Source organism: Arthrobacter sp. YAF34, assembly GCF_052113245.1.
Lineage (GTDB): Bacteria > Actinomycetota > Actinomycetes > Actinomycetales > Micrococcaceae > Arthrobacter.
Genome location: NZ_JBFRCV010000009.1, coordinates 56,572 through 114,242, shown reverse-complemented (window position 1 = coordinate 114,242; position 57,671 = coordinate 56,572). Strand labels below are relative to the sequence as shown.

At 68.3% G+C, this 57,671-nt stretch carries 46 protein-coding genes (2 of these 46 only partly in view); 28 read left to right on the top strand and 18 right to left on the bottom strand.

The window, feature by feature from the left end; genetic code table 11:
* The 3 genes from AB4Y72_RS12660 to AB4Y72_RS12650 form a co-directional block, all read left to right on the top strand.
* Window positions 1–47, top strand: the final stretch of a protein-coding gene (locus AB4Y72_RS12660) for an MFS transporter (protein ID WP_441426505.1). Its footprint begins 1,285 nt before the window's first position; the window shows 47 of its 1,332 coding nt (coding positions 1,286–1,332); its start codon lies off the left edge, out of view; the stop codon is at window positions 45–47.
* A 154-nt stretch (window positions 48–201) separates the two neighbouring features.
* Window positions 202–1,809: a DUF4192 family protein gene (locus tag AB4Y72_RS12655; protein ID WP_441426504.1), complete on the top strand. Its 1,608-nt coding sequence runs from the start codon at window positions 202–204 to the stop codon at window positions 1,807–1,809.
* Between the two features lie 265 nt (window positions 1,810–2,074).
* Window positions 2,075–3,412 carry an RNA polymerase sigma factor gene (locus AB4Y72_RS12650; RefSeq protein WP_441426503.1) on the top strand — a complete coding sequence of 446 codons (1,338 nt, stop codon included), beginning with the start codon at window positions 2,075–2,077 and terminating at the stop codon, window positions 3,410–3,412.
* A gap of 210 nt (window positions 3,413–3,622) precedes the next feature.
* Here the strand turns inward: AB4Y72_RS12650 and AB4Y72_RS12645 are convergent, their stop codons facing one another.
* Window positions 3,623–3,844: a DUF7455 domain-containing protein gene (locus AB4Y72_RS12645; RefSeq protein ID WP_026266251.1), complete on the bottom strand. Its 222-nt coding sequence runs from the start codon at window positions 3,842–3,844 to the stop codon at window positions 3,623–3,625.
* A gap of 282 nt (window positions 3,845–4,126) precedes the next feature.
* Here AB4Y72_RS12645 and AB4Y72_RS12640 point away from each other — a divergent pair, with 282 nt between their 5' ends.
* Entirely contained in the window at window positions 4,127–6,235 is a 2,109-nt protein-coding gene (locus AB4Y72_RS12640) for a DNA gyrase/topoisomerase IV subunit B (RefSeq protein WP_441426502.1), read from the top strand.
* A gap of 44 nt (window positions 6,236–6,279) precedes the next feature.
* On the opposite strand, the gene rox is transcribed toward AB4Y72_RS12640, so the two are convergent.
* The 3 genes from rox to AB4Y72_RS12625 all read right to left on the bottom strand — a co-directional run bounded on the left by rox (window position 6,280) and on the right by AB4Y72_RS12625 (window position 9,360).
* Window positions 6,280–7,740 carry a rifampin monooxygenase gene (gene rox, locus AB4Y72_RS12635; protein ID WP_441426501.1) on the bottom strand — a complete coding sequence of 487 codons (1,461 nt, stop codon included), beginning with the start codon at window positions 7,738–7,740 and terminating at the stop codon, window positions 6,280–6,282.
* A 237-nt stretch (window positions 7,741–7,977) separates the two neighbouring features.
* Window positions 7,978–8,967: a M56 family metallopeptidase gene (locus AB4Y72_RS12630; RefSeq protein ID WP_441426500.1), complete on the bottom strand. Its 990-nt coding sequence runs from the start codon at window positions 8,965–8,967 to the stop codon at window positions 7,978–7,980.
* A gap of 6 nt (window positions 8,968–8,973) precedes the next feature.
* Complete coding sequence (locus AB4Y72_RS12625) at window positions 8,974–9,360, bottom strand: BlaI/MecI/CopY family transcriptional regulator (protein WP_441426499.1); 387 nt, start codon at window positions 9,358–9,360, stop codon at window positions 8,974–8,976.
* A gap of 342 nt (window positions 9,361–9,702) precedes the next feature.
* Between AB4Y72_RS12625 and AB4Y72_RS12620 the strand changes: the two genes are divergently transcribed.
* From AB4Y72_RS12620 to AB4Y72_RS12605, 4 genes are all read left to right on the top strand, one after another.
* Window positions 9,703–11,304, top strand: coding sequence for a cytochrome ubiquinol oxidase subunit I (locus tag AB4Y72_RS12620; RefSeq protein ID WP_441426498.1), 1,602 nt, complete (start codon window positions 9,703–9,705; stop codon window positions 11,302–11,304).
* 62 nt (window positions 11,305–11,366) lie between these two features.
* A complete protein-coding gene (cydB, locus tag AB4Y72_RS12615; RefSeq protein WP_441426497.1) occupies window positions 11,367–12,416 on the top strand; it encodes a cytochrome d ubiquinol oxidase subunit II in 1,050 nt (349 codons plus the stop codon).
* Between the two features lie 8 nt (window positions 12,417–12,424).
* Window positions 12,425–16,102 carry a thiol reductant ABC exporter subunit CydD gene (cydD, locus tag AB4Y72_RS12610; RefSeq protein WP_441426496.1) on the top strand — a complete coding sequence of 1,226 codons (3,678 nt, stop codon included), beginning with the start codon at window positions 12,425–12,427 and terminating at the stop codon, window positions 16,100–16,102.
* A gap of 21 nt (window positions 16,103–16,123) precedes the next feature.
* On the top strand, window positions 16,124–17,155 hold the full coding sequence (locus tag AB4Y72_RS12605) for a GNAT family N-acetyltransferase (RefSeq protein WP_441426495.1): 1,032 nt from the start codon (window positions 16,124–16,126) through the stop codon (window positions 17,153–17,155).
* Between the two features lie 12 nt (window positions 17,156–17,167).
* Here AB4Y72_RS12605 and AB4Y72_RS12600 read toward each other — a convergent pair whose 3' ends face one another.
* Window positions 17,168–17,686, bottom strand: coding sequence for a DinB family protein (locus AB4Y72_RS12600; protein ID WP_441426494.1), 519 nt, complete (start codon window positions 17,684–17,686; stop codon window positions 17,168–17,170).
* Window positions 17,687–17,772: 86 nt separating this feature from the next.
* Here AB4Y72_RS12600 and AB4Y72_RS12595 point away from each other — a divergent pair, with 86 nt between their 5' ends.
* Window positions 17,773–18,156, top strand: coding sequence for a VOC family protein (locus AB4Y72_RS12595; protein ID WP_441426493.1), 384 nt, complete (start codon window positions 17,773–17,775; stop codon window positions 18,154–18,156).
* 76 nt (window positions 18,157–18,232) lie between these two features.
* Here the strand turns inward: AB4Y72_RS12595 and AB4Y72_RS12590 are convergent, their stop codons facing one another.
* A complete protein-coding gene (locus AB4Y72_RS12590) occupies window positions 18,233–20,755 on the bottom strand; it encodes a DNA gyrase/topoisomerase IV subunit A (protein WP_441426492.1) in 2,523 nt (840 codons plus the stop codon).
* Window positions 20,756–20,822: 67 nt separating this feature from the next.
* Here AB4Y72_RS12590 and AB4Y72_RS12585 point away from each other — a divergent pair, with 67 nt between their 5' ends.
* From AB4Y72_RS12585 to AB4Y72_RS12575, 3 genes are all read left to right on the top strand, one after another.
* The gene (locus AB4Y72_RS12585; RefSeq protein ID WP_441426491.1) at window positions 20,823–23,534 is read left to right on the top strand and encodes a bifunctional acetate--CoA ligase family protein/GNAT family N-acetyltransferase; all 2,712 of its coding nucleotides are present in this window, start codon (window positions 20,823–20,825) and stop codon (window positions 23,532–23,534) included.
* Window positions 23,535–23,629: 95 nt separating this feature from the next.
* On the top strand, window positions 23,630–24,373 hold the full coding sequence (locus tag AB4Y72_RS12580; protein ID WP_441426490.1) for a DUF5998 family protein: 744 nt from the start codon (window positions 23,630–23,632) through the stop codon (window positions 24,371–24,373).
* A 1-nt stretch (window position 24,374) separates the two neighbouring features.
* Window positions 24,375–25,670 carry an alkaline phosphatase family protein gene (locus tag AB4Y72_RS12575; RefSeq protein WP_441426489.1) on the top strand — a complete coding sequence of 432 codons (1,296 nt, stop codon included), beginning with the start codon at window positions 24,375–24,377 and terminating at the stop codon, window positions 25,668–25,670.
* 18 nt (window positions 25,671–25,688) lie between these two features.
* On the opposite strand, the gene sepH is transcribed toward AB4Y72_RS12575, so the two are convergent.
* On the bottom strand, window positions 25,689–27,119 hold the full coding sequence (gene sepH / locus AB4Y72_RS12570) for a septation protein SepH (protein ID WP_441426488.1): 1,431 nt from the start codon (window positions 27,117–27,119) through the stop codon (window positions 25,689–25,691).
* 321 nt (window positions 27,120–27,440) lie between these two features.
* Here sepH and AB4Y72_RS12565 point away from each other — a divergent pair, with 321 nt between their 5' ends.
* Entirely contained in the window at window positions 27,441–27,740 is a 300-nt protein-coding gene (locus AB4Y72_RS12565) for a DUF4193 domain-containing protein (RefSeq protein ID WP_018772415.1), read from the top strand.
* A gap of 78 nt (window positions 27,741–27,818) precedes the next feature.
* Here the strand turns inward: AB4Y72_RS12565 and AB4Y72_RS12560 are convergent, their stop codons facing one another.
* Entirely contained in the window at window positions 27,819–28,304 is a 486-nt protein-coding gene (locus AB4Y72_RS12560; protein ID WP_441426487.1) for a DUF3093 domain-containing protein, read from the bottom strand.
* 144 nt (window positions 28,305–28,448) lie between these two features.
* On the opposite strand from AB4Y72_RS12560, the gene dut reads away from it, so the two are divergent.
* From dut to AB4Y72_RS12540, 4 genes are all read left to right on the top strand, one after another.
* On the top strand, window positions 28,449–28,967 hold the full coding sequence (gene dut / locus AB4Y72_RS12555) for a dUTP diphosphatase (RefSeq protein WP_441426486.1): 519 nt from the start codon (window positions 28,449–28,451) through the stop codon (window positions 28,965–28,967).
* 199 nt (window positions 28,968–29,166) lie between these two features.
* Window positions 29,167–29,910: a DUF3710 domain-containing protein gene (locus tag AB4Y72_RS12550; RefSeq protein ID WP_441426485.1), complete on the top strand. Its 744-nt coding sequence runs from the start codon at window positions 29,167–29,169 to the stop codon at window positions 29,908–29,910.
* On the top strand, window positions 29,903–30,352 hold the full coding sequence (locus tag AB4Y72_RS12545; RefSeq protein WP_441426484.1) for a hypothetical protein: 450 nt from the start codon (window positions 29,903–29,905) through the stop codon (window positions 30,350–30,352). Before AB4Y72_RS12550 ends, AB4Y72_RS12545 begins: the two co-directional genes overlap by 8 nt.
* The gene (locus AB4Y72_RS12540) at window positions 30,349–31,257 is read left to right on the top strand and encodes a DUF3159 domain-containing protein (RefSeq protein WP_441426483.1); all 909 of its coding nucleotides are present in this window, start codon (window positions 30,349–30,351) and stop codon (window positions 31,255–31,257) included. Before AB4Y72_RS12545 ends, AB4Y72_RS12540 begins: the two co-directional genes overlap by 4 nt.
* Before the next feature lie 46 nt (window positions 31,258–31,303).
* Here AB4Y72_RS12540 and AB4Y72_RS12535 read toward each other — a convergent pair whose 3' ends face one another.
* Window positions 31,304–32,047 (bottom strand): potassium channel family protein, encoded by a 744-nt coding sequence (locus AB4Y72_RS12535; RefSeq protein ID WP_441426482.1) that lies wholly within the window; start codon window positions 32,045–32,047, stop codon window positions 31,304–31,306.
* Window positions 32,048–32,719 carry a potassium channel family protein gene (locus tag AB4Y72_RS12530; RefSeq protein WP_441426481.1) on the bottom strand — a complete coding sequence of 224 codons (672 nt, stop codon included), beginning with the start codon at window positions 32,717–32,719 and terminating at the stop codon, window positions 32,048–32,050.
* A 153-nt stretch (window positions 32,720–32,872) separates the two neighbouring features.
* Here AB4Y72_RS12530 and AB4Y72_RS12525 point away from each other — a divergent pair, with 153 nt between their 5' ends.
* The 11 genes from AB4Y72_RS12525 (at window position 32,873) to AB4Y72_RS12475 (ending at window position 47,746) form a co-directional block, all read left to right on the top strand.
* Window positions 32,873–34,849, top strand: coding sequence for an APC family permease (locus tag AB4Y72_RS12525; RefSeq protein ID WP_441426594.1), 1,977 nt, complete (start codon window positions 32,873–32,875; stop codon window positions 34,847–34,849).
* A complete protein-coding gene (locus tag AB4Y72_RS12520; RefSeq protein WP_441426480.1) occupies window positions 34,846–36,228 on the top strand; it encodes a class I SAM-dependent RNA methyltransferase in 1,383 nt (460 codons plus the stop codon). Before AB4Y72_RS12525 ends, AB4Y72_RS12520 begins: the two co-directional genes overlap by 4 nt.
* 175 nt (window positions 36,229–36,403) lie before the next feature.
* Window positions 36,404–39,229 (top strand): aconitate hydratase, encoded by a 2,826-nt coding sequence (locus tag AB4Y72_RS12515; RefSeq protein ID WP_441426479.1) that lies wholly within the window; start codon window positions 36,404–36,406, stop codon window positions 39,227–39,229.
* A 142-nt stretch (window positions 39,230–39,371) separates the two neighbouring features.
* Complete coding sequence (gene dxs, locus AB4Y72_RS12510; protein WP_441426478.1) at window positions 39,372–41,345, top strand: 1-deoxy-D-xylulose-5-phosphate synthase; 1,974 nt, start codon at window positions 39,372–39,374, stop codon at window positions 41,343–41,345.
* A gap of 76 nt (window positions 41,346–41,421) precedes the next feature.
* Complete coding sequence (locus AB4Y72_RS12505; protein WP_441426477.1) at window positions 41,422–41,979, top strand: hypothetical protein; 558 nt, start codon at window positions 41,422–41,424, stop codon at window positions 41,977–41,979.
* A 67-nt stretch (window positions 41,980–42,046) separates the two neighbouring features.
* Window positions 42,047–42,265 (top strand): hypothetical protein, encoded by a 219-nt coding sequence (locus AB4Y72_RS12500; RefSeq protein ID WP_441426476.1) that lies wholly within the window; start codon window positions 42,047–42,049, stop codon window positions 42,263–42,265.
* A gap of 64 nt (window positions 42,266–42,329) precedes the next feature.
* Complete coding sequence (locus AB4Y72_RS12495; protein ID WP_441426475.1) at window positions 42,330–43,307, top strand: aldo/keto reductase; 978 nt, start codon at window positions 42,330–42,332, stop codon at window positions 43,305–43,307.
* A gap of 71 nt (window positions 43,308–43,378) precedes the next feature.
* Complete coding sequence (locus AB4Y72_RS12490) at window positions 43,379–44,422, top strand: nucleoside hydrolase (protein WP_441426474.1); 1,044 nt, start codon at window positions 43,379–43,381, stop codon at window positions 44,420–44,422.
* Window positions 44,423–44,550: 128 nt separating this feature from the next.
* Window positions 44,551–45,372: an ECF transporter S component gene (locus tag AB4Y72_RS12485; RefSeq protein WP_441426473.1), complete on the top strand. Its 822-nt coding sequence runs from the start codon at window positions 44,551–44,553 to the stop codon at window positions 45,370–45,372.
* Window positions 45,373–45,422: 50 nt separating this feature from the next.
* On the top strand, window positions 45,423–46,181 hold the full coding sequence (locus tag AB4Y72_RS12480; RefSeq protein ID WP_441426472.1) for an energy-coupling factor transporter transmembrane component T: 759 nt from the start codon (window positions 45,423–45,425) through the stop codon (window positions 46,179–46,181).
* On the top strand, window positions 46,178–47,746 hold the full coding sequence (locus AB4Y72_RS12475) for an ABC transporter ATP-binding protein (RefSeq protein WP_441426471.1): 1,569 nt from the start codon (window positions 46,178–46,180) through the stop codon (window positions 47,744–47,746). The genes AB4Y72_RS12480 and AB4Y72_RS12475 overlap by 4 nt, the downstream gene beginning before the upstream one ends.
* A 153-nt stretch (window positions 47,747–47,899) precedes the next feature.
* On the opposite strand, the gene AB4Y72_RS12470 is transcribed toward AB4Y72_RS12475, so the two are convergent.
* The 8 genes from AB4Y72_RS12470 to msrB form a co-directional block, all read right to left on the bottom strand.
* A complete protein-coding gene (locus tag AB4Y72_RS12470) occupies window positions 47,900–50,083 on the bottom strand; it encodes a 3-hydroxyacyl-CoA dehydrogenase NAD-binding domain-containing protein (RefSeq protein WP_441426470.1) in 2,184 nt (727 codons plus the stop codon).
* Window positions 50,080–51,345 carry a thiolase family protein gene (locus AB4Y72_RS12465; RefSeq protein WP_441426593.1) on the bottom strand — a complete coding sequence of 422 codons (1,266 nt, stop codon included), beginning with the start codon at window positions 51,343–51,345 and terminating at the stop codon, window positions 50,080–50,082. Before AB4Y72_RS12465 ends, AB4Y72_RS12470 begins: the two co-directional genes overlap by 4 nt.
* A 223-nt stretch (window positions 51,346–51,568) precedes the next feature.
* The gene (locus AB4Y72_RS12460) at window positions 51,569–52,927 is read right to left on the bottom strand and encodes an HRDC domain-containing protein (protein WP_441426469.1); all 1,359 of its coding nucleotides are present in this window, start codon (window positions 52,925–52,927) and stop codon (window positions 51,569–51,571) included.
* Window positions 52,928–52,988: 61 nt separating this feature from the next.
* Window positions 52,989–53,636 (bottom strand): DUF3000 domain-containing protein, encoded by a 648-nt coding sequence (locus AB4Y72_RS12455; RefSeq protein WP_441426468.1) that lies wholly within the window; start codon window positions 53,634–53,636, stop codon window positions 52,989–52,991.
* A gap of 72 nt (window positions 53,637–53,708) precedes the next feature.
* Window positions 53,709–54,812 (bottom strand): threonine aldolase family protein, encoded by a 1,104-nt coding sequence (locus AB4Y72_RS12450; RefSeq protein WP_441426592.1) that lies wholly within the window; start codon window positions 54,810–54,812, stop codon window positions 53,709–53,711.
* Window positions 54,813–54,983: 171 nt separating this feature from the next.
* A complete protein-coding gene (locus tag AB4Y72_RS12445; protein WP_441426467.1) occupies window positions 54,984–55,718 on the bottom strand; it encodes an SDR family NAD(P)-dependent oxidoreductase in 735 nt (244 codons plus the stop codon).
* On the bottom strand, window positions 55,715–57,133 hold the full coding sequence (locus AB4Y72_RS12440) for a DUF6421 family protein (protein ID WP_441426466.1): 1,419 nt from the start codon (window positions 57,131–57,133) through the stop codon (window positions 55,715–55,717). The genes AB4Y72_RS12445 and AB4Y72_RS12440 overlap by 4 nt, the downstream gene beginning before the upstream one ends.
* Window positions 57,134–57,356: 223 nt before the next feature.
* Window positions 57,357–57,671: the 3' portion of a peptide-methionine (R)-S-oxide reductase MsrB gene (gene msrB / locus AB4Y72_RS12435; RefSeq protein ID WP_441426465.1), read on the bottom strand. The gene runs 219 nt beyond the window's last position; 315 of the gene's 534 nt are visible here — the last part of the coding sequence; its start codon lies beyond the right edge, outside the window — the gene reads right to left on this strand; the stop codon is at window positions 57,357–57,359.

Below are 57,671 nucleotides of genomic sequence, written 5' to 3'. Positions count from 1 at the left end.
TCGCCGAGCAGCGCAGGCTGGTCGCTGCACGCCGCCGCACGCCCTGAGAGCTGGTTCGGGCCGGCTCAGCCGATACGCCTCCCCACGTAGTAATCCACCGCACGTACTTATCCAACTCACGTAGTTATCCACCTCGCGTAGTTATCCACATAGCGCAGCTTGGTACTGCCGCATGGATCCGGCTGCCGCGACGCTGGACTCATGACAGCCTCCGATCATGTGAGAATCACCGGACCCGAAGACATCCTCGGCTTTATCCCGCATTCCCTGGGCTACTGGCCGGAAAACAGCCTCGTGGCCATGACCCTGCAGGGCAAACGGCTTGGTGCCACTTTGCGCGTCGACCTCCCCGACCCCGGCGAAGTCTCCGGCGGGCACCCCGGCCGCGGTAGGGGTGGTGGCGGCGGTGATCCCGCGGCAGGAGCGCCCGGCCGTGCAGATTCCCGGCGCCGCGCGAGAGCCGGCCGGCGGGACACACACGCCGGCTTTGCCCGGCATGTCGTGTCCTACCTGCAGGCGGACGACGCGGCCGACGGGTCGCTGTTGGCCCTCTTCACCGATGCCGACATCGATGGCGACGCGGCCACCGACGCGGCCAGCGCCACGGACCCGGCCACCGTCGGCGAGCGTCCCCGCGGTGCATGGGCTGGCCTGCTCAAGGAACTCGAACTTGCCCTTGAGGCTGCCGGAATGCCGTTGCGGGACGCCTGGATTATCGGCCCCGAGTTCTGGCGCAACGCATACTGCAGTGATCCGGAGTGCTGCGGATCGCCGGGCCGGCCGGTCGAGCAGATCAGGAACAGCAGGCTCAACGCGGAAATGGTGTTCCGCGGCAGCCTGGTGGGCGCCGCCCCCGACGCGCGAGCAAGCAAGCCGGCGTCGAGGTCGGTGGATCCGGCGGTGCATGCGGCGGAGTCCGGCTGGATGGAGCAATTTTCGCCGCGTCGGCGGGACAGTGCACAGTTTGCGCAAGTGCTCGACGTCTGGAACATGGTCCTGCGGTCAGCCAACACCCCGAAGGCCCCAGGCCTGGCACCGGACGCCCCGGCCCCCGAAAAGGGGACCCACACAGAAAGGGCCCGCGCTGACGGGACCAGTGCTGAACGGGCCGGGGATCCCGGCACCGGTGCTGACGGGGCCGACGCTGAACGGGCCGGCGATCCCGGGGCCGGGGATACCGGCGCCGGTGCTGACGTGTCCGGCGCTCCCGCGACAATGGATTGGCCGCTTGAGCTGCCGCCGGAGCTGGCAGGCTACCTGCGGGCCAGCCTGTGCATCGCATCATGGCGGGATGCTCTGCTCGTGATGGCAGCAGCCGGCCGGCCGGCCGCCGAACGCGGTGCCGAGGAGTTCGGCATCTTCGACACGGACTCCGGGTCAGGGCCCCATCCGGTGTCACGGCCCGGACCGACGCGAAGTCCTCTTCCCGGCCCGGCGGTTCCTGTGCCGGCGTTCCCTGGTCCCTGCCCTGATGCTGGCGCCGTCCCCGGCTACGGGGAGGTCCTGCTCGGGCTGGCGCCGTCCGTTCCGGACTGGGCCCTGATGGTCAGGCTTGAGCGGGTCCTGGAAATGCTCGGCGGTCTTGGGGCCGGCGAGTCCACCGCAGCCGCCGTGACGGCGCGGGGCTGGATCGAATGGTGCCGGGGCCGCGGATCGTACGCCGACGCCCTGTACCGGCAGGCCCTGGAGGGCCATCCCGGGTACAGGCTGGCGGAACTGCTGGCAGAACTTGGCCGGCGGGGCACCCTGTGCGGCTGGGCGGCCAGGCGGGAGGCGGCCTGGCAAAAATTTGCCCCGGACGCGGCCTGAGCTGCAGGCGCAAAATCGTGGACGCAGTGCCCCGAAAGGGCGCCTGCGCGGAAAACCGTGAGACAATAGTTGCCGAGACCCGGTTGGGTCCGTGTATCAAGTGCCGTAATGAACCGTGGAAACAGGGAACATTTAGGCCGCCCCGGCAGTTCTACTAAGTGGCTCTGCTGGTCGTGGTTGCACCTGATGTTGAACACGGACTTGACAGGGTCATAGTGGTGTTGCCCGTATGGCGATCCGCAGACCGCAGCTAGAAAGGTTTTCAGTGACCCCGTCTTCCGCGAAGAAGGAACCCGCCGACCAGGCCGAAATGTCCCCTGAGGAGAAGAAGGCGGCGACTAACGCCAAGCGTGCCGCCACGCGTGCAGCCAACAAGGCTGTCAAGGACGCTGCTTCCGCAGAGGGCGGCGACACCGTAGCCGGTGCCGCCAAGCCTGAGCCCAAGAAGCGCGGGCCCAAGCCCGGCGCCAAAGCCGCGGCGGAAGCCGCCGGCAAATCAGCCAGTGAGAGCGACGATGACGCTGACGTCGATGAGGACCTCGACGACATCACGCCCGATGCCACCGAACTCGGCGACGAAGCAGAAGGCGAAGAGGTTGCCGGCAAGGCCGCAGCGACCACCGGCTCCGGCTTCGTCTACTCTGACGCCGACGACGACGACGCCCCGGTGCAGCAGGTCATGTCCGCCGGTGCCACCGCCGACCCCGTCAAGGACTACCTGAAGCAGATCGGCAAGGTCGCCCTGCTGAACGCCGAGCAGGAAGTCGATCTGGCCCTCCGCATCGAGGCCGGCCTCTTTGCCGAGGAGAAGATCGCCGCCGATGACGGCACCATGGATCCGAAGCTCAAGCGCGAGCTCGAATTCGTCATCCACGACGGCAAGCGTGCCAAGAACCACCTCTTGGAGGCCAACCTCCGCCTCGTCGTCTCGCTGGCCAAGCGCTACACCGGCCGCGGCATGCTGTTCCTGGACCTGATCCAGGAAGGCAACCTGGGCCTGATCCGCGCGGTCGAGAAGTTCGACTACACCAAGGGCTTCAAGTTCTCCACCTACGCCACGTGGTGGATCCGCCAGGCGATCACCCGCGCCATGGCCGACCAGGCCCGCACCATTCGCATCCCGGTGCACATGGTGGAAGTCATTAACAAGCTGGCCCGCGTCCAGCGCCAGATGCTCCAGGACCTGGGCCGCGAACCCACGCCGGAGGAACTGGCCCTCGAACTCGACATGACGCCGGAAAAGGTGGTCGAGGTCCAGAAGTACGGCCGCGAGCCCATCTCCCTGCACACCCCGCTTGGCGAGGACGGTGATTCGGAGTTCGGTGACCTGATCGAGGACTCGGAGGCCGTGGTTCCCGCGGATGCCGTGAGCTTCACTCTGCTGCAGGAACAGCTGCACTCGGTGCTGGACACGTTGTCCGAGCGCGAGGCCGGTGTGGTTGCCATGCGCTTCGGCCTCACCGACGGACAGCCGAAGACTTTAGACGAAATCGGCAAGGTCTACGGTGTCACGCGTGAGCGCATCCGCCAGATCGAATCCAAGACCATGTCCAAGCTGCGCCACCCCTCGCGCTCACAGGTCCTGCGCGACTACCTGGACTAATCCCGGACTCATAGGAGTCTGAACGCAGTTCACAACCAACGCGGGGTCACCTCCCGCCCATCCTCAGCGAGGAAAGGGCCGGAGGTGACCCCGCGTTGTTGTTGCCAGGGCTTAACGAATCGAGGCCCCTCCAAAACGGAGGGGCCTCGATGCAGTGGTCTCAGGTCGCCCGGAACCCGGAGAGGGGGGGCGAGCCGGAACCGGTGCGGTCTAGTCGACCGGAACCGGGGCCTTCTGGTGAAGGCGGTCAGTCTCGTCATGCCAGTCTGAGCTGAGCGGCTTGAGTGTCGGCTCTACGGCGCGTGCATGGTGGCCGCAGAAAAGAAGCTCACCGCCGGAGGCACCGAGAACAACCCGGACGTATGCCTGTGCTCCGCAACGATCGCACCGGTCTGCGGCGGTCAGTGTGCGGTCCGCAACTGCTGTTGTCATGTTCGGCCTCCTTGGTAGATCGGTATACCTATATAACCAGTATTCGGTGGCAAACCATCGTTGGGATGGGCCACTTTCGCTGTGCGCGTATCACGTCTCAGTAACGGCGGGTTCCCGATGAGTCCTTGCGGGGAGTGGCAAACCGGGGAGACCCCCGAGTCCGACTAATCTAGGAAGAGCGCGAAATACTGCGACTGCCCGCCTGTGCATGATCCCGCCTGTGCATGATCCCGTCTGCGCATGATGCGGGGCCGTCCCGATTCTCTAAGGAGCTCACGACCCGTGGCACCCAGTTCTGATTACACCGCCCGGCACCTCTCCGTGCTGGAGGGCCTTGAGGCCGTCCGCAAGCGCCCGGGCATGTACATCGGCTCCACGGATTCCCGCGGACTCATGCACTGCCTCTGGGAAATCATCGACAACTCCGTCGACGAGACCCTCGCCGGGTTCGGCCACGACATCAAGATCATCCTCCACGCCGATAATTCCGTCGAGATCCACGACGACGGCCGCGGCATCCCCGTGGACGTCGAACCGAAAACCGGGCTGACCGGCGTCGAAGTGGTCTTCACCAAACTGCACGCCGGGGGCAAATTCGGCGGCGGCTCCTACACGGCCTCCGGCGGCCTGCACGGCGTGGGTGCCTCCGTGGTCAACGCCCTGTCCGCCCGCCTCGACGTCGAGGTCGACCGCGGCGGCAAGATCTACAAGATGTCCTTCCGCCGGGGCGAACCGGGCCGCTTCAAGGACCGGGGAACGAAATTGGACCCGGCCTCCGTCTTCGAGCCTTTCGTTGACGGCTCCGTGCTCGACGTGATCGGCAAGGCCAAGCGCGGCGTCACCGGAACCCGGATCCGTTACTGGGCGGACCGGCAGATCTTCACGCCCGACGCCAAATTCTCCTACGATGACCTCGCCGCCCGCGCCCGCCAGACCTCGTTCCTGGTCCCCGGCCTGAAGCTCACCGTCCGGGATGAACGCAGGCTGCCGGGCACGCCGGGGGAATCGGGTCCGCATGAGGAGGTCTTCCACCACGACGGCGGCATCTCCGAGTTTGTCGATTTTCTTGCCGCCGACCCTGCCGTCACGGACATCTGGCGCCTGCACGGGGCCGGGAAGTTCAAGGAAACCGTTCCCGTCCTGGACGAGAAGGGCCACAGCCAGCTGGCCGAGGTTGAACGCGACTGCGAGGTCGACGTCGCGCTGCGCTGGGGGATCGGCTATGACAGCACGGTCCGCACCTTCGTCAACATCATTTCCACGCCCAAGGGCGGCACGCACCAGTCCGGCTTCGAGCAGGCCCTGCTCAAGACGTTCCGCAAGGCTGTGGAGACCAACGCCCGCAAGCTCAAGGCCGGCAACGACAAGATCGAAAAGGACGACATCTTCGCCGGCCTCACCGCGGTTCTGACCGTCCGGCTGGCCGAGCCCCAGTTCGAGGGCCAGACCAAGGAAATCCTGGGCACCTCGGCGGTGCGGGCCATCGTGGCCAAGGTGGTGGAACAGGAGATTAACGCGAAACTGACCTCCGCGAACCGCAACGACAAGGCCCAGTCGGCGCTGCTGCTGGAAAAGGTCGTCAGCGAGATGAAGTCGCGCATCTCGGCGCGGGTCCACAAGGAAACCCAGCGCCGCAAGAATGCCCTGGAAACGTCCTCCATGCCCACCAAGCTCGCCGACTGCCGCACGGACGACGTCGCACGCTCCGAACTGTTCATCGTCGAAGGTGACTCAGCTCTCGGCACCGCGAAACTGGCCAGGTCCTCGGACTTCCAGGCGCTCCTGCCGATCCGCGGCAAGATCCTCAACGTCCAGAAGGCCTCCGTGGGGGACATGCTTTCCAACGCCGAGTGCGCGGCCCTGATCCAGGTGGTGGGGGCCGGCTCCGGCCGGACGTTCGACATCAGCGCGGCACGGTACGGCAAGGTGATCCTGATGACGGACGCCGACGTCGACGGCGCCCACATCCGGACGCTGCTCCTGACGCTGTTCTTCCGCTACATGCGCCCCATGATCGACGAGGGCCGGGTTTACGCCGCCGTACCGCCGCTGCACCGAGTGGAGGTCATCAACGCCGGCCAGAAGGCCAACGAGATGATCTACACCTACTCCGAAGCCGAGCTCCATGTTCTGCTGGCGCGGCTCGCCAAGGAGGGCAAACGCTATAAGGAACCGATCCAGCGGTACAAGGGGCTGGGCGAGATGGACGCCGAGCAGTTGGCCGAAACCACGATGGATCCGCGGCACCGGACCCTCCGCAAGGTCGGGATCGAGAACGCCAAGCAGGCCGAGGAGACCTTCGACCTCCTCATGGGTTCCGACGTGGCGCCGCGCAAGGACTTCATCATTGCAGGCGCCGCAAGCCTGGACCGGGAGCGCATCGACGCCTGACCGGGGCCGGGTCACTCAGCCCCGCGCGGAAGACGGTCAAGACGTCAGCCATAGCGGTCGTAAACGTCGCTGACGCCCCCGGAGGCCGCCCCGAACCATGTCGGCAGGTGCTGGAGCAGGTCGTCCTGGTCATCGCCGAGCCAGGCGACGTGGCCGTCCGGCCGGAGAAGGACCGCGGGCGCGTCCAGTTCCGCGCTGACGTCCGTGACGTGGTCGATCCGATCCGTCCATCCGGTCACGGAGAGTCCGCCGGTCTGGTCCAGCAGGAGACCGCGGCCGTCGCGGGTCAGCTCGTAGAGACGGCCCCGCGACAGGGGGATGTCGTGCAGCCGTCTGCCGAGCAGCTGGGGTCCTTCGCCGAAGTCGTAGCGGACCCCGAGCGCGGTGACCTTCCCGGCCAGGAAACGGCGGACGTCCTCGAAGTCCATGAGGTCGGCCAGCAGACGGCGCACGGCCTGCGGGCCCGGCTCGGGGGAGAGCAGCTCGCTCTGGGCGCGGGTGATGGTCAGCACGTCTTCGGCGACCGGGCGACGCTCGGCGTCATAGCTGTCCAGCAGCCCGTCCGGTGCCCACCCGTTTACCTCCGCGGCAAGCTTCCAGCCGAGGTTGAAGGCGTCCTGAATGCCGAGGTTCAAACCCTGCCCTCCCAGCGGCGGGTGGACGTGCGCCGCGTCGCCGGCCAGAAGAACCCGGCCTACGCGATACCGTTCGGCAAGCCGGGTGGCGTCGCTGAAACGCGAAAGTGAGCGTGGGGAGTGGACGCCGAAGTCGGTGCCCGCGTATGCCCGCAGCTGCGTCCGGAATTCCGCCAGGGTCGGCGGCACCGAGCGATCCTCGGCCACGGCGGACGCGGGCACGACGGCGCGGTACAGGCCGTTTCCGGCGGGGCCGATGCCGAATCCCTTGTGGCTCCTGCGCACCTCGTCCGCCACTTGGGCCAGCTCCTCCGCGGGCGCGGTCACCTCCACCTCGCCGAGGAGCCACTCGGTGGTCGCGGGCTCGCCGGGGAAACCGATGCCGAGCTGTCTGCGCACCAGGCTGCGTCCGCCGTCGCAGCCGACCAGCCAGCGGGAGCGCAGCCGTGTGCCGTCGGCGAGCTCGACGCCCACCCCGTCCCCGTCCTGCTCGACACCCGTCACCTCGCGGCCGCGGCGGATCTTTGCGCCGAGCTCGGCGGCGCGCTCAGCCAGCAGGCGATCGGTGACCGGCTGGGGGATGCCGAGGACGTAGCCGTGTGCGGTGTCCAGATTCGCCGGCGGGGGTTTATCGATCCCGGCGAAGCGGCCCACGCCGCCGGAATACTGCTGCCCGTGGGCGAGAAACCGCTCCAGCAGCCCCCGCTGGTCCATGATCTCAATGCTGCGCGGGTGCAGCCCAAGCGAGCGGACCGCCCTGCTCGGCTCCGGGTCCTTCTCCAGCACGAGCACGTCCACGCCGTGCAGCCGCAACTCGCTTGCCAGCATCATCCCCGTCGGGCCGCCGCCACTGATGATCACGTCGAACATGTGAAACCCCAATCCAAGAAATCCCCGTCCGGCCTGCGGCTCCGACTCGCGGATCCGCGCATCGTTCTGAACGGTCCCCGTTTCCGCAGGTGTGGCCGCGCCCCACCATTCTGGTCGTTGGCAGGGGCCTTGCGGCAAGCCCCCTGGCGGCCTATAACCTGAAAGTGGCAGGGAGATAAGTTCTCCTTGCCACTTGCCACTTGCCACTTGCCACTTGCCACTGAAAGTGACCGAGCGTCAGCCGAGCAGGCTGGGAACTAACAACAAGGCTGTGGGCAATGCCAGCAGCAGCACGCAGGCTGCCAGGACGGCAGCGCGGAGCGCTTCGGGAAGGGGCGGCCGGGGCGAGAGCAGGCGGCTGACGCGGGACGCCGTCGTGCCGGCCGAGCCTGTGCCGCCGGTGGCGCCGGGCTGGCTTGGATCGGCGTCGGGCAGGCCGGAATCGCCGAATGCCAGGCGCGCCGCCGGAGCGGCCGCGGAGCCGCTAGCCACGATGGCGATCGCCCTGATGAGGGTGGATTTGCTCTCCGTCTTGAGCGCGACGTCGTCGGCGAGCATCTCGATTAGAGAGTTGACCGACTCCTGTGCCAGCCGCGTGGTGGGGAGCCACGGCAGGGCTTGGCGCCACGCGGCAAAGGCCCAGAGCAGAAGGTGGTGGCGCTGGCTCAGGTGGGCGTTCTCGTGAATGAGGACCGCGCGGAGCTCGTCGGGTTCCAGCGCGGCCATGAGGCCGTCGGAGAGGACCGTCACTGAGCGTGCTCCGCCTGGCAGACAGTACGCCACGGGCGAGTCGACGTTGAGGACCACGGTTCCGGGGCCGTCGGCGGACGGCGAGGCAAGAAGATCCAGCAGTTCACGGTGGCGGCGGCGCTGGCGCTGGATCTTGTAGTAGGTCAGCAGCAGCGTGAACACGAGGTGGGCCGTCAGCAGGGCCGCGGCGGAAAGGGCAAAGATGTGCCAGAAGCCCAGCTCGGTGGTCGGGGCATTGTTGAAGACCATCCCCGCCAAGGCCCGGAGGCCGGAGAGCAAACTGTCCCCGACCGGTTCGAGCCCGTAGACCAGCATGGCGCCGATCATGGACAGTCCGCCGGCCAGGGCAATTGCCTGCCACAGGAGCATGGCAGTGAAGGGGGAGCGCGCCGGCCACTGGGCACGGGAAAGAAGGATAGGCACCGGCCAGGCCAGTGCTATCGCCAGGACCGCCAGAAAATATGAGGTCCAGAACATCGGGCGCTAGCTGCGGCCCAACAGTTTGCGCAGGGTTTCTGCTTCGTTGTCAGTAACCGAGCCAATGAACCGGGCCAGCACGGCCTCGCGGTCGGGCGCCGAGCCGAGGACCTCGTGCATGAGTTCCGCGGTGTGGTCCGCGCGGCTGGAAACGGCCTGGTAGCGGTGCGGGCGGGTGCCGCGTTCGCGTTCCACCAGGCCTTTCCGCTCGAGGCGCGAAAGCACGGTCAACACAGTGGTGACCGCCAGGTCTTTGCCCTCGTGTCCGGCCGTGCCGTCCTGGGGGCGGGTACTCTGTGCGAGAAGGTCCCGCAGCGTATTGGCGGTCGCAGCTTCCTGGCCTGCCCAGAGCAAATCCATCACTGCCCGTTCCAGTTCACCGAGACTTGCCATTGCGTACATCCTTCTATGACTGCCGCTCCGGCGTCTTGCTGGGTAATTGCTGGTGCCTGCCGGGGCGGTGTATGTGAATACTTCACCCATCAATTTACCGTGTTTTGCGCATTCTTTCTACATGAAGTAGAACACGGCCGTCCCGGCGTGTCGGGGGTTGTCGGGGGAGCCGCCGGGCAGCGCCCGGACGTGCCGGCGCACGGGCTTTCCGGCCCATTGCGGGGTGTTGCGCGTCATGGGACTCTGGTTTACGGAGTAGCGGCAATGTGTTCTACACTCTGTAGAAGTCTTACTTCTACGTCACGTAGAAGTTGCTCAACCTAGCCAAAAGTAGGTACTGCCTTGGACGCCTTGGAAATCGCACGCTGGCAATTCGGAATCACCACGGTCTACCACTTCATGATGGTGCCGCTCACCATCGGCCTCGGGCTGGTGGTGGCGGTGATCCAGACGCTCTGGTATCGCACCGGAAAGCCGGAGTATCTCCGGATGACCAAGTTCTGGGGCAAGCTCTTCCTGATCAACTTCATCATGGGCGTCGCCACCGGGATCGTGCAGGAGTTCCAGTTCGGCATGGCCTGGAGCGAGTACAGCCGCTTCGTCGGTGACGTGTTCGGCGCCCCGCTGGCCATGGAGGCGCTCTTGGCCTTCTTCGTCGAGTCGACGTTCCTGGGACTGTGGATCTTCGGCTGGAAACAACTCAAGCCCGGCCTTCACCTGGCATGCCTGTGGATCGCCGTGATCGGCTCCGTCTTCTCGGCCTACTTCATCATCGTGGCCAACAGCTGGATGCAGCACCCCGTCGGCATCAAAATGGTCAACGGCCGGCCGGTCATGACCGACGCCTGGGCCGTCTTCACCAACAACACCGCCCTTGTTGCCGTGCCGCACACGCTCTTCGGCGCACTGGCCGTCGCCGGGGCCTTCCTGCTCGGCATCGCCTGGTACCACCTGTGGCGCCGCCGCCATGACGGCATCGACACGGTGGGAGCCGACGGCCGGGTGATCCCGGGCGAGGCAGCATCCATCCCCGGCCGGGACCGCAACGACCATAAGGTCTGGATCCGCTCGCTCCGGATCGGCGCCGTGGTAGCCATGATTTCCTTCGCGGGCACCGCAGTCACCGGGGACCTGCAGGGCAAGCTCATGTTCGAGCAGCAGCCCATGAAGATGGCCGCCGCCGAGGCAGCGTGCCACGACGGCACCGGGTTCTCGGTCCTCAGCGTCGGCAACCTCGGCTCCAAGAACTGCAACGACATCGTGGCGGTGATCGAAGTCCCCGGCATCCTGTCCTTCCTGGCCAAGGGCGACTTCAGCACCGAGGTCAAGGGTGTCAACAGCCTGCTCGACGAATACAAAGCCAAGTACGGCACCACCCTGCCGGATAACCCCATCTACGGTGACCGCGCAGGCCAGCAGATCCAGTACGTGCCCGTCATGGAAGTCACGTACTGGGGCTTCCGGATGATGATCGGCTTCGGCGGCCTGGCCGCCCTCGCCGCCCTCGTGGCGCTCTGGGCCACCCGCAAGGGAACCGTGCCCGCCTCCCGCGGCCTCATGCGCCTGGCGGTCTTCGGCATCCTCGCACCGTTCGGAGCCAACGCCGCCGGCTGGATCTTCACCGAAATGGGCCGTCAGCCGTTCGTCGTCGCCCCTAACCCGGACCCCAGCGGAATCGACCAGGTCTTCATGTTTACCGCCGCGGCCGTTTCCCCGGGCGTCTCTGCCGGGGAAATCATGACCTCCCTTGTGGCGCTGACCGCCATCTACGCCGTGCTGCTGGTGGTGGAGGTCAAGCTCCTGGTCAAGTACATCCGCGGCGGCGTGGCCTCTTCCATGCCGGAACTCAAGCACGCCCCCGCGGAGAAGTCCGACGACGAAACGCCCCCGGGCGGAACCCCGGGCAAACCCGAGGGCGACGACGTCCTGGCGTTCGCCTACTAGGCGCCGGCAAGCCAACCCCACCGACCAGCAACCCACACGAAAAAGCGCAGAGGATTCTCAGCATGGAACTGCTACCCACCATCTGGTTCATTGCCATCGCGGTGCTGTGGACGGGCTATCTCTTTCTCGAGGGCTTCGACCTCGGCGTCGGCATGCTGATGAAGGGGTTCGCCCGGGACAACACGGAGCGCCGCGTCCTGATCAACACGATCGGTCCGGTCTGGGACGGCAACGAGGTCTGGCTCCTGACCGCCGGAGGCGCCACGTTCGCGGCCTTCCCGCTCTGGTACGCCTCGCTGTTCTCCGCCCTGTACCTGCCGCTCCTGCTGGTTCTCGTGGCGCTCATCTTCCGTGCGGTCGCCTTCGAATACCGCGGCAAGGTGGATAACCCCCGGTGGCGCGCACGCTGGGACTGGGCCATCTCGGCAGGTTCGTTCGTCGCGGCCTTCGGCGTCGGCGCCGCACTGGCACTGACCACCACGGGACTGCCCCTGAACGCCAACGGCGACCGCGAGGGCGGCCCGTTTGCCTGGTTCAGCGGCTACGCCGTCCTCGGCGGCCTCGCCGTCGTCGGGTTCTCGCTCCTGCACGGGCTGGGGTTCCTGGCGCTGAAGACCGACGGCGAGGTCCGACACCGGGCGAGGGCCTGGTTCGTCCGGCTCCTGCCCGTCCTGCTCCTGCCGATCGCCGGCTGGGCCGTGAGCATGCAGCTGCTCAGCGGCGAGGCCTGGACCATCGCCGCCGTGGTCGCTGCCGTCGTGGCGGCAGTGCTCGCATGGAACTTCGCCCGCAAGGGTGCCGAGGGCCGGGCCTTCATGGCGCTGGGGGCCTTCCTCCTGCTCGGGAGTGCCTCCATCTTCGGTGCCGCCTTCCCCGTGGTGTTGCCCTCCACCTTGAATCCCGCGTTCAACCTGACGGTCTCCAACGCCTCGTCCTCGGACTACACCCTGGGCCTGATGAGCATCGTGGCGTGCATCGGGCTGCCCTTGGTCCTGGCCTACCAGGCCTGGACGTACTGGGTGTTCCGGCGCCGGGTGAGCGCGGCCCACATTCCGGAGGCCCACAGCTTCCTTCCGGCGATCGTCGCCAAAACGCTGGTACCGAAGGACTAACTTCCCTGATGAGACCGTTCCCCGCCGGCCCGGCGACCCGTTCCGCGCTCTACCTTTTGGGCCTGCTTGCTGCCCTGAAGGCGCTGTCCCTCGTCCTGATGGCCCAGGCTGTCGCATCGATGCTCGCCGGACTCGCGGGACATGACCCCGCCTGGGCCGGGCAGCTCGCCCTGGGGGCCGCCGGGGCCGTGCTGCGCTCACTGACCGTGTGGGCCCAGTCGGTGGCCTCGCGGCGGGCGGCGCTTGGGGTGAAGGAGGAGCTGCGCTCGCAGCTGCTGGAGCACGCGCTCACGAACGGAACGCGGGCGGCCGGACCCTCCGACGGCGGCCTCGCCGTTTTGGCCACCCGGGGGCTGGATGCCCTGGACAGCTACTACACCCAGTTCCTGCCGGCGCTGGTGAATTGTGCGGCCATCCCCTTGCTGCTGGGCGTGCGCATCCTGTTCGCCGACTGGATTAGCGCGGCCGTGATTGTGCTCACCGTGCCGCTGGTGCCTCTGTTCATGGTGCTGATCGGGCGGTACACCGAGGAAAGCGTCAGGGAAGCCCAGTCCGCACTCGCCCGGCTGTCCGGCCACATGCTTGAGCTTGCCAAGGGACTTCCGGTCCTGGTCGGCCTGGGACGGGCTGCCGCCCAGCGCAAGGCGTTGGAGGACATGTCCGAGGAATACCGCTCCCGGACCATGGGAACGTTGCGCACGGCTTTCCTCTCGGCCCTCGCCTTGGAGCTCATCGCGACGATCTCCGTGGCGGTGGTTGCCGTGTTCATCGGCGTCCGCCTGGTTCACGGCGACATGGCCCTTGAAGCCGGGCTGCTCGCGCTGATCCTGGCTCCCGACTGCTACCTGCCGCTCCGGGAGCTCGGCACCGCACACCACGCCAGCGACGACGGCCGGGCCGCGCTCGCCGAAACCACGGCGGTCCTTGCGGATCCCAGCGCCGCGCCGCTGACCCCGGAAGCAGCGCCGCTGACCCCGGGCGCAGCCCGGGAGAATGCTGCCGGGCCCGCCGCTGGCCGGCGCGCTGCCCCGCCCGCGGTCACCGTCGAAGGTCTCACGGTCCGCTTCGGCGGACGGTCGGACGACGCCGTCGGGCCGCTGAGCTTCTCCGCCGCCGCCGGCCGGATCACGGCCCTTGACGGGCCCAGCGGCGCCGGCAAGAGTACGGTGCTCGGTGTCCTCGCCGGGACCATCGGGACGGTCGCCGGAACGGTGGTGACCGGACGCATCGGCGGATTCACGACGCCGGAGCTCGCCTGGGTGCCGCAGCATCCCGTTATGGTGGCCTCCACGGTGCTGGAGGAGGTCCGGCTGTATCTCGGCGTTCCCGGCTTTGGGCCTGACGCCGCCGCGGCAGGACATCCAGATGACGCGCCGGCCGGCACCCCCGGCGACACAGCAGGCGATGCCGCGGCGCGGCGGTGCCTCGCGGCCGTGGCCGCCGAGCACCTGGCAGCCAAGCACCCTGCCGAGCTGAGCCCGGGAGAGCTGCGGCGGGTGGCGCTGGCCCGCGGGCTGGCCCGGATCGAGGCCGGCGCCGGACTGCTCCTCCTGGACGAACCGACCGCCCACCTGGACCGCGGAACGGCCACGGTGGTCAACCGGGCCCTCGCCGGTCTCCGGGGAAAGGCCACCGTGCTGCTGGTCGCGCACGACCGGCAGACCCGGGAGCTGGCCGACACGCTTGTCGCGGTGGCGCCGCACGGCGGGGGACACCCAGGCCTCGAACATGCGGACTCCCTCACGCTGCTGCCCGGCTCCGCCGGGGGAGACGCGGACGCACGCGGAGCAGTGGTGCGGCCCCTGTCCGGCCCCGGAACCGGCGTAACTTCGGCCGCTTCGCCTGCGGCTATTCCCTCGGCTCAGCCCAGTGCGTCCGCTCAGTCCGGCCGCCCGGTCGGACCCAGCGGGCCCAGCGGACCCGGCGGACACGGCAGTTCAGTCGCGGCTCAGCTGAGCCGCCTGCTGGCCCCGGTGAGGGGCCGTTTCGCGGCTGCCGGGGTGGTGGGCACCCTGGCGGCCCTGTTCGCAGTCGCCCTCGCCGGGCTCTCCGGCTGGCTGATCATCCGTGCCAGCGAACAGCCGCCCATCCTGTATCTGCTGACTGCGATGGTGGGCGTGCGGTTCTTCGGCGTCGGCCGGGCGGGACTGCGGTACGCCGAGCGGCTGCTGCTGCATGACGCCGTCTTCGCCGCCCTGACCCGGCTCCGGGGCCGGTTGTGGGAATCGCTCAGCCGCCGCGCGTTGTCGCTGCGCCGGCTCCTGCAGGGCGGCAACGTCCTGGGCACGGTGGTGGACGACGTCGACACCGTCCGGGAGCTGCTTCCACGCGTGGTGCTGCCTCCGCTGACCGCCGTTGCTGTTGCCGCCGCCGCGGTCGTCGGGATCGGGCTGCTGCTCCCGGTGGCGCTTCCCGCCGTCGGCGCAGCCGCGCTGCTCAGCATCATCCTCGCCCCCGTGCTGGCGCTGGCAGCCGACCGCATGTCCGCCGGCACCGAACAGTGGCTCCGTTCCAGGGTGCTTCGAGACGTCGCCGCCGCTTTGGACGCCCGGGCGGAACTGAACGCAAACGGCGTGAGCGCCCCGGTTCTTGGCGCGATCGGCCGGGCCGACCGTTCCGCGACCGCCGCCTCACAGCGTTCGGCGTGGGCGGAAGGGCTCGGCCAGTCCCTGACGGTCTTGGCGTGCGCGGTCGCCGCGCTGGCCAGCATCGTCCTGGCCGCCCCGCTGGCCCTTAGCGGCGCGGTCGAACCGGCGACGGTCGCCGTCGTCGTCCTGGTCCAGCTCGCCCTCGTGGAGCCCTATTCGGCCATCACCACGGCCGTGAGGCAGTACCCGGCGCTGCGGGCGGTACTGCGCCGTATCGGCGACGCCGGTGTCCTGGAGCGGGACACGGGGCGCGGGCGGCAGGGCGACACGGCTGCTGCCGGAGGCTTGGTGCCGGTGGCTGCACGGCCCGGTGCCAGGGCGGGGATTGAACTCGTGGACCTCGCCGCCGCGTGGCCCGGCGGCGGCAACGTCTTCGCCGGGCTCACCGCGGCGGCGGCCCCGGGCCGCTGGCTCACCGTCACCGGAGCATCCGGATCGGGCAAGTCCACCCTGCTGGCCGTGATCCTGGGCTTCCTGCCGGCCGCCGGCGGGCACGTGTTCCTGACCGGCCGCGCCGCCTGGTGCCCCCAAGAGGCGCACTTGTTCGACTCCACCATCCGCGGCAACCTGCTGCTGGCGCGGCCGGAACCGGTGCCGGAGCCCGGCGCTGCAAGCACGGCAGGGGACCCGCATGCGGCCGGTGCCGAGGAGCAGATGCGGACAGCACTCCACGCAGTGGGGCTTGGTTCGCTGCTGGCCCGGCTTGAGGACGGGCTGGACACCCGGATCGGCCCGGGCGGGGCCTTTCTGAGTGGCGGGGAGCGTCAGCGCCTGGCCGTCGCGCGCACCCTCATGACCGGCGCCGATGTCATCTTGCTGGATGAACCCACGGCGCACCTCGATGCGGAGTCCGGCCGGCAGATGCTCGCCGAACTGCGGGAGGGGCTGCGGGACCGGACCGTGATCCTCGTGACGCACAACCCTGACGACATCGACGCCGCCGACGGCTGCCTGGACCTCGACGCCGCTGCTGTCGCGACGCCCGCGGACGCCGCCAGCGACAGCCCGGCCGCGGCGGCGGTGCTGGCGCGGGGGTAGGCCGCCGGTTAGCCTGTTGCCATGAACCGTGACGGTGAGCGGCAGCCCCGGCCCGCGCTCGACCCCCGGCTGGTATGGCGGTCGGCGGAGCATCGTGACCTCGACGAGTGGGCCGGGCTGATAGCCCGGACCGCCGCCGTCGAGCAGCCTGTCTGGTTCGAGCGCCGTGCAGACCTCGAGCAGATCCTGAATTCGAAGAACAACCCTGTGGCGGCAAACACCATCCTCGGCTTCGACCCGGACGGCGTTGCCCGGGCCTACGCCCGGATCACCAAGAACCGCGACGGGGACAAAGCGAACGGCTCCGGCTGCGTTGACCCGGAGTGGCAGGGGAGCGGAATCGGGTCCGGTCTGCTGGCCTGGATGGAACAGCGGACCACGGACCGCTTCGCCGAGGACGCCGCGGACTCTGGGGACGCCGGCGCCGCTGTCCCGCGCCCGAGGTTGCGCTTCTACACGGAGCAGCAGCATCACCATCAGGCGGCCTTATTCGCCGGGTCCGGCTACAGCATTGTCCGCTACTACAACGAGATGCACCGGCCGCTGAACCAGGCCGCGCCCGATGCCGTCCTGGACCCGGGACTGGAGCTGGTGACATTTGGTCCGGCACTGCATGAGCCGGTGCGGTTGGCGCACAACGCGGCCTTTCGGGACCACTGGGGCAGCGAGCCCCGGGACGAGGAGGCGTGGGGATTCGTCGTGAAGGATCCGCAGGCCCGGCCGGACCTGAGCGGAGTCGTACTGGACCGCTCCAACGGAACCGTGGCCGGCTACCAGCTGGCCACCCACGACGCCGAGGCGGCCCTGATCCGGGGGTTTCGCGAGGGGTACACAGAGCTCCTCGGAGTCCGGCGGGAATACCGGGGCCGGGGCATCGCCCAGGTGCTCCTGGCTGATGCCATGCGGCGCTTCGCCGCGGCGGGAATGGACGTCGCCTCATTGGACGTCGATTCGGAGAACCCGACCGGTGCCCTCGCGCTCTACGTCAAGCTGGGCTACACGGCGGTCAACCGGAGCATGGCGTGGGACAAGGAACTCGAGCCGGCAGGCTAACCCTCCGCGCGCTTATCCGTTCACATCGTGGAGGTGATGGACGGCGTCGTGCAGGAAGTACTGCGCGAACGTCAGGACCGTGAATGCCGAACCGTTGCTGCGGGTTCCCCTCCGGGTCCATTCCTCCTCCGGGATCCGGCCGAAGGACGCGGCAATCTGCTCGCCCTCTGCGGTGAGCCCGGCGGCCACCTCCGCCGGGTCGGCGGTGGCGTAGTCCTGTTCGATTGCCGTCCTGTCCTGGTCCCAGTCATCGAACCGGGCGTCGTCCTCGGTCAGCATGAGCGTCAGGCGGTGATCGAAGAGCGTGAAGACATCCCGGACGTGGCAGGCGTACTCGAGGACGGACCACGTGGCCTCATCGGGGCGGTCGGCGGCGTCCGGCCGGCGGAGGGCAGCCCGCCACCGCGGGAGCATGCTGAGGACGATGCCGGGCGCGGTTGCGGGGGTCGCAACGGAGGCATCGAACCCGCACTCGGGGCAGGGCCGCGACAGGACCCAGGTCCAGTCTTTGGTATCCGGGATGATAGGCATTCCAGCAGTGTAAAGGTTCTCAGGTACACGGCGCCCCGGGAGGAGTAAGATTCCTTCCGGGGGGCGGGCCTGGAAAGAGGATAGCCATGCTCAAGGATCAGCAAGTCGCCGCAGTGTTACCGGCGGCGGACATCGCCCGTGCGCGTGATTTCTACCGCGACAAGCTCGGGCTTGAACCCGAAAACCCTGACGCCACGGACAATCTGCAGTACAAATGCGGCGGCGGATCCCGGTTCCTCCTCTACGAGACGCCCAACGCCGGCACGGCCAAGAATACGCAGATCGGCTGGCTGGTCGACGACCTGCCGGCTGCTGTTGAGGAGCTCCGGGCCAAGGGCGTTGTCTTCGAGGAATACGATTTCCCCGGCCTGAAGACCGAGAACGGCATCGCCACCACGCCGGACGGGAGTATGGCCGCGTGGTTCCTGGACACTGAGGGCAACATCCTGAACCTCAACACCATGCCGTAGGCGCCAGGCCGCTCGGTCCAAGCAAGACCCGGCCGGGTCGCGGAAGCGCCCCGGCCGGGTCCTGCGTCTGCCGGACCTACGAGCCTGTTCCGGCCTCCGCCGCGTCCGACCACGCCATGCTGGGGCCAATGGCGTCGATCGCCTGGGACAAGGGGATGCCGGAGCCGTCGCGGCGGCCGTGCTCGCCCGGGAGCGAGCGCGCCACGCCGGCCAGGGAGGAAGCCTTGGCCGGGCCGTGGCCGGCCCAGCCGAGGAGCAGGGTGTCCTCGCCCTTGAGGAAGCGGTGGGCCCGCACCCCGGCCGTGGCCCGGCCCTTGGGCGGGTATTCGGCCAGGGCGGTGACCTTCGCGGCGCCGGGGGCGGTGCCCGGCAGGGCGCCCTCGGTCCCGGCGATGGTCACGACGACGGCGTCGGGGTCAGCGGGACTCGCGGTTCCGAAGAACAGCACCCGGTCCCCGGCGGCCAGCTTGATCCCGGCCATCCCGCCCGCGGTCCGGCCCTGCGGGCGGACGGCGGAGGCGCTGAAGCGCAGCAGCTGGGCCTCGCGCGTGATGAAGACGAGGTCGTCGTCGTCGGATCCGGCGGGCGCAACGCCCACCACGGTGTCCTTGTCCTTGAGCGCAATGACGTCCCAGTCCTCGCGGTTCAGCGGGTAGTCCGGCTGCACCCGCTTGACCACGCCCTGCGCGGTCCCGATTGCCAGGACTGAATCCAGCGGCGCGAAGGCCACCAGCGACTCGCCCTTGAGCAGCGTGATGAAGTCCTTGGCCGGTACGCCGCCGGCCATGTTCGGCGTTCCCGACGTGGGCGGCAGCACCGGCATGTCCATGACCTGCAGGCGCAGCATGCGCCCCTGCGAGGTGACGGCCGCGATCTCGCCGCGGGCGGAGGTCTTGACCACGGAGGAGAACACGTCATGCCGGGTCCGGGGACCGGCCTCGGCCAGGCTGTCCTGGTTGGCGGTGCGGGCGATCTGCCCGGACGCGGTGAGGATGGCCCAGCAGGGGTCGTCCGCGATCTCCAGCGCCAGCGGCGCGGCCTTGCCCTTGGCCCCGGTGGCGGAGGCCAGGGATGCTGCCACGGTGGGGGAGACGGCCTCCGATTCGAGCAGCACGGTCCGGCGCGGCGTGCCGTACTTCTCCGCGATCTCGCCGAGTTCGTCCGAGACCAGGGCGCGGAGCAGCGAGGGGGAGCCCAGGATGGCCTCGAGCTCGGCGATCTCGCGGCGCAGTTCCTCCTGCTCCTTTTCCAGTTCGATCCGGGAGTACTTGGTCAGCTGCCGCAGCCGCAGTTCCAGGATGTAGTTGGCCTGGATTTCGGAGAGGTCGTAGATGGACATCAGCCGGGTCCGGGCCGCGGCTGCCTCGTCGGAGGACCGGATGATCTGGATGACCTCGTCAATGTCCACGATCGCGACCAGGAGGCCCTCGACCAGGTGCAGGCGGTCCTTCTTCTTGCCCAGCCGGAAGGCTGTGCGGCGCCGGACGACGTTGATCCGGTGGTCCACGTAGACCGAGAGCAGCTGGAGCAGCCCGAGGGTCTGCGGCTGGCCGTCCACGAGCGTGACGTTGTTGATGCCGAAGGAATCTTCCATCGGGGTGTAGCGGTAGAGCTGCTGGAGCACGGCTGTGGGATTGAAGCCGTTCTTGAGCTCGATGACCAGCCGGAGGCCGTGCTTGCGGTCCGTGAGGTCCACGATGTCGCTAATGCCGGTGAGTTTCTTGCCGTTGACGGCGTCCTTGATCTTCTCGATCACCTTCTCCGGGCCCACCATGTAGGGCAGTTCCGTGACCACCAGGCCGGTGCGGCGCGCCGAGAGCTGCTCGATCTCCACCTTCGCCCGGGTCTTGAAGGAGCCGCGGCCTGTGGCGTAGGCGTCGCGGATGCCGTCCAGGCCCACGATCCGTCCGCCCGTGGGCAGGTCCGGGCCGGGGACGAACTTCATGATGTCCTCGAGCGTCGCATCCGGGCTCTCGATCAGGTGCCGTGCGGCGGCAATGACTTCCACGAGGTTGTGCGGGGCCATGTTCGTGGCCATGCCGACGGCGATGCCCGTGGCGCCGTTGACCAACAGGTTGGGGAACGCGGCCGGCAGCACGTCCGGCTGGGTCAGCTGGTTGTCGTAGTTGGGAACAAAATCGACGACGTCCTCGTCGAGGTGGTCCGTGAGGGTCAGGGCCGCGGCCGCCAGCCGGGCCTCCGTATAGCGCGGCGCGGCCGGACCGTCGTCGAGCGAGCCGAAGTTGCCGTGCCCGTCGATCAGCGGCAGCCGCAGCGAGAAGTCCTGGGCCATGCGCACCATGGCGTCGTAGATCGCGGCGTCGCCGTGGGGGTGCAGCTTGCCCATGACCTCGCCCACCACGCGGGCGCTCTTGACATGGCCGCGGTCCGGGCGGAGGCCCATGTCGCTCATCATGTAGAGGATGCGCCGCTGCACGGGCTTCAGTCCGTCGCGGGCGTCCGGGAGAGCCCGCGAGTAGATCACCGAGTACGCATATTCGAGGAACGAGCCCTCCATTTCGGACGTGACATCGATATCGACGATGTTCTCGGTGAAATCTTGGCTGGGTTCCGGGGGCGTGGTTTGGCGGCGTGCCATGGGGCTGGTGGGTCCTTCTGAGGGGTGCTGAACGGGTACTGCGTAACTTTATGACTAGGCTAAGCCTATGGTGGATCAGCCCGCGGACGGCGTATATCCGGAATATTGGGAAGCCGATGTTGTCCTGCGCGACGGCGGCACGGCGCACGTGCGCCCCATCCATCCCTCCGATGCGGACGCGGTCCAGGCCTTCCATGTGGGCCAGTCGCAAAAATCCATCTACATGCGCTTCTTCGCCTTCAAGTCCCGGCTGTCCAGCAAAGAGCTCAAGCGCTTCACCGAGGTGGACTACAAGGACCGGGTCGCCCTCGTGATCACGATCGGCGGCGAGATCCTGGGCATCGGCCGTTACGACCGGCTGGACGACCCGGCGGAGGCCGAGGTCGCCTTCAACATCGCCGACGCCCACCAGGGCCGGGGGATCGGGTCCATCCTGCTGGAACACCTCGCGGCCGCCGCCCGCGAAAACGGGATCCGCAAGTTCAGCGCTGAAGTACTCCCGGAAAACCGCAAGATGCTCATGGTCTTCTCCGATGCCGGCTATGACGTCAAACGGCACTTCGACGACGGCGTGGTCAGCCTTGAGTTCAACATTGATCCCACGGACAAGTCCCGGGCCGTGATGGAATCCCGCGAGCACCGCGCCGAGGCCCGCAGCATCCAGGAACTCCTCGCCCCGTCTTCCGTGGCCGTGATCGGGGCGAGCCGCAAGTGGGGGACCATCGGATACCAGCTGCTCGAGCACATCATCGAAGGCGGGTTCTCCGGCCCGGTCTATGCGATCAACCCGGAGGCCCTGGAGCTCGCCGGCATGCTCTCCTTCGCCCGGCTCTCCGAGGTCCCCGGCCCGGTCACGCTCGCCGTCATAGCGGTCCCGTACGACGAGGTTCCCAAAGTGGTCCAGGAGTGCGCCGCCGCCGGGGTGAAGGGGATCGTGGTGGCCACCGCCGGGTACGCGGACGACGGCGAACGCGGCCTCGCCCGTCAGCGCGAGCTCGTCCGGCGGGCCCGGGAAAACGGCATGCGCGTGATCGGCCCGGCATCCCTGGGCATTGTCAACACCAACCCGGCCGTGTCCCTCAACGCCTCGATGGCGCCCGCAATGGCCCGCCGCGGCGGGCTGGGGCTGTTCAGCCAGTCGGCCGCGATCGGCGTCTCCCTCTACGCCGCCTCCAGCCGCCGCCGGGTGGGCATCTCGACCTTCCTTTCCGCCGGCAACCGGGCCGACGTCTCCGGCAACGACATGATGCAGTTTTGGGAGGACGACGCCGACACCACGGCGGTGGGCCTGTACCTGGAATCGATCGGCAATCCGCGCAAGTTCTCCCGGCTGGCCCGCCGGCTGGCCCGGACGAAGCCCGTGATCGTGGCCAAGTCTGACGCCATGGGCCTGAACCTGCCACCGGGGCATGCCGTCCGCACCACGCAGGCGCCCTCCGAAGCCCTGGACGCCATGATGCGGCAGGCCGGCGTGATCCGGGTCGGGACGATCGAAGAGCTCATGGATGTCGCCCAGATCGTATCGAGCCAGCCGCTGCCGAAAGGCCCCGGGATCGCCGTGTTCAGCAACTCGGGCGCACTGGGCAAGGTGGTTGCGGACAGTGCCGCCGTCCAGGGCCTGGGCGTGGAACGGATCGTTGCCGACGTCGACCTCGACGCCGGCATGTCCCGGGCGCTGCCCGCCCTGCGGCGCAGCCTGCAGGAAACGTTGACCCTGGACACGGTCCACGCGGTGGTCGTGGCGCTGCTTCCGGCGCGCGGACTCACCGTCGAAAAGATCGCCGGCGTGCTGGCTGAATGTTCCGCGGCGGCCGGCAAGCCTGTGGTTGCCGCCTTCACCGGAATCCTCGACCCCTCAATCTATGTGGAGGGTATGGTCGGCGCGGAACCGGAGCAACCCGACCGGCTGCTTCTGACGCCGCCGGTTCCCTGCTATTCCAACCCGGGCGCGGCCGTGGCGGCCCTGGCCGCCGTCGTGCGGTACGCCCAGTGGCTGGACCGCGACCAGGGCCTGTTCGTGGAACCGGAGGGTTGCCACCCGGACGCTGCCCGCGCGGACCTGGAGCAGTTGCTGGACAGCGTGGGCGGTGAACAGCTCATCCGGCTGGACCAGGACACGGCGGCGCGGCTGCTGGGCCACTACGGCATCCGGGTTGTCCCGTCCGTCGGGTTCGAGACGGCAGAGGAGGCCGTGGCGGCGGCTGAGCGGCTTGGCTGGCCGGTGGCGCTGAAGACCACGGACCCGGCACTGCGGCACCGGCTGGACCTCGGCGGCGTGCGCCTGGACATCCAGGACGCCGATTCGCTGCGGCGCAACGTGCTGCAGATGCGCAAGTCGCTGGAGCGCTACGGTTCCCCGTCGCTCGAAGTCCAGACGATGGTGCCGGTGGGACAGGCCTGCACCTTCCGGGCCATCGAAGACCCGCTGCTCGGGCCGGTGGTCTCCTTCGGCCTGGCCGGAGACGCCGTGAACCTGCTCGATGACTGGGCCCACCGGGCGCCGCCGCTGTCAGGCTCCGACGTCCACGACTTCATCCGGGCCCCCCGGGCCGCCAGGAAACTCTTCGGGTACCAGGGACTGCCGGCCGTGGATGTTGCGGCGCTGGAGGATCTCGCCGCCCGGCTTGCCAGGCTCAAGGACAATCATCCGGAAATCGCGCTGGTGCGCTTCAACCCCGTCCTCGCCGGCCCGGACGGCGCCTCCATCCTGGCCGCCGACGTCAGGATCGCCAACGCCGCCCAGCGGACGGACAGTGCGCGCCGGGCGATGCGCAGTTAGGGCCGTCGTGGACCGGCTCCGCGGCCGTGTCCCCGCCGTTGGCTTTCCGGCCGGAGAGTTAGCAAGTCCCCTGCCGATCTGTGAAAATGGAGACCATGAGCTCCCAGCCTTCTACACCCAAGCCCCTGGCGACTGCCCCCGGGCGCCAGAGCGCGCACCACCACGGACTCCACGACCACAGTGCGCACGGCCAGAGCCTGGAAGGGTCTCTCCAGCAGGCCGGGTTCTATCCCCGGCTCGTGGCCGACGTCGTCGCCGATGCCCTGGACGGCCGCGACTGCGTGGCCCATCTGGTCCATCTCGAAACACACTTCGACCGGGCCGAGGTCCGCCGCCACATCACGGTCCTGGTCTTGACAGAGGACATGCTGGTCATCACCCATGTCGACGACCAGCAGCTCGACGAGGCCGGCGAGCAGACCGTCGCCCAGGTTTCCACCGAGTCCGTCCCCGTGACACAGATCCGCTCCGTGGTGCTGAGCTACGTCTATGCCCAGCCGCAGGACTATAAGCCCTCCGACCCGGTCCGTGAGCTGACGCTGTCCATCGCGTGGTCGGGCGGCCAGCGCCTCGACATGGGCCCCGCCAGCTGCGGTGACCCGCAGTGCGAGGCCGATCACGGCTACAGCGGCACCATCGCACAGGAAGACATTGTCCTGCGGATCAGCGCCGAAGCGGACGGCCTGCAGGCCGTCCAGGACGCCAAACTGTTCGCCCGTGCCCTCCGTGCCGTGAACACCGGCTCCGTGGCCCCGCTCCCGCACACCGGGCCCGGCCTGCCGCCCCGGCCGCGGATGGGCGTCTTCGGAAACCGCCTCAGCCGCGGCCATCAGCGCTGACATGGCCCGCGTCCGTGAGACAGACCCGGCCCCACACGAGCTCCCGGACCTAGTGCTGGGCTCTGCCGCGGCAGGGACCGGGGCGGCCCTGCCCGCTCCCGCGCCGGCCGCCCCCGGCACGTCCCCGCTGCCGCCCGCCCCGGCGTTCGGGCACCGCTCCATAGCCGAGGTGCTGACCAGCGCCGCGGCCAGCGTCGGTGTCCCCGGGTTCGAGAACAAGCTGAACCTCCCGGCCGCCCAGCGGATTTGTGTGGTGCTGGCCGACGGGCTCGGACGCAACCTGCTCAAGCAGAAGACGGCCCATACCCCTTTCCTGCGTTCTGTCCTTCAGTCGGGCCAGGGCCCGGTGCCCGTGTCACTGGACTCGGCGTTCCCGTCCACCACCGCCGCCTCCCTGGCGAGCTTTGGCACCGGCCTGGCCGCGGGTCAGCACGGCATGGTGGGCTATGACGTCCTGGACCCGGACCAGGACCGGGTCGTGAACATGCTGGGCAACTGGGACGCCGGCGTGGACCCGCAGACATGGCAGCCGTTCCCCACCGTCTTTGAACGGGCCGCCAGCCACGTGGACGTGACCACGGTCAGCCTCCCGCAGTTCAGCACCTCGGCCATGACCCAGGCCGCGCTGCGGGGCGGCCGTTTCATCACCGGAACCACCTCACACGCCCGGACCGGCGCGGCCGCGGAGGCCATGGCCGGTGCCGGGCCGTCGCTGATGTACTTCTACGTCAACGAGCTCGACAAGGCCGGCCACCGTCACGGTTGCCAGTCGCCCCAGTGGGAGCACCAGCTCGAAGAACTCGACGCCACCGTGCGGAGGCTCAACGCCACTTTGCCGCCCGGCACCACCGTGCTGCTGACCGCGGACCACGGCATGGTCGATGTTCCCGAGTCGCAGCGGATCGACTACTCCGCGGAGCCCCGGCTGCTCGCCGGCGTCCGGCACACGGCGGGGGAGCCACGCATGGTTCACCTCTACCTTGAGGACGGGACGGACGCCGCCGCCCGCTCGCTTCTGCTGGCCAACTGGCGGTCCCGTTTCGGGGACAGGATCTGGGCCTTCACCCGTGAGGAAGCGATCGCGGGCGGGCTGTTCGGGGACGTGCGGGCCGAGGTCGCCTTGCGGATCGGCGACGTCATGATCGCCGCCCGGGACTCGCTGGCCCTCTACGACACGCGCCGGGTCCGGCCCACAGCCTTGGACGTTGTGGGCCAGCACGGGTCCCTGACGAAAGCCGAGAGGGAAGTCCCGCTGCTGTGCTTCAAGGCGGACGGCAAGAAAGCCTTCCGCGGCTGAAGCCCCGGGCCTTAACTCTTACTGGTCGTTGCGGGTGCCGAACACGATTTCGTCCCAGCTGGGCACGCTGGACCTCTTGGGCTTCGCCGGCTGGCGCTCGGGCTGCTCGGAGGTGGCGTCGTTCCGGGTTGAGCCCTGCGACTCACGGTGCTGCCGGCGGGAAGTTCCGCCGCCGATCAGTTCGTCCAGGCCCGGGCTGGCGGTCGGTCCCTTGCCCGCGGGGCGCAGTTGCGAGGCCGCGATGGTGATTTCCCGCGTTTCGGTGCTGACGCCGTCGTGCAGTTTCAGGGCGTCATCTTCCTCCGGCAGGCGCGGGGCCAGGCTCAGCCGGGACAGCATGGACGGCCTGCCGTCGCGCCGCCGCGTGAAGGCGTCGGTTTCCGCCGGGGCGGACTCCGCCGCCGGGACAGCGGACGGCCCGGGTTCGACGGTGCTGGTGTCCACCTCGCCAGAGTCGTGGGAGTCGACGTCGTCGGGGTCAGTGGTGGCAGGCGAGGACTCCTCTTCCGCCGCCTCGGGCAGCTCAGGTGCGCCGGGCACTTCGGCTGGCCGGGGGTGGGCCGCGGGGACTCCGGTGGTCAGGAGCATGGCAAGAGCGTCGTCCGCATCCTCATCCACGCCGATCCGGTGACCCCGGCGCGACCGCAGCATGTCCAGCAGCCCGTCGGCGTCCTGCTCCTGGTGGATCCGGTCCTGTTGCAGCAGCATCTGGTGGATGATGCTGTGCTGGCCGGTCGCCGTGCGGGCCGCGGCCTCGGCATCGGTTTCAAAGTCGAAGGGCCGGTCGGAGACGGCGGTCAGCCGGCGCGTCGGCACGGGGCCTTCGAGCGGTTCGAGCTCGCTCAGTTGCTGGGCCCAGCGGTTCGCGTTTTGCAACGATTTCCGGGCGGGATGGAAGGTCCACATGGCGGGCGGTTCTTCGCCGATCCCGGCCGGGCCGCCGGGCGCGGGCTCAAAGCGGGCCACGACGTTCCAACTGCCATCGGGGCGCCGCCAGGAATCCCACTCCAGGGTTGAGGGCTCGACGCCGTAAGCCCTCAGCCGGTGCTCCACCATGTCGCTGAGGGAAGCCGGGTTATCACCGAACACTGACCGGTACATGTCGTGACCGGAGACCGGCGAGGCAACTTCGACCTTGCGGGCCTGCTGGGCGATGTACTCGCGTTCGGCGAGGACAGGTCCTTCATAACGCTGGACCCTTTCCAGGGGAATGCCGGACAGTTCCGCCACTTCGGCGGCGGTGGCCCCGTTGCGGATCCTGGTCTGGATATCGCGCGGAGACATGGCAACGGGCGGTCCGGCAGCGCTGGAGGCGGCCTTGGCCGCCGTCCGGCTGGCTGCAGCCCGAAGTGCTTCATCGATCGGCAGCTGGAACATCTCGCCGCCGGTGCCACTCAACAGGAGATGCTCTCCGTCGTCGTGGACGCCTACAAGCCGTAGATCCTGCATACAAATCCTCCACCCTGGCATTACTAACAATCGAAACTCTGCCACCAGCGGGACACATTTCCGGTTAGGACGGCAGGCGCGCCGTGATTTTCCGCGACTTTCCGCCGATTCCGGCCCGCCTGCCGACGATCCAGGGCGGAACGGACCGGCTGGCTCTGGCAATCGGCAGGCGCTTAAGCAAAAATGACCGACACCGGGCACAAAAACCGCATGTCCGGCGTTGACATCGGTGAACCGCTCCCGGAGCCCGGGGTTACCATCCCGGCAGGGCCACTGGAACGGCGAACCAACCGAACGAATGCGGAGTGTGAGCTACAAGTAATGGCGACTGATTACGATGCGCCGCGCAAGACCGAAGAAGACCTCAGCGAGGATTCGATCGAGGCGCTGAAGGCGCGGCGTACGGAGAAGCCTTCCGCCGTGGTGGATGAAGATGAGTCCGACCTTGCCGAAGGCTATGAACTTCCCGGCGCTGATCTGTCCGGGGAGGAACTGCTGGTCCGGGTCCTGCCCGCCCAGGCAGACGAATTCACCTGTGCCTCCTGCTTCCTGGTCCGCCACCGTTCGCAGATTGCCCGCGAAAAGGACGGGCTCAAATACTGCAAGGACTGCGAGGGGTAGGCCCGGCCGCGGGTTCCCGGCTTCCGGCAGCCGCCGTAGGGAGCCGCAGTGAGATCAGTGCAGTCAGGTTCAGTGCAGTCAGGACGTGAGGGCGGCGATCAACTGTTCCGGGTGGCGGGTTGAGGCGAGCCAATACGGGGTGCGGTCCGAGGGGTCCTCGATCTCGATCCGGACCACCGGGTCCACCCAGCCGCGGATACACAGGAACGCCAGCCCGTTGAGCCGGGTGCCGCGTTCGGCTGTGGCTTCCTTGCCCCGGAACGCCGTCGCCTTGCCCAGGTAGCCGCGCTCGATCGTGGCCCTGCCCACGCTCAGGGTTGTGGTGGTGACGGTGATTGACGGCGTGGACACCACCAGCAGCACGGAGATGATGATGAAGAGGACAATCGCCGCGGTAATGCCGGCCCAGATGCTGATGGGTGCCAGCATGAGGATTCCGGCGCTGGAGAGCCCCGCGGACACCAGCCAGATCCAAAAGTTCGGCCAGAGCTTCTCGGTGTAGACAACAGTGGAGTCGCTCGGGGCGCTCTTGGGGGCAGGGGCAGCTGCGCTGGATTCGGGCATACGCCCAGCTTTTCACCTTTCGCTGGGTATTTCACCTTGGCTTCGGCGCCGCCCCGGCCTCGCGGACGCCCGGCGGGCGGCGCGCCCCGGCCGGTTGGCTGCGGCTTAGGACGATGTTCCGTGCGGGCATTAGAGTGAGGGACTGTGACTGAAGAAAACACCGCCGTCGCCAGCGACGCGTCCGCGGCCGGCGCGGCAGAGTACGGAACACCCACCTTGACGGTTCAGCTGAAGATGCTCGACGACGGGCTCGAGCCGCCGTCGTACGCACACCCGGGGGACGCCGGCGCCGACCTTCGCGCCCGCGAGGACGTTGTCCTCGCGCCGGGGGAGCGACGCCTCGTACCGACCGGAGTATCGATTGCGCTGCCGGACGGCTTCGTTGCGCTGATCCACCCCCGGTCCGGTCTCGCCACCAAACACGGACTGACGGTTGTGAACGCTCCGGGCACGGTGGACGCCGGTTACCGCGGAGAAATCGCGGTGACACTGCTCAATACGGACCGGGACACGGCGATCGAGCTGCGACGCGGCGATAGAATTGCACAGATGGTTATTCAGCGCGTCGAGTATGCACGGTTCCTCCCCGTCGAGGAGCTCGGCGGCTCGATTCGCGGCGGGGGCGGCTTCGGCTCCACCGGCGGATTCGGCGGACCGGCCTAAGCACCCCGCCTGAATACCGGTCCAGGCGTGGCCATGAGAGTCAAACCGGAATTTTTGCAGTGCCGCACAAGCACTGCGGCAAGATAAGCGATGCAGGGAAAATTGAGCAGGCGACCCCCGGGCGGCCGGCCGCCATGCGGGCAGGCGCCCGGAGGGCGCCGGGCGGCGGCACAGGATCACAACTGAAGGAGACAACGCCATGGTTTTTGGGCGCGGCAGGAAAGCCAAACAGGAACAGCTGACCGGGCCGGATACGGACCAGGAAGCTGTGGGCCCGGAAGCTGTTGCTGACGACATGACGTCGGCAGGAAACGCAGCCAAGACCCCCGGCCGGGCCGCGACGGGCCCCTACGACGTCTCGGAAATTGAAGGCCAGGACGGTTACGTGGACTTGGGTGCGCTCCTGATCGCCCCTCGCGAGGGACTCCAGCTCCGCCTGGAAGTCGAAGAGGCGAGCCAGCGCGTCGTCGCCGTCACGATGGACCTGGAGGGCTCGAGCCTGCAGCTCCAGGCGTTCGCGGCACCCCGGTCAGAGGGCCTGTGGGACGAAATCCGGGAGCAGATCGGCCAGTCGGTCGGCAGCCAGGGCGGCCAGGTTGAGGAAATCGAGGGCGGCTTCGGCACCGAACTCGTAGCGAAGCTTCCCGCCGGCGGCGCGGACGGCAGCCAGGGATACCGTGTGGCGCGCTTCATCGGCGTGGACGGCCCGCGCTGGTTCCTCCGCGGCGTCTTTGGCGGCGAGGCAGCGCTCGACCGCGATGCCGCCGCCCCGCTGGAAGGGCTCTTCCGGCAGATCGTGGTGGTCCGCGGCGAGAACCCCATGCCGCCGCGTGATTTGCTGCAGCTCCGGCTTCCCAAGGACACCGCGGCCGCCCCGTCCCCGCAGGCCGCCCCCGACCTCGAACAGCCCGAACGCGGACCGGAGATAACCCAGATTGGCTGATGCCCCCGGCAGGAAAGCAACCGCCGCCTCGTCAGTCCGGGATCTGCCGGACCGCGGCCGGGTGCTGTGCCATGGCTTCATCGAGTCCGTCACGTACATGCCGGCCAGCCAGGTGGCAGCCTTCGTTGCCATTGTGATCGACCACGACGTGCCTGCTCCCCCCTCCCGGTTCCTTGCCGCCGGCGCCAAGGGGGCCCCGGCTGCCGCCAGTAGCCTGCCCGCCGCCCCGGTGTCGAACGAGCGCGTGCGCCCCGGCGCGCAGCGCCAGCGGCCCGCTGGCCCCAAGGAACGGCTGCGCGTCGTGTGGCTTGGGCGGCGCCGGATCCCCGGTGTCGACGCCGGGACGGAACTCCGGCTCGAGGGCATGGTCACCATCCGCGACGGGCTGCCCACCATCTTCAATCCCCGCTACGAAATACTCTCCCGCCAGGAGGAGCAATGACCCTGCCCGAACACCCCGAGCGGGCAACGCCTGGTGGAGCAAACGAAAGCACCGCCCCCCAGGACACCGGCCGCCAGGACACCGGGCAGCCGGCGCCGGGGGAGCCCTCCGGCGCCGGCCGCGACGTCACCCGGCCGGTTACTTCGCCCTCCGTCACCCCTCCGCCCGCACTGAAGCAGCCCCAAGGCACGCAGCCCCAGGCCACGCAGAATAGCGACACGCAGCCAACGGTTGCCCAGCTTGCGGAGGACTATGCGGCAAAGGCCGGTCTGCACCGGACAAGCAACGGCAACATTGACGTGCTCAAGAGCGCAGGCGGCCTCCAGGGCATCGCGGAAAGCATCCTGCCGGGCCTCGTCTTCCTCATTGCCTTCACCATCGACCGGGAAAACCTGACGCTGGCCGTCATCGCTTCCCTGGCCGTGGCCGCCGCCTTCACCGTGGCCCGGCTGGTCCAGCGCAAGCCGCTGACCCAGGCGCTGGCCGGGTTCATCGGCGTCGGACTGTCCGCCTGGCTGGCCACCTCGACCGGCAAGGCAGAGAACTTCTACGTCCTGGGGTTCTTTACCAACCTCGGCTACATCCTGGCCATGGCCATCTCCGTCGCCGTGCGCTGGCCGATTGCGGGGTTGCTCTTCGGCTTTATCCGCAACGAGGGCCTGGAATGGCGCAAGGACCCGAAGCGGGTCAAGGCCTACGCGATCGGCACCTGGGTGATCGTCGCCGTGCTGGTCCTGCGGCTCGTGGTGCAGGTGCCACTCTACTTCATGGGCGACCAGGGCTTTGCCGCACTGGCCACTACGCGGCTTCTCATGGGCGCCCCGCTCTACATCCTCGGCGTATGGATTGCCTGGCTGCTGACCCGGCCGGCCCGGGTGCCGGCCGCGGCCGGCGACCCCAGCTGACCCGTTCGGCCCGAGCTGACCCGCGGTTAACGCGGGAACGAAGGGGTCAGCCGTCGAATCCGTCATCCGTGCCCGGCTGGGTGGCGTGGCCGTGCTGGTCCGAGGTCACCGGATGCTGATCATCGAGCGGGGATTCCGGGGCCAGCAGGGAGCGGAGATCGTCCTCGGCCGCGATCGTGGTGACGAAGAACAGTTCGTCGCCGCCGTCAATGACGTCGTCACGGCTGGGGGTGATGGGCGCTTGGTCCCGCAGGATCGCGACCAGGGCGGAGTCTTCGGGCCACTGGACATCGCCCACGGTCAGGCCGATCACATGGGAATCGTGCGGGACCGTGAACTCCACCAGCGAGGACACCCCGGTCTGCAGCGTCAGGAGCCGGACGAGGTCACCGATCTCCACAGCTTCCTCCACCAGCGCAGTCATGAGCTGCGGGGTGTTAACTGCGACGTCGACGCCCCAGGAGTCGTCGAACATCCAGTCGTTCTTGGGGTTGTTGACGCGCCCGACGGTGCGTCCGACGCCAAATTCGGTCTTGGCCAGGAGGGACACCACGAGGTTGACCTTGTCGTCACCGGTGGCGGAGACGACGACGTCGGCGCCCTCGAGTTTGGCGTCCTGCAGGGTGCTCAGCTCGCACGCGTCACCGACAAGCCAGTGAGCGCCGCGCAGGCCGCTCCGGCCAATGACCTCCGGCTTTTCGTCGATGAGCAGGATTTCATGCTTATGGGCCAGCAGTTCGCGGGCGATCGAGGAACCGACGCTTCCGGCACCGACGATGACGACTTTCACTTAGGACTCCTTGGCGGGGGATTTGGCGAGAATATGGCCGATTTCGGAGCTCCGGTCCACGTTCAGCATGGCGTGGATCGTGTCGCCGTCCTGGTAGGACGTGCCGGCAGCGGGCAGCACGCCCTCGCCGAACCGGGTCAGATAGGCGATCCGGATGCCGGCCGCCTTCTCAATCGACGAAATCGGGTGGCCGATCCAGCCGGGGTTCAGGTCCACCTCGGCGAGGACCAGGCGGCCGGAGGGCTCCCGGAAGTCGCCTGCGATGTGCTGTTCGGGCAGGATTCGGCGCAGCACCTGGTCGGCGCTCCAGCGGACCGCGGCGACCGTGGGGATGCCGAGGCGCTGGTAGATTTCGGCGCGGCCCGGATCATAGATCCTGGCCACCACATGGGGGACGTGGAAGGTCTCCCGCGCCACCCGGGTTGCGAGGATGTTGGAGTTGTCGCCGCTGGAGACCGCCGCGAAGGCGTAGGCTTCCTCGACGCCCGCACGCTTCAGGGTCTCCCGGTCGAACCCGACCCCCGTGACCTTTCGTCCGGAAAATCCCGTGCGGAGCCGCCGGAAGGCGCGGTCATCCTGGTCGATGATGGCCACCGAATGGCCGGCGTCCTCGAGCGTGTGTGCCAGGGTTGCCCCGACACGGCCACAACCCATGATCACGAAGTGCGCCACATGGGCCTCCTCTAGGTTCTGCGTCTGATACTGCGTAAAACTCTACCGGCCACGGGCGGCCGGAAGGCCAAGGCCGCGGGCGGCCGGGCGGATCATTGCGCACGCAATCTTCGCCGTCATGACATCGGGTCCGAATCAGACTAGCTTTGTGTGGTGCTGACAATTTTCAATGCCGTGAAGCGGGTGCTGGTAGGCAAACCCTTCCGGAACGACCGTCTGGCCCACACGCTCTTGCCGAAGCGCATCGCGCTGCCCATTTTCGCTTCGGATGCACTGTCTTCCGTGGCCTACGCGCCGGACGAAATCCTCCTCACCCTGGCCTTGGCCGGCGTGAGCGCGGTGACGATCGCGCCGTGGGTGGGCCTCGCCGTCATGGTGGTGCTCCTGACCGTTGTGGCCTCCTACCGCCAAAACGTCCACGCGTACCCCTCCGGCGGCGGCGACTATGAGATCGCCAACGTGAACCTCGGCAAGTACGCGGGCCTCACCGTGGCCGCGGCGCTGCTGGTTGACTACGTGCTGACCGTGGCTGTGTCCATGTCCTCGGCCGCGACCTACCTGACCACGGCCGTGCCATCGCTGCACGGCCAGCAGGCCTTGATTGCCACGATCGGCGTCGTGATCCTGGCCCTCGTTAACCTGCGCGGCATCCGGGAAGCCGGCAGCGTCTTTGCCGTGCCTACCTATATCTTCATGGCCTCGATCCTTGGCATGACCGCGGTGGGCGTCTTCCAGGCCGTGACCGGCCAGCTGGGCCAGGCGCCGTCGGCCGCCTTCACGATCGTGCCGCAACCGGAATTCGATCAGGGTCTCGTCGGGCTGGCCGGCGCCTTCCTGCTGCTGCGCGCCTTCTCCTCCGGTGCTGCGGCCCTGACCGGCGTCGAGGCCATCAGCAACGGTGTGCCCAACTTCAAGAAGCCCAAGAGCAAGAACGCGGCCACCACGCTTCTGCTGCTCGGTGTGATTGCCTCCGCAATGCTCGCCGGCATCATCTACCTGGCCAACGCCACCAAGGTGCACATCGTGCAGGATCCGGCCACGGAATTCCTCCTGAACGGCAAGCCGCTGGCGGAGGGGTACATCCAGAACCCGGCCATCAGCCAGATTGCGCAGACCGTCTTCGGGGCGGGTTCCATTCCGTTCTACATCGTGGTGGCCGCCACCGGCGTCATCTTGGTGTTCGCCTCCAACACGGCCTTCAACGGCTTCCCAGTGCTCGGCTCCATCCTGGCCCAGGACGGCTACCTGCCGCGGCAGCTGCGCACCCGCGGCGACAGGCTGGCCTTCAGCAACGGCGTCCTGGCCCTGGCTGCCGGAGCCCTTGTCCTGATCCTCGCCTTCGACGCCGATGTCACAAAACTCATCCAGCTCTATATCGTGGGCGTCTTCATCTCCTTCACCATGAGCCAGCTGGGCATGATCCGGCACTGGGGCCGGGAACTGAAACTGTCCAAGGACCCTTCCGTGCGGCTGCGCATCATCAAGTCCCGGACCATCAACACGGTGGGCTTCGGCATGACTGCACTGGTTCTGGTGATCGTCCTGATCACCAAGTTCTCGCAGGGCGCCTGGATCGCCCTGCTGGCCATGTTCATTCTGTTCCTGATCATGTGGAGCATCCGGGCGCACTATGACAACGTGGCCAAGGAGCTCGCCGTGGACGAGGACTCCTCGCCGCGCGCCCTGCCCACCCGTGTGCACGCCGTGCTGCTCGTCTCGCACGTGCGCAAACCCGTGCTGCGCGCCCTCGCCTACGCCCGGGCCTCCCGCCCGTCGCGGCTGGACGCCATCACCGTGGACATCAGCCCGGAAGAAACCGAGGCGACCGTCGCGGACTGGGAGAAACTCGAAATCCCGGTGCCGCTGACAGTGCTCGCCAGCCCGTTCCGCGAAACGGTGACGCCGATCATGGAGTACATCAAGAACATGCGCCGGGATTCGCCGCGCGACCTGATCGTGGTCTACATCCCGGAGTACGTCGTCGGCAAATGGTGGGAGCAACTGGTCCACAACCAGACCGCGCTACGGATCAAGACCCGGCTGCACTTCGAGCCCGGCGTCATGGTGGCCAGCGTGCCGTGGCAGCTCAAGTCCTCCGAAGAAGCCAAGAAACTGCAGGATATCCAATGACCCCCGACACCCGGATGCAGACCCCCAACGAGACCCGCAACGAGCTGACGCTCGACGTCGGACCCGTCGCCCACGGCGGGCACTGCGTGGCCCGGCATGAGGGACGCGTCGTGTTCGTCCGCCACGGCATCCCCGGCGAAAAGGTCCGGGTCCGGCTCACCGACGACGGCCCGTCCGCCAAATTCTGGCGCGCCGACGTGGTGGAGGTCCTGGAGCCCTCCCCGGACCGGGTGCCGCACTTTTGGGACCTCGCCGATTCCGCGCGTTCCTGGTCGCACCGCCACCCGCCCGTGGGCGGCGCCGAACTCGGCCACATTTCACTGGCCCGCCAGCGCAGCCTCAAAGCCGACGTCCTGGCCGAACAGCTCAAGCGGCTCGCCGGCGTCGAATTTCCGCCCGAAGGGCAGATCACGGTCGAAGCCGTCGGCTTGGCTTCCGGGGACGGCGCCGGAGCCGGTACCGCAGGCCTCGGCTGGCGGACCCGCGCCGGCTTCGCCGTGACCCCGGCCGGCAAGCTCGGCATGCACGCCCACCGTTCCGATGCCGTCCTTCCGGTGCGGGAAATGCCGCTGGCCGTGGACGGCATCAACGCGCTCCGGCTCTGGGAGATCGACCTGCAGGGCATCGACCGCGTCGAGGTCGCCGCCCCGGCGAACGGCTCCCGTCCGCTCGTGCTGCTGGTACCTGCTCCGGGCACCCGGTCCAAGCGGCTCAGCGCCATCCTGGCCCACCTGCCGGACGACGTCTCGGTGGCCAGTCTGGACCCGGCCACCGGCGAGGTGCTGCAGCTGCGCGGCCGCACCTATGTCCAGGAGTCCGCGGCAGGCCACGAGTACCGGGTGACCGGCGACGGCTTCTGGCAAATCCACCGGGATGCCCCGGAGACGCTGGTCGGCGCCGTCACCGGCTTCCTGCACGACGGCGGCTACCTCGCGGCGGGCTCCGTGGTGGCGGACCTTTACGCCGGGGCCGGGCTCTTCACTGCACCGCTGGCCGACGCCGTGGGGGAGACGGGATCCGTGCTCTCCGTCGAGGGAGCGCCCGGAACCAGCCGCGATGCCCGCAAGAACCTCCATGACGCCGCCCAGGTGGAGATCGTCCAGGGCCGCGTCGAGCGGGTGCTGCGGCAGAAACCCCGGAACTTCGACGCCCTCATCCTGGACCCGCCACGTGCCGGGGCCGGCAAAGCGGTGGTCAAGCAGCTGATCGACGCCGGTCCGCGGGCCATCGCCTACGTCTCCTGCGATCCGGCGTCATTCGCCCGTGATCTTGGCTCTTTCCGGCAGGGCGGCTGGGGGATGGCGGGGCTGCGCGCCTTCGACCTCTACCCGCACACCCATCACATGGAGACTGTGGCGTTACTGACTCCCGAAGCGTGATGCCATTAGGATGGGCGTAGTAGTCCGTCGTCGCGCTCCATTAAACGGCTGTTTCCTGCGTTCCGTACCTGCATCAGTACACCCGTGCGCTGATGCAGGTATTAGTTAGGCCGACCTAACTAGCAAGGGTTCAGCGGCGCGACAAAGATGAAACTGTTGCGAGAGGAGTCCTGCGATGAGCATTGTGGACAGCTTCGGTTCAAAAGGCAAACTTAATGTAGCCGGAACCGAATATGAAATTTTCCGGTTGAACTCCGTCGAAGGTGCAGAAAACCTTCCGTTCAGCCTCAAGGTATTGCTTGAAAACCTGTTGAGGACCGAGGACGGTGCCAACATCACGGCCGACCACGTCCGCGCACTCGCCGGCTGGGACCCCAGCGCCGAGCCCGACACCGAAATCCAGTTCACGCCGGCGCGCGTGATCATGCAGGACTTCACCGGCGTCCCGTGCGTCGTTGACCTCGCCACCATGCGCGAGGCCGTCAAGGAGCTCGGCGGAGACCCGAAGCGGGTCAACCCGCTGGCACCGGCCGAGATGGTCATTGACCACTCCGTCCAGATCGACGCGTTCGGCAACTCCGGCGCGCTGGAGCGCAACATGGAGATCGAATACCAGCGCAACGGGGAGCGTTACCAGTTCCTGCGCTGGGGCCAGACCGCGTTCGACGACTTCAAGGTGGTGCCCCCGGGCACCGGCATTGTGCACCAGGTCAACATCGAGTACCTGGCCCGCACGGTCATGACCCGCGCGGTGGACACCGAAACCGGCACTGTCCTGCGTGCCTACCCGGACACCTGCGTCGGCACCGACTCGCACACCACCATGGTCAACGGCCTGGGCGTGCTGGGCTGGGGCGTTGGCGGCATTGAGGCCGAGGCCGCCATGCTCGGCCAGCCCGTCTCCATGCTGATCCCGCGCGTCGTGGGCTTCAAGCTCACCGGATCCATCCCGGCCGGCGCCACCGCCACCGACGTCGTGCTCACCATCACCGAGCAGCTGCGCCAGCACGGTGTGGTCGGCAAGTTCGTGGAGTTCTACGGCGAAGGCGTCGCGGCTGTGCCGCTGGCCAACCGCGCCACCATCGGCAACATGAGCCCCGAGTTCGGCTCCACCGCCGCGATGTTCCCGATCGATGACGTCACCCTCGACTACCTGCGCCTCACCGGCCGGTCCGAGGAAAACGTCGCCCTCGTGGAGTCCTACGCGAAGGAACAGGGCCTCTGGCACGATCCTTCCAAGGAGATCAAGTTCTCCGAGTACCTCGAGCTGGACCTGTCCACGGTTGTTCCGTCGATCTCCGGCCCAAAGCGCCCGCAGGACCGCATCATCCTCACCGAGTCCAAGGCCCAGTTCCGCGAGGACCTGCGCAACTACGTGAAGGAAGACCTGGTTGGCGGCAGCGTCGACGAGGCCATCGACGAGAGCTTCCCGGCCTCCGACTCGCCGTCCTTCACGGGCTCTGCGAGCCACGTCACGGACCAGGCCCCGCACTCCCACGGACCGACGTCCAACGGGCGCCCGTCCAACAAGGTGAGCGTCACCACCGCGGACGGCCGCGAGTTCGAACTGGACCACGGTGCGGTCTCGATCGCCTCGATCACCTCCTGCACCAACACGTCCAACCCGTCCGTGATGCTGGCCGCCGCACTGCTGGCCCGCAACGCCGTCGACAAGGGCCTGACCTCGAAGCCGTGGGTCAAGACCTCCGTCGCTCCCGGGTCCAAGGTGGTCACCGACTACTACAACAAGTCGGGCCTGACCCCGTACCTGGAGAAGCTCGGCTTCTACATCGTGGGCTACGGCTGCGCCACCTGCATCGGCAACTCCGGTCCGCTGGACGCCGAGATCTCCGAGGCCATCCAGGCCAACGACCTCTCCGTCACCGCCGTGCTCTCGGGCAACCGCAACTTCGAAGGCCGGATCAACCCGGACGTGAAGATGAACTACCTGGCCTCCCCGCCGCTGGTCATCGCCTACGCCCTGGCCGGTTCCATGGACTTCGACTTCGACAACGACGCCCTGGGCCAGGACGAGGCCGGCAACGACGTCTTCCTGAAGGACATCTGGCCGAACCCCGTCGAGGTCCAGCAGGTCATCGATTCCTCGATCGACAAGGAAATGTTCGCCCGCGGCTACGAGGGAGTCTTCGAAGGCGACGACCGCTGGAAGGCGCTTGACACCCCGGCCGGCGACACCTTCGCGTGGGACGAGAAGTCCACCTACGTCCGGAAGCCCCCGTACTTCGAGGGCATGAAGGCCACGCCCGAACCGGTCAAGGACATCACCGGGGCGCGAGTGCTGCTCAAGCTCGGCGATTCCGTCACCACGGACCACATCTCCCCGGCCGGCTCCTTCAAGTCGGACACCCCGGCCGGTCAGTACCTGCTGGCCAACGGTGTGGAACGCAAGGACTTCAACTCCTACGGCTCACGCCGTGGCAACCACGAGGTCATGATCCGCGGCACATTCGCGAACATCCGTATCAAGAACCAGCTCCTGGACGGCGTGGAGGGCGGCTTCACCCGCGACTTCACCCAGGCCGACGGCCCGCAGGCCTACGTCTACGACGCCGCACAGAACTACCAGGCCGCCGGCACCCCGCTGGTCGTCCTGGCAGGCAAGGAATACGGTTCCGGATCGTCCCGTGACTGGGCCGCCAAGGGCACGGCGCTCCTCGGCGTCAAGGCCGTCGTTGCCGAGAGCTACGAGCGTATCCACCGCTCGAACCTCATCGGCATGGGTGTCCTGCCGCTGCAGTACCCGGCCGGCCAGAACGCCGCCAGCCTGGGCCTGACCGGCACGGAAACCTACGCGGTTGAGGGCGTCACCGCCCTGAACGAAGGCACGACGCCGAAGACCCTCAAGGTCACGGCCACTGCCGAGGACGGTACCGTCACCTCCTTCGACGCGGTCCTGCGCATCGATACCCCGGGCGAGGCGGACTACTACCGCAACGGCGGCATCCTGCAGTACGTCCTGCGTCAGATCTCCGCGCACTAAGCGGAGCCGCCGGCCGCTGTCGGTAACGCACGAAAGGCCCCGGCCGGTCACTGACCGGCCGGGGCCTTCCGCATTCCGGTTTAGGCGCCCGTGCGGAGGCGTTAGAGTTAAAAGGCATGTCTACCACCCGAAGGAGGGGCCGTTGGGAATCTTGGACACCATCCGGAATCCGCAGGACCTGAGCAAGTTGTCCGAGGCGCAGCTGGATCAGCTGGCAGCCGAGGTCAGGGAGTTCCTGATCGGCAACGTCTCCCAAACGGGAGGGCACCTGGGTCCGAACCTCGGCGTCGTCGAGCTCACCATCGCGGTGCACCGGATTTTTGATTCCCCGCGCGACAGCATTGTCTTCGACACTGGTCACCAGTCTTACGTCCACAAACTCCTCACCGGACGCCAGGATTTCAGCACCCTTCGCCAGCAGGGCGGCCTGTCCGGCTACCCGGACCGCGGCGAATCAGAGCACGACATCGTCGAAAGCTCGCACGCGTCCTCGTCGCTGTCCTGGGCCGACGGCATTTCCCGGGCCAGGCAGCTGACCGGCGACGGCGACCGCTTCGTCGTCGCAGTGGTGGGCGACGGGGCGCTGACCGGCGGCATGGCCTGGGAGGCCATCAACAACATCGCGGCGGACAAGAAACGCCGCGTGGTCATCGTGGTCAACGACAACGGCCGCTCCTATGCCCCGACCGTCGGCGGGTTTGCCGACTACCTCGCGTCCCTGCGCCCCACCATCGATTCGCTCCGCGCCGCCCCGGCCTACGAGGGAACACTCGATTGGTGGAAGCGCAAACTGCAGAACGGCGGTCCCGCGGGCCAGTTCACCTACAAGAGCCTGCATGCCATGAAGAAGGGCCTCAAGGACTGGTGGGCCCCGCAGGGCATGTTCGAGGACCTCGGCATGAAGTACATCGGTCCCGTCGACGGCCACAGCCTCCAGGCGATGGAAAACGCCCTCGCCACCGCCAAGAACTACGCCGGACCGGTGATTGTCCACGCCATGACGGAGAAGGGCCATGGCTACGCTCCGGCCCGCGCCCATGAGGCGGACCAGTTCCACGCGGTGGGGATCATCGATCCGGAGACCGGCGTCCCCACCGAAGCCGGCGGGGCCAAGTCCTGGACCGCCGTCTTCGCCGATGAGATCGCCGATATCGCGGACGAGCGCGAGGACATCGTCGGTATCACCGGGGCCATGCTGATCCCGGTCGGGTTGCACAAGTTCGCCGCCCGGCACCCCGAACGGGTGTTCGACGTCGGCATCGCCGAACAGCACGCCCTCACCTCGGCCGCCGGCATGGCGTTCGGAGGGCTGCACCCGGTGGTCGCGGTCTACGCGACCTTCCTGAACCGTGCCTTCGACCAGTTGCTCATGGACGTGGCCCTGCACAAGGCCGGCGTCACCATCGTCCTGGACCGGGCCGGCGTCACCGGACCCGACGGCGCGAGCCACCACGGGATGTGGGACATGGCCATGGTCCAGATCGTGCCCGGGCTGCACCTCGCGGCACCGCGCGACGCCACCCGCCTGCGCGAGGAACTGCGCGAGGCCGTGGCCATCGAGAACGCCCCCAGTGTGATCCGCTACTCCAAGGGCAGCGTCGGCGCCGAGGTCGAGGCGCTCGAACGCCTGGACGACGGCGTGGACGTGCTGGCCCGCCGCCCCGCAACCTCCAGCGAGAACGACGTCCTGATCGTGAGCGTGGGAGCAATGTCCGAACTCGCGCTGGATGTCTCCAACCGCCTCGGTGCCCAGGGCATCAGCTCCACCGTGGTGGATCCCCGTTGGGTCCTTCCCGTCCGGAGGTCCATCATCGATCTCGCCGCGGGCCACCGCCTGGTGATCTGCATCGAGGACGGCGTGCGCGCCGGCGGTGTCGGTTCCCGGATCCGGCAGGAAATGCGGGCCGCCGGAGTGGACACCGCCCTCAACGAGGTCGGCCTGCCGGTGGAGTTCCTCGATCACGGAACCCGCAGCCAGGTGCTCGAACGCGTCGGGTTGACCGCCCAGCAAATCACCCACGACGTCGTCGCCCAGGTCCTGGGCACGAAGGTGCCGTTTGCGCGTCCCCTGCCCGGCCAGGAACACCCCAGCACCGGCAGCCTGCCGCTGCTGTAGCCAGCACGTCTGTTGAGCACTACCCCGTATGGCGCCACCCCAGGCGGCGCTGCACGGCCCAGGAAGGAACTGGCATATGAGTGGAATTATTCGGGTTTACAAACGTGACGAAGAGGGCACCCTGCACTTCAGGGAGGCCTGGTTCGACGAGGACTACAGCCAGTTCGTGATGAACCACGGCGTCGTCGGGCACCAGAGCACGACCGACGAAACCGACGTCGACAACGCGGAAGCCGCCGAACGCCTCATGGACGCCTTCGCGGTGCAGTGCGCCGAGGACGGCTACGCCGAAATTCCCGAACAGGAACAGTTCTGGGTGGTGGCCCAGTACGCGCTCAAGACCAAGGACGGGACCAGCCGGGACCGGTACCTTGAGGAAAAAGCCAAAGACGCCTTGATCAGCCACCTGGCGTGGCGGGGCCTGGGCGTTGTGGACCGCAGCGAGTTCTCCGACGCCAGGCTCAATATCTTCTGCCTCACCCCGGACGTCAACAAGACCGTCAACGCCATCAAAGTCTGCATCCGGGGCGAGGACCTGGACTTCACCAAGCTGAGCATCGGCGCCGCGCCATTTGGCGAGGAGACGTTCAAGCTCAAGCATTCACCGAAGCCGGCCAACGGCTTCACGCTCTAGGCTTCACCGGCAAGGAGCCGGGCACGGCTCACATGAGTTTGGGGGCAACCGACTGGAAGGCAACGCAGTGACGCGAAAATCCTCTCGACCAGGCAGCACTCCACTCCCGGCAGGACTGGACGCGCCCGCGCGCAAGTCCCTCGCGCATGCGGGGGTGGAAACCCTCGAACACCTCGTGTTGCTTGGCCGCCGCCGGCTGGCCGGCATGCCGGGCGTCTGCCCGCGCACCCTCGCCCAGCTCCAGGACGCCATGGACGAGCACGGACTGGAGCTGCCCGCGGGGTAACGGCCACCGACCCCAGGGCGGCGGCCCGGACGGGAGGCCCGCCGGGCCGTTGTAGGGTAAAACCATGACTGAATACCGCCGCGTGGGAAATTCCGGACTGTCCGTCTCGGTCGTGGGACTTGGCTGCAACAACCTGGGCCGTTCCGGGACCGTGACCGAATCGCAGGAAGGGACCGACGCCGTCGTGCATGCGGCCCTCGACGCCGGGATTACCTTCTTTGACGTCGCCGATACGTACGGCCGGGAGCCGGGCCTCAGCGAGACGATGCTGGGCAAGGCCCTCGGCGCGCGCCGCGACGCCGCCGTGATCGGCACCAAGTTCGGCATGGACATGCGCGGGGCCAACGGCGAGGACTTCGGCGCCCGGGGATCGCGCCGCTACATCATCAAGGCGGCCGAGGCCTCCCTGCGCCGGCTCGGCACGGACTGGATCGATCTCTACCAGTTCCACACGCCGGACCCGCTGACGCCCATCGACGAGACCCTCTCGGCCCTCGACGACCTCGTGACCAGCGGCAAGGTCCGCTACATCGGCCACTCCAACCGCGCCGGCTGGCAGATCGCCGAGGCCGAATTCGTGGCCCGGGCCCGCGGGGGAGCGCGCTTCATCTCCAGCCAGAACCACTACAACCTGCTGGACCGCCGCGCCGAACTCGAGGTCACGCCCGCCGCCGAGGCGTACGGGCTGGGCGTCCTGCCGTACTTCCCGCTCGCCAACGGGCTGCTTACCGGAAAGTACTCGGCCGGCCGTGCCCCCGAGGGGTCGCGGCTCAGCCACACCCGCACCAACCTCGTCCACGACGCCGACTGGGAACAGTTGGGTGCGTTCGGCGAGTTCGCCGCCGCACGCGGGCTCAACGAAGTCCAGGTCGCGTTCTCCTGGCTCGCCGCCCAACCGTCCGTCAGCAGCGTCATCGCCGGCGCCACCACGCCGGAGCAGGTGCGCCAGAACGCCGCCGCCGTGGCGTGGAAGCCCAGCCAGGCCGAGCTCGCCGAGCTGAACGACCTCTTCCCGCGCACGCCCAAGGTGGCGCTGTTCTGAGCGGTCCGGCCCAAAACGATCCGGCGCTGGGCAGCGTCGCGGCGGACCTTGCCGCCACGCACGCGATCCTGATGGACGTCGACACCGGGATCGACGACGCCCTGGCCCTGGTCTACCTGTTGTCCAGGCCGGAGATCCGGCTCCAGGCCATCACCTGCACCGCCGGGAACGTCGGCGCCAGGCAGGTGGCACTGAACAACCTGGCCCTGCTGGAGCTGTGCGGACGCGAGGGCATCGAGGTGGCCATCGGCGCTGAGGTCCCGCTGGAGATCCCGCTGGTGACCACCGAGGAGACCCACGGGCCGCAGGGGATCGGTTACGCCGAACTGCCGGCCCCGGTGCAGCAGATCTCGGCACGGCACGCCGTCGACGTCTGGGTCGAGGAGGTGCGGGCGCATCCGGGCGAAATTACCGGGCTGATCACCGGTCCGCTGACGAATTTCGCCCTGGCCCTGCGCCGCGAACCGAACCTGCCCCGGCTGCTCAAGGGGCTCGTCATCATGGGCGGCGCCTTCTACTACCAGGGCAACACGACGCCGACCGCCGAATGGAACACCTCGGTGGACCCGCATGCCGCGAAGGAAGTGTTTGCCGCCTACCGGGGCCTGCCCGAGGACAAACTGCCCATCGTCTGCGCGCTGGAGACCACCGAGCGGATCGAGATGCGGCCGGAGCACCTGCGCCGCCTCGGCGAGGCAGCGGGCGCGCCGGAACCCGAACTGGTGCTCCCGGAGCAACCCGAAGGCCTGCGCAGCCGCTCCGGCAACCGGCTCGTGGCCTGCCTGTCCGACGCACTGCGGTTCTACATGGAGTTCCACCGTCTCTACGACCAGGGTTATGTGGCGCACGTGCACGACGCCTTCGCGGCCTGTGTTGCGGCGGGACGGACGCCGTTCGCCACCCGGCCGGCCACGGTGGATGTCGAAACGGAATCCCCGCTGCTCGTGGGCACCACGGTGGCCGACTTCCGCGGGCTGTGGGGGCTGCCGCCAAACGCCAGGATTGTCTCCGACAACAACCCCGCCCACTGTTTCGACGAGCTGATTTCCTCGGTCGGCGCCCTCGGGCGCGCCGTGGGCGCCGGGTCGGCGACCTCAAAGTCGCCGACGGGCTGAGGAGCGGGCGGGCCGGCGGTGTTCCCCGGCGGGTCCTCTGCTCGCTAGGATGGTAGCTGCGCCGAGGTGACATGAGGCGGATGTTGTTGTACCCAGCTGTTGTTGTACCCAGCCAAAGGAACACCCCCATGTCACAGCCAGCCCTCACCGTCAAAGCCCCTGGACAGGCGGCCGCCCGCAGCCGCCGCCTGCTCGAAATCGCAGGCGCCGCAGCCATCGCCGCGACTTACGTCTTCCTGGTGCTCACCCAGCCCGCAGATATTGCCAACGGTCCGGCAAGCTTCTCGGCCCTCGTGGCCCTGGGCGGCTTCCTGCTCGGCGCGGTTCTCCTCATTGTCGCCGTCCTGCCGGTCCTCCCCACCTCCACCCTGGTCCTGATCCCCGTGGCGCTGGTCCTGAACGTGGTCCTCGGACAGCTCATGGGCAGCACCGGGCTGCCGTTCTACATCGACGCGATCGGCACCGTCCTGATCGGCGTTCTCGCCGGCCCCGCCGCCGGCGCCGCCACGGGCGCGCTGAGCAGCATCGTCTGGTCCTTCTTCAACCCCACCGTGCTGCCCTTCGCCGCAGGGGCCGCCGTGATCGGCTTCCTCGCCGGCGTGGCCGCCCGCGGCGGCCTGTTCCGCCGCTTCTACTTCGTACCGGTCGCAGGCTTCGCCACGGGCATCGTGGCCGGTGTGATCTCCGCACCGATCGCCGCGTTCGTCTTCGGCGGCACCTCGGGCCTCGGTACCGGGGCGATCGTCAGCGCCTTCCGGGCCATGGGCGACACGCTGCTGGCCGCCATCACCAAGCAGGCACTGATCTCCGATCCGATGGACAAGGCCATTGTCTTCACGATCGCGGCTCTGCTGGCCTATGCGCTGCCCCGCCGAACCACTTTCCAGTTCCCGTTCGTCCGGCGCTTCCGGGTGCTCGCCGGCAAGGCGCCGGCGGCACCGGACGCCTGACCCCGTGATTGAACTGGCGGGCTCGAACCCGAGCCTGTCATCCTGATCCCGTGACCTCGCACCTTCACCCCTTCACCGCGCTGACCGCAGCGGTTTGCGCCGCCGTCGTCACGACGGCGGCAGCCAGCTGGCCGCTCTCCCTCGCCGTGGCCCTTGCCGCGGTGTTCCTTGCGGTGCGCGGAGGAGTGGCGGGAAGGGTCCTGTCCGCGGCGGCGGTGATCCTTGTTCCCCTGTGCCTGTCCCTCTTGGTGCTGCACGGTCTGTTCTTCCCCGAAGGCCACACCGTCCTGGCCCAGTGGGGCCCGGCCCGGGTCACAGCCGAGGGCCTGGGATTCGCGCTGGAGCTCGGGACGCGGACCACCGCATGTGTACTGGTGTTCCTGCTCTTCTCCTTCACGGTCAGCATTCCCGACCTCCTCTCCGCCCTCTCCGCCCGCAGGATTCCGCCGCAGTTCGGCTTCGTCCTGGCCTCCACCCTCACCTTGCTGCCCGCAGCCGCTGCGCGCCTGGACCGGATCCGGCAGGCGCAGGAAACGCGCGGGATGGTGGTCCGTGGCGGCATACTGTCCCGCATCGGCGCACTCCGGCTGCAAATGGTACCCCTCGTGCTGGCGCTGATGGACGACGCCGGCAGCCGCGCCCAGGCGCTCGACGCCCGCGGCTTCGGCAGCGCGGGACCGCGGACCAGCTACCGTGACGTCGCAGACACGGCCGCCCAGCGGCGCTTCCGGGCGGCCGCCCTGGTGCTCATGGCTGCCGCCGTCGCCGCACGGCTCGTGGTTTCCTGGCCGGCCGGAGGGATGCAGTGACCTCGGCGACCCGGACGGCCCTTCGGGTCCGGATCGACTCCTTCACGTTCCACGGCGAGAGCCAGCCCGCGCTGGGCAACGCGGCGCTGCAGGTCACCCCGGGCTCCCTGACCGCCGTCCTGGGCGGCTCCGGGAGCGGAAAATCCACGCTCGGGAAACTGCTGGCCGGCTGGCTCCGGGCCGGCCACGCGGGGGAGTTCCGCGGCAGCATGGAGCTCGATGGCACCAGGCTGGAGTTCCACGGCGCGCCCGACGACCCCCGGATCGACCCCGCTGAATGGTCCCGCCGCGTCGCCTACGTCCCGCAGGACGCGGCAGCCATGCTTTCCACGGTCCGGGCCACCGTGGCGGAGGAATTGGCCTTCGGCTTGGAAAACCGCGCCACGCCACGGATGAGCATGCTCCGTGCCGTGGAGCGCACCGCCGCGCGGACGGGCCTGTCCGGGCTGCTGGACCGGGACCCGGCGACGCTCTCCGGCGGTGAGCTGCGCAGGCTCGCCGTGGGCTGCGCCGTCATCGCGGAACCGGACATCCTCGTCCTCGACGAACCGCTGGCGTCGCTGGATGGGGCCGGCGCGGCACAGATTGAGGCCCTGGTCCGCAGCCTCTGCCGCGACGGGACCGGCGTCGTCCTGCTCAGCCAGGCCGCTGACCGGCTCGCCGGCGAAGCCACGCACTGGACCGTTCTCGACGCCGGCACGGTCACCGCCGCGGGGACCCCGGCGCAGCTGGCCGGCGTGGCTGAGCTCGAACGCTCGGGCGTGCTCGTGCCCGGGTTTGCCGCCGGTGCCGGCCCCGGCCGCGCCCTACCCCACGCCGGGAGCGGCATCCCCGCCGCGGCGGCCCTCGACACGGGAGCAGTCGACGCGAGGCCAGCCGACACGGTGGCGCTCGAATTGTGCCGGGTCGGGTTCGGCTACGGCCGGCATGCACCGCGGCGCGTGGACCCGGCGCCGGCCCTGGTCCTTCGGGACGTGGACTTCGCCGTCCGCTCCGGCGAGATTGTTGCCGTGACGGGACCGAACGGGGCCGGGAAGTCGACGCTCCTGCGGCACTTCAACGGACTGCTGCGGCCTTCGGAAGGGGACGTGCGGGTTTGCGGGCGCAGCATCGCCGGTGTCCCGGTGGGAACGGTTGCCGCCTCGGTGGGCCTGCTCTTCCAGCATCCCCGGGACCAGCTCTTCGAACGAACCGTCCTCCGGGAAGCCGCGTTCGGGCTCCGGCAGCTCGTCGGCAAGGCCGGCGCCGAGGGCAGGGCCCGGGCGGCGCTGGCGGCCGTCGGGCTGTCCGCCGCGGCCGAGAGCCTCCACCCAGCCGAACTGCCCGCCTCGCAGCAGCGGCTGCTCGCCCTGGCCACGGTCCTGGCCCGCGAACCCGCCGTGCTGGCCCTGGACGAGCCCACCGTCGGGCTGGACCGGACCGGCCTCGAACATTTGGGCCGCGCCGTCAACGCCGCGGCGGCGCGGGGGACCGCCGTCGTGATGGTCACCCACGACCTCGCCTACGCCCGTGCCACTGCACGCCGGATCCTTCGGCTCGACGCCGGGAGCCTGCGGGAAGTCTGAGCACCCTGCCTGACGGCCGGGTCATGCGTCGGCGCCCGCTCAGGGCAACGGCCGTGCAGGACGCGACGCCGCTGCAATGACCACGGCGCCGCCGCCCGGGCTGCAAAGACGTGCAGTGGGGACGGCGGCGCTACATGGCGGTTCCGGGGTCGGCTACCCGGCGGCAGGTGCGGACGCCACCCCGGGTGCCAGGAACTTCTTGCCGTTGACCCGCTCCGAGGCGCCCACCCGGTCCAGGTACGGGGTGATGCCGCCCAGGAACATCGGCCAGCCCGCGCCGAGGATCATGCAGAGGTCGATGTCCTCCGGACCGGCAACCACGCCCTCCTCGAGCATGAGGCCGATTTCCTCCGCCAGGGCATCCTGCGTGCGGCGCAGGACCTCCTCCGCGGTGGACGGCGTGGTGCCGAAGGACATCAGTGCGAGGGTTTCCGCCGGAATATACGGCTTGCCGTCCGGACCCGGCACGGGTGCGCCCTTCTCGGCAGCCCAGATGGATTTCACGCCGTTGTCGATCAGCGACTGCAGGTTCGCCGAGACCCTGAAGCGGTCCCCGAAGGCCGCGTGCAGCGATTCCTGGACGTGCTGCGCCACCGGCAGGCCGACCATCGCCCCGAGCACAAAGGGGGTCATGGGAAGACCCATCGGCCGCAGTGCGTTGTCCGCGACGTCGGCGGGGGTGCCCTCGTCGAAGGCGGCCGTCACTTCGCCCATGAGGCGCAGCAGGACGCGGTTGACCACGAACGCCGCGGCATCCTTGACGAGCACAGCGGACTTCTTCAGGCCCTTGGCAAGTTCGAACGCGGTGGCCAGGACGGCGTCGTCGGTGTTCGGCCCACGGACAATCTCCAGCAGGGGCATCACCGCCACCGGATTGAAGAAATGGAAGCCGAGGAGCCGCTCCGGGTGCTCAAGGTCCGCCGCCATCGCGGTGACGGAGAGCGACGAGGTGTTGGTGGCGAGGATGCACTCGGGCGACACAATCGCCTCCACCTCCTTGAAGACCTGCTTCTTGACGTTGAGTTCCTCGAAGACGGCCTCAATCACAAAGTCGGCGTCGGCGAAAGCTTCCTTGGACACCGAGCCGCTGACTAGCGCCTTGGTGCGGTTCGCGGCGTCGGGACTGATCCGCTTCCTGGCCAGCAGCTTGTCCACCTCGGCGTGCACGTAGCCGACGCCCTTGTCCACCCGGGCCTGGTCGATGTCTGTCATGACTACCGGCACCTTGAGCTGGCGGGCGAAGAGCAGGGCGAGCTGGCTCGCCATCAGGCCCGCGCCCACCACGCCGACTTTGCCCACCGGGCGGGCGAGCTTGCGGTCCGGGGCGCCCGCCGGACGCTTCGAGCGCTTCTGCACGAGGTCCAGGAACGCGTAGACGGTGGAGCGGAACTCAGCGGTCTGCATGAGCTCCGCAAGGGTCTCACACTCCAGCTCGGCGGACTGGGCCTGGGTCAGGGTCCGGTTGGCTTCCATGACGTCGAGGACCTTGGCCGGGGCGGGGGAGGCGTTGGAGGTTTTGGCCTCGACAAAGGCCCGCCCCTTGGCGACGGCCGCCGCCCAGCGTGCGGCGACGTCCGGATCGGCGGGGTCGACGGCGTTCGCACGCTCGGGGGCGACGGCGCCGGCGATGACCTTCGCGGCCCACGCCACGGACTGCTCGACGAAGTCCGCCGGTTCAAACATGGCGTCCGCGACGCCGAGTTCAAAGGCCTGCGGACCCGTGAGCGTGCGGTTGTTGCTGAGCGGGTTTTCGATCATGACCTTCACGGCATTCTCGGGGCCGATGAGCCGCGGCAGGATGTAGACCCCGCCCCAGCCCGGGACCAGCCCGATGAACGCTTCCGGCAGGGCCAGCGCGCCGGCACCCGTGGACACTGTCCGGTAGGTGGACTGCAGCGCGATCTCCAGGCCGCCACCGAAGGCAAGGCCGTTGATGAACGCGAAGCTCGGCACGCCCAGGTTCGCCAGGGTGGAGTAGACCTCGTGGCCCAGCTGGGCCATCCACAGGCCCTGCTCGCGGCCGCTGACCGACTTGACGGTGGACAGGTCGGCACCGGCCACGAGGAAGTACGGCTTGCCGGTGACGCCGACGCCGGCGATCTCGCCGCGGGCTGCGCGCTCCTTCAGCCCTTCCAAGACCGTCCCGAGCTCCACGAGGGTGTTGGGCCCGAGGGTGGTCGGTTTGGAGTGATCCAGGCCGTTGTCCAGCGTGATCAGGGCGAAGGTGCCGGGGCTCGTGCCGTTGACGGCGGGGAGCCGGATGTCCTGGACGTAGGAGTGCGTCACCGTCTCGTTCGGAAACAGCTCGGCAAGCTTGTGGAAATCGGCGGCGCTCATGCTGCGGCTCCAGTCTTGGTGGTGGTGTAGCCTGTGGTTGCATTGTCAAAGGGAGTGCCGTAGTCGGCGTGGTGCGGGTTTTCCCAGATGACGGTGGCCCCCATGCCCAGGCCGATGCACATGGTGGTCATACCGTAACGGACCGTGGGGTCCTCCTCGAACTGCCGCGCCAGCTGGTTCATCAGCCGGACCCCGGAGGACGCCAGCGGGTGTCCGACGGCGATCGCGCCGCCGTAGCGGTTGACGCGGGGGTCATCGTCGGCGATTCCGAAGTGGTCCAGGAAGCTGAGGACCTGGACGGCGAAAGCTTCATTGATCTCGAAGAGCCCGATGTCTTCGATGTCGAGCCCGGCGTTCTTCAGCGCCTTCTCGGTGGCCGGAACCGGGCCGATGCCCATGACCTCGGGTTCGACGCCGGCGAAGGCATAGGCCACCAGGCGCATCCTCACCGGCAAGCCGAGCTCCTCGGCCGCGTCGGCCGACGCGAGCAGGGCCGCGGTGGCGCCGTCGTTAAGTCCGGCGGCGTTGCCCGCGGTGACCCGGCCGTGGGCGCGGAACGGGGTCCGCAGCCCGGCCAGGTCTTCAACGGTGGTGCCCGGGCGCGGGGGCTCGTCCACCGTGTTGACGGTCCAGCCCTGGCCCGGCTTCATGGTGGCCACGGGCACGAGATCGGGCTGGATCTGTTCCCTGGCGTAGGCCGCGGCCAGCTTGTCCTGGGAGGCGACGGCGTAGGCGTCGGTGCGTTCCTTGGTGATGGCCGGGAAACGGTCGTGCAGGTTCTCGGCCGTGTTGCCCATGTTCAGGGCTGCGGGGTCCACGAGCCGCTCCGACATGAAACGCGGATTGGGGTCGGAGCCGGCGCCCATCGGGTGGTTACCCATGTGCTCCACGCCGCCGGCGATGACGACGTCGTAAGCGCCGAAGCCGATGCCGCTCGCCGTCGTGGTGACGGCGGTCACGGCACCGGCGCACATGCGGTCGATGGCGAAGCCGGGCACGGTCCGCGGGAGTCCGGCCAGCAGGGCGGCAGTACGGCCGATGGTCAGCCCCTGGTCGCCCGTCTGGGTGGTGGCGGCAATCGCAACCTCGTCGATCCGGTCAGCCGGAAGGGAGGGGTTGCGGCGCATCAGTTCGCGGATGCACTTGACCACGAGGTCGTCTGCGCGGGTGCCGGCGTAGATGCCCTTTTCACCCGCGCGGCCGAAAGGGGTCCGGACGCCATCGACAAAAACGACGTCGCGTACGGTCCGGCTTCTTCCGATGCCCGGGCTGGCGCTGCTGGTCTTTCCGCTGCTGGTCTTTCCGCTGCTACGGGGTTCGCTCACGTGACACTCCTCATTGAGACATGGGTGCCGGAACCACGCTAGCGGCAAAAAGCCCTGGGCAGGGCTTGCCACAGCCGGGAAGGCTCCGGGCGACATCATGCATAATGTTACTCGCCAGTAACATAGCTGGCAAGGGGGTGGGAGGTCCGGGACAGTCCTGCTAGCCGGCGGTGCCGGATGGAGCCTCCGCGGGAACCCTGGGCTCCTTCGCGGGCAGCGGCTCGGGGTTCAGGAAGGCCTCGGCAATCAGCGGAGCAGTGATTTCGATCTGCCACTGACGCGCCCCGAGGTTCGCCAGTTCCTCGGCCACGCCCTCTTCGCTGAGTTCGACCGGCGGACGCCATGCAACCCGGCGGAGGTAGTCCGGGGTCAGCAGGTTTTCCACGGGCAGGTTCAGTTCCTCGGCCCTCGCCTGGAGCTTCGGACGGGCTGTGGCCAGCCTGGCGGCGGCGTCCGGGTCCCGGTCCGCCCAGACGCGCGGCGGCGGGGGAGCGTTGGTGGGCAGGTGCAGCGGGGGCAGGTCCTCCAGGGCCCGTGCCGCGCTGATGCAGCGCAGCCAGCGGGGCGCTTCGCGCTGGGCGGCCCGCCCGTGGAAGCCCTTGGTGCCGAGGAGCTGGGGAACCGTGGTGGGCATGGCCTTGGCGGCGGCGACGAGGGCAGAGTCCGGGATCAGCCGGCCGGGGGCAACGTCACGCTTCTGTGCGAGGGAGTCGCGTTCCTGCCACAGCTCCCGGACTGCGGCCAGCTGGCGGCGGTCCCGGATCTGGTGCAGTCCGGAGGTTTTGCGCCACGGGTCGACGCGGGGAGGCGCCTGCCCGGCTTCGAGGATGGCTGCGAACTCCTGCTCGGCGTACTCCAGTTTTCCGTCCGCGACCAGCAGCTCGATCAGTTCCTCGCGCAGCTCGGTGAGGACCTCGACGTCGAGGGCCGCGTACCGCAGCCACGGTTCCGGCAAGGGCCGGGTGGACCAGTCCGCGGCGGAGTGTTCCTTCGCCAGGCCGAAGCCCAGGAGTTGTTCGATGACGGCGGCCAGGCCCACCCGGGGCAGTCCGGCCAGGCGCGCGGCGAGCTCCGTGTCGAAGAGCTTGTCCGGCCACATGCCGAGTTCGGACAAGCACGGCAGGTCCTGGCTGGCGGCGTGCAGGATCCATTCGACCCCGCGCAGTGCGTCGTTGATGATACTGAGATCCCCGAACGGTTCGGGATCGATCAGCCAAGTCCCGGAGCCTTCGCGCCGGATCTGGACCAGGAAAGCGCGCTGGCCGTAGCGGAAACCGGAGGCCCGCTCGGCGTCAACGCCCGCGGGGCCGTGACCCGCCGCGAGGGCGGCGGCGCAACGTTCGAGGCCGGACTGCGTTTCGATGACCAGCGGCACGCCGTCGCGGGGGGCGTCAAGGTCGATCACTTCAGGGACCAGGCTGTCGAAGCCTTCCACGGTGATGTGGGCTGTGGTGTCAGCGGCTTCAGCCGTAGCGGGAACGGCGCCGGCCGTGCTGATTTCCGAATTTTGAGGGGTCATGATCTCTACAGTTTACCGACAACATGGCGTATAAGGCCGTGACCGTGGGCGAATAAGCCCCTCATGCGTGTCCGCGGGAGCGCCGGGGCAGGGGCGTGACGCCCTCGGGCAGAGGCGGCAGCCCGGCAAAGGTGCAGACCATGTCCGACCACGCCTCCAGGTGCGAGGTGATGTCCGGGGTGGCCGGGGTCCAGGAGGCCCGCAGCTCTATGTCGATCGAATCCGGCCTGTCCGAGAGCGTTCCGAAGCTCTCCGAGAGCACCCTGGTGGCCGTGCCGCCGGCGGAGCGGTAGGGCGCCTGGTGGTTGTCCAGCGCCTCTACCAGCCACGTCCATGCGACCGATCCCAGGAGTTCATCGTTGCCCATCTCGGGTTCCAGCTGGGCTCGGATGTAGGTGACGATCCTGAATTCCCCGTCCCACACGGCAGAGCCGTCGGGATCGTGGAGCAGGATGAAGCGGCCGGTGGCCAGTTCGACGTCGTCACTCCCGGACGCGCGGGCCAACGCCGCGGCCGCCGGGCCGTGGACCGCGGCGCCCGCGGGGGCATCACCCGGTCCGATCACTTCGGCCCCCAGGGCCACCGCGTACGGCGCCAGCCGCGACGGCGCCGGAATTTCGTCCAGGTGCAGCTCGCTGCGACACCGTGCCTGTCGAAGGGTCCCCAAGGCGAAGAGGAAATCTGCCGGAACCTGATCGAGGGAGCTCACCTTGGAAGATTATGCAACCGCGGGCCACCCGTCCGGCAGGCTCGCCGCCGGGCAGGGGAAGCGGGGCAGGGCCTAGGCCGCGGCGAGCTCGCGCTTGATGGCCGCGATGAACGAATCAACGTCTTCCTCGGTGGTGTCGAAGGAACACATCCAGCGGACCTCGCGGGCCGCCTCGTTCCAGTCGTAGAAGCGGAAAGATTCGCGCAGCCGGTCCGCGACACCGGCGGGCAGGACGGCGAACACGCCGTTGGACTCGGTCTTCTGGCTCAGTTCAACGCCGGGGATCGACTCGACGCCGGCGCGCAGCCGGGCGGCCATGGCATTGGCGTGGGAGGCCGAGCGCAGCCAGAGGTCACCCTCGAGCAGGGCGATGAACTGGGCAGACATGAACCGCATCTTGGACGCCAGCTGCATGTTCATCTTGCGCAGGTAGATCAGGCCGTGGACGGCTTCCGGGTTCAGCGCGATCACCACTTCGCCGAACAGCAGGCCGTTCTTCGTGCCGCCGAAGGAAAGGATGTCCACGCCGGCATCGCGGGTGAAGGCCCGCAACGGAACTCCCAGGTGCGCGGCGGCGTTGGCCAGCCGGGCGCCGTCCATGTGCAGTTTCATGCCCTTGGAATGGACATGCTCCGCGATGGCCCGGACCTCCTCCGGGGTGTAGCACGTGCCGAGCTCGGTGGTCTGGGTGATGGAGACCGCAAGCGGCTGGGCACGGTGCTCATCGCCCCAGCCCCAGGCCTCCTGGTCGATCAGCGCAGGAGTGAGCTTGCCGTCCGTCGTGGGGACCTGCAGCAGCTTGATGCCGCCGATCCGCTCCGGTGCGCCGTTTTCATCCATGTTGATGTGGGCGGTGGAGGCGCAGATCACGGCACCCCAGCGCGGCAGCAACGACTGCAGGGACAGGACGTTGGCACCGGTGCCGTTGAAGACCGGGAAGCACTCGATGCCCCCGCCGAAGTGCTCTTCCATGAGCTGCTGCAGGCGGGCGGTGTACTGGTCTTCGCCATAGGAGACCTGGTGGCCTTCGTTGGCGGCGGCCAGGGCCGCGAGAACCTCCGGATGGACGCCGGAGTAGTTGTCCGAGGCGAAGCCGCGGACGGAGGGGTCATGGAGCCGCACCGCAGTGCTGGCAGGGGCAGTTTCAACGGTGTTTACTTCAACCGTGCTGGTCATCGCTTTGCTCACGCTTTCAGTCTAAGAGGTCAAGCCGCAGGCGCTAAGTCCGGGGCGCTAAGTCCCGGGCACCGGATCCGGGCCAGTGGTCCCGGGCCGCTGGATCCGGGATCAGTGGGCTGGGGTCAGTGGGCCCGGGAACATTGGGCTGGGGTCAGTGGGCTGGGCAGCTCAGCTGCCCAGGAGCAGCCGCTGGCCGTTCAGGTCACCGGCAGGAGAGCTGAAGAGTCCTGCTGCGGCCGCGGCCAGGTCAGCCACATCGATGAAGCCCGGGAAGTGGCGCTCAGGGGCGTTGGCCCGCATGGCCGCGTTCACGAGGGCCTTCACCACGAAAATGACGGCGGCGCTGTGCTGCTCCACAGGGCCTTCCTTATGCCCTGACTGTGCCCGCCGGAAACCGTCGGCTACTGCCAGCGTCCAGGCTTCGGCGGCGGCCTTGGCCGCGGCGTAGCTGGCGCCCGCCGCCGTCGGCGCGCTCACCGCGGTCGAAGACACCATGGCGAAGCGTCCCGTGTCCGAGGCCGCCAGGTCATCGAAGAAGACCCGGGTGACGTTCCTGAGCGTGGTGACAGCGTTGCGTTCCAGGAACTCCCAGTCCTCGTCGCTCTGGTCCGAGATGCCCTTCGCGCCGCGCCAGCCGCCCACGAGGTGGATGACGCCGTCGACGGCTCCCGCCATGCCGGCGACGGTCTCCCGCAGGGACGTGACGTCGGCAAGGCTGGCGAGGTCGCAGACGAGTGGCGTCACGCCGCTGCCGGCGTCGGCGGCGGCAGCCTCGATACGGGCGGCATCAGAGCCGACCGTGAAGACCCTGTGGCCGGCGTCGCGCAGGGCGCGGGCCGTCGCAATGCCCGACGGTCCGCTGCCCCCCGTGACCAGCACGTTCAAAGTGCGTTCGGCGCTCATCCGGCGTTCAAGGACGCGGCGGAACCGGACTCTGCACCGGTGGCTGCTCCGGTGTCTGATGACCCCGTGATGCCGGCGGTCGATTCAATGACCGGGCGCATCTTCTTTTCAAGGGCCTCATAGAACATCGAGAGCGGGAACTCGTCGTCGAGGACCTGGTCCGTCAGGCCGCGGGGCGGCCCGTCCAGCGGGAGGGCGTCCGGACCCTTGGCCCAGACGGAGGCCGGGTTGGGCGTGACCGTTCCGGAGATGAGCTCGTAGGCCGCGAGCCAGTGGGCCATCTTGGGGCGGTCGATCGAGCGCCAGTACAGTTCCTCGATCCGGGCGCCGAGTTCAACCACGACGTCGGACGCCTCGTCCCAGTCGATGCTGAGCTTGCTGTCGGTCCAGTGCAGGACGTGGTGCTGGTGCATCCACGCGAAGAGCAGTTGACCGCCGAGGCCGTCATAGTTGCGGACGCGGGTGCCGGTGATAGCGAAGCGGAAGATGCGGTCGAAGATCACGGCGTACTGGACGAGCTTGGCGTGCCGGCGTGCTTCCGGGTCGGCGTCCTCGTCCTTTTCGATCTTGACCGATTCGCGGAAGGCGGTGAGGTCGCAGCGCAGTTCCTCGAGCGAGTACAGGAAGAACGGCATGCGCTGCTTGATCATGAAGGGGTCGAAGGGAAGGTCACCGCGCATGTGGGTGCGGTCATGGATGAGATCCCACATGACGAACGTTTCCTGCGTCAGTTCCTGGTCCTCCAGCAGAGCGGCGGCGTCGTCGGGCAGCTGCAGGGACGTGATCTCGGCGGCGGCGCGCAGGACACGGCGGAAGCGGGCGGCCTCGCGGTCGGCGAAGATCGCACCCCACGTGAACGTCGGGGTTTCGCGGACGGCGACGGTCTCCGGGAAGAGGACGGCGGAGTTGGTGTCGTAGCCCGGGGTGAAGTCGAGGAAACGGATCGGGACGAACAGCTTGTTGGAGTATTCGCCTGCTTCGAGGCCGCCGATGAACTCGGGCCAGATGACCTCGATCAGCACGGCCTCGACGAGGCGGTTGCTGCTGCCGTTCTGGGTGTACATCGGGAAGACGACGAGGTGCTGCAGTCCGTTGACCCGGTGCTGCTGCGGCTGGAAAGCCAGCAGGGAGTCCAGGAAGTCCGGAACGCCAAAGCCGCCGCCGGCCCACCGGTCGAAGTCGGTGACGAGCAGTTCGAGATAGCGGGCATCGTGCGGGAAGGACGGGGCCAGGGCTGCAACCGCCGCGGTGATGGTTGCCACGTGGCCGGCCGCGGCCTCGTGGGCGTCGGCGTCCGGTACGGATCCGTCCTTGATCTGGAGGGCCTGCAGGGCCGTGGCGGCAGCCTTGAGGCGCAGCCATTCCTGGTTGGAGGCTGTGATCGGGGCGGGGGCGGTGATAGCAGTCGTGGTCATCGTCGACGGTCGCCTTTCTGTTTGCTGTGGAGCGTGTCGCTGGATCTAAATCGAGCGTAGCAAGCAATCAGAAGCTCTAATGAAAAATTGCCTCGAGCATAAGAAAGTCTGTGGCAAGTGATTCGGAAATCCTCATCCAGCGGAAGGAGCGGGAAGCCTGCGGAGCCCGCGGGGCCCTCGGGCTTCCCGTACGCTCCCAGCGCTATTCCCGCCCAAACGCGGGCTAGTGCCCGGCGTCGTCCGTGGGAACGAGCTGCAGCGAGACGGAATTGATGCAATACCGCTGGTCCGTGGGGGTGCCGTACCCCTCGCCGTCGAACACGTGGCCGAGGTGGGAATCGCAGGTGGCGCAACGGACTTCCACCCGCTCCATGCCCAGGGTGCGGTCATGGATGTAGCGGACGGTGCCCTCGGCGAGCGGCGCCCAGAAGGACGGCCAGCCGCAGTGCGAGTCGAATTTTTCGTTGCTGGTGAACAGCTCGGTGCCGCAGGCCCGGCACTTGTAGACCCCGCGGGTGTGCGTGTCCCAGTATTCGCC

Excerpts from the sequence above, each read along its gene's own strand:
- AB4Y72_RS12565 (WP_018772415.1), top strand. The coding sequence starts at position 27,441 with ATGGCGACTGATTACGATGCGCCGCGCAAGACCGAAGAAGACCTCAGC.
- rox (WP_441426501.1), bottom strand. The coding sequence starts at position 7,740 with ATGTTCGACGTGATCATCAGTGGCGGCGGCCCGACGGGGATGATGCTG.
- AB4Y72_RS12550 (WP_441426485.1), top strand. The coding sequence starts at position 29,167 with ATGGTTTTTGGGCGCGGCAGGAAAGCCAAACAGGAACAGCTGACCGGG.
- AB4Y72_RS12595 (WP_441426493.1), top strand. The coding sequence starts at position 17,773 with ATGCTCAAGGATCAGCAAGTCGCCGCAGTGTTACCGGCGGCGGACATC.
- AB4Y72_RS12485 (WP_441426473.1), top strand. The coding sequence starts at position 44,551 with ATGTCACAGCCAGCCCTCACCGTCAAAGCCCCTGGACAGGCGGCCGCC.
- sepH (WP_441426488.1), bottom strand. The coding sequence starts at position 27,119 with ATGCAGGATCTACGGCTTGTAGGCGTCCACGACGACGGAGAGCATCTC.
- AB4Y72_RS12630 (WP_441426500.1), bottom strand. The coding sequence starts at position 8,967 with ATGTTCTGGACCTCATATTTTCTGGCGGTCCTGGCGATAGCACTGGCC.
- AB4Y72_RS12600 (WP_441426494.1), bottom strand. The coding sequence starts at position 17,686 with ATGCCTATCATCCCGGATACCAAAGACTGGACCTGGGTCCTGTCGCGG.
- AB4Y72_RS12645 (WP_026266251.1), bottom strand. The coding sequence starts at position 3,844 with ATGACAACAGCAGTTGCGGACCGCACACTGACCGCCGCAGACCGGTGC.
- AB4Y72_RS12575 (WP_441426489.1), top strand. The coding sequence starts at position 24,375 with ATGGCCCGCGTCCGTGAGACAGACCCGGCCCCACACGAGCTCCCGGAC.
- AB4Y72_RS12540 (WP_441426483.1), top strand. The coding sequence starts at position 30,349 with ATGACCCTGCCCGAACACCCCGAGCGGGCAACGCCTGGTGGAGCAAAC.
- AB4Y72_RS12625 (WP_441426499.1), bottom strand. The coding sequence starts at position 9,360 with ATGGCAAGTCTCGGTGAACTGGAACGGGCAGTGATGGATTTGCTCTGG.
- AB4Y72_RS12450 (WP_441426592.1), bottom strand. The coding sequence starts at position 54,812 with ATGACCAGCACGGTTGAAGTAAACACCGTTGAAACTGCCCCTGCCAGC.
- AB4Y72_RS12505 (WP_441426477.1), top strand. The coding sequence starts at position 41,422 with ATGAGTGGAATTATTCGGGTTTACAAACGTGACGAAGAGGGCACCCTG.
- cydD (WP_441426496.1), top strand. The coding sequence starts at position 12,425 with ATGAGACCGTTCCCCGCCGGCCCGGCGACCCGTTCCGCGCTCTACCTT.
- AB4Y72_RS12445 (WP_441426467.1), bottom strand. The coding sequence starts at position 55,718 with ATGAGCGCCGAACGCACTTTGAACGTGCTGGTCACGGGGGGCAGCGGA.
- AB4Y72_RS12495 (WP_441426475.1), top strand. The coding sequence starts at position 42,330 with ATGACTGAATACCGCCGCGTGGGAAATTCCGGACTGTCCGTCTCGGTC.
- AB4Y72_RS12605 (WP_441426495.1), top strand. The coding sequence starts at position 16,124 with ATGAACCGTGACGGTGAGCGGCAGCCCCGGCCCGCGCTCGACCCCCGG.
- AB4Y72_RS12460 (WP_441426469.1), bottom strand. The coding sequence starts at position 52,927 with ATGACCCCTCAAAATTCGGAAATCAGCACGGCCGGCGCCGTTCCCGCT.
- AB4Y72_RS12515 (WP_441426479.1), top strand. The coding sequence starts at position 36,404 with ATGAGCATTGTGGACAGCTTCGGTTCAAAAGGCAAACTTAATGTAGCC.
- AB4Y72_RS12585 (WP_441426491.1), top strand. The coding sequence starts at position 20,823 with ATGGTGGATCAGCCCGCGGACGGCGTATATCCGGAATATTGGGAAGCC.
- AB4Y72_RS12580 (WP_441426490.1), top strand. The coding sequence starts at position 23,630 with ATGAGCTCCCAGCCTTCTACACCCAAGCCCCTGGCGACTGCCCCCGGG.
- AB4Y72_RS12490 (WP_441426474.1), top strand. The coding sequence starts at position 43,379 with ATGGACGTCGACACCGGGATCGACGACGCCCTGGCCCTGGTCTACCTG.
- cydB (WP_441426497.1), top strand. The coding sequence starts at position 11,367 with ATGGAACTGCTACCCACCATCTGGTTCATTGCCATCGCGGTGCTGTGG.
- AB4Y72_RS12590 (WP_441426492.1), bottom strand. The coding sequence starts at position 20,755 with ATGGCACGCCGCCAAACCACGCCCCCGGAACCCAGCCAAGATTTCACC.
- AB4Y72_RS12655 (WP_441426504.1), top strand. The coding sequence starts at position 202 with ATGACAGCCTCCGATCATGTGAGAATCACCGGACCCGAAGACATCCTC.
- AB4Y72_RS12440 (WP_441426466.1), bottom strand. The coding sequence starts at position 57,133 with ATGACCACGACTGCTATCACCGCCCCCGCCCCGATCACAGCCTCCAAC.
- AB4Y72_RS12560 (WP_441426487.1), bottom strand. The coding sequence starts at position 28,304 with ATGCCCGAATCCAGCGCAGCTGCCCCTGCCCCCAAGAGCGCCCCGAGC.
- AB4Y72_RS12520 (WP_441426480.1), top strand. The coding sequence starts at position 34,846 with ATGACCCCCGACACCCGGATGCAGACCCCCAACGAGACCCGCAACGAG.
- AB4Y72_RS12470 (WP_441426470.1), bottom strand. The coding sequence starts at position 50,083 with ATGAGCGCCGCCGATTTCCACAAGCTTGCCGAGCTGTTTCCGAACGAG.